At 51.2% G+C, this 56426-nt stretch carries 60 protein-coding genes and 1 other annotated feature (1 of these 61 running past the window's edge); of the genes, 40 read left to right on the top strand and 20 right to left on the bottom strand.

All coding sequences use genetic code 11. The features are described 5' to 3' along the window. The 7 genes from ACFMKP_RS12155 to ACFMKP_RS12125 all read left to right on the top strand — a co-directional run. On the top strand, nt 1-255 hold the 3' portion of the coding sequence (locus tag ACFMKP_RS12155) for a hypothetical protein (RefSeq protein ID WP_382292164.1). The gene continues 48 nt to the left of window position 1, outside the view; the window shows 255 of its 303 coding nt (coding positions 49-303); its start codon lies off the left edge, out of view; the stop codon is at nt 253-255. A gap of 419 nt (nt 256-674) precedes the next feature. Then, on the top strand, nt 675-1496 hold the full coding sequence (locus tag ACFMKP_RS12150) for a 6-carboxytetrahydropterin synthase (RefSeq protein WP_382292162.1): 822 nt from the start codon (nt 675-677) through the stop codon (nt 1494-1496). Between the two features lie 59 nt (nt 1497-1555). Further along, the gene (gene folE, locus ACFMKP_RS12145) at nt 1556-2176 is read left to right on the top strand and encodes a GTP cyclohydrolase I FolE (protein WP_382292160.1); all 621 of its coding nucleotides are present in this window, start codon (nt 1556-1558) and stop codon (nt 2174-2176) included. Further along, nucleotides 2169-2870: an SDR family oxidoreductase gene (locus tag ACFMKP_RS12140; RefSeq protein ID WP_382292159.1), complete on the top strand. Its 702-nt coding sequence runs from the start codon at nt 2169-2171 to the stop codon at nt 2868-2870. Before folE ends, ACFMKP_RS12140 begins: the two co-directional genes overlap by 8 nt. A 177-nt stretch (nt 2871-3047) precedes the next feature. Then, on the top strand, nt 3048-3179 hold the full coding sequence (locus ACFMKP_RS12135; RefSeq protein ID WP_382292157.1) for a hypothetical protein: 132 nt from the start codon (nt 3048-3050) through the stop codon (nt 3177-3179). A 749-nt stretch (nt 3180-3928) separates the two neighbouring features. After that, a complete protein-coding gene (locus tag ACFMKP_RS12130; protein ID WP_204753738.1) occupies nt 3929-5008 on the top strand; it encodes an isocitrate/isopropylmalate family dehydrogenase in 1080 nt (359 codons plus the stop codon). Between the two features lie 347 nt (nt 5009-5355). Then, on the top strand, nt 5356-7542 hold the full coding sequence (locus ACFMKP_RS12125) for a tetratricopeptide repeat protein (RefSeq protein ID WP_382292154.1): 2187 nt from the start codon (nt 5356-5358) through the stop codon (nt 7540-7542). 217 nt (nt 7543-7759) lie between these two features. Here ACFMKP_RS12125 and ACFMKP_RS12120 read toward each other — a convergent pair whose 3' ends face one another. Beyond that, the gene (locus ACFMKP_RS12120) at nt 7760-8437 is read right to left on the bottom strand and encodes a DUF4386 domain-containing protein (RefSeq protein ID WP_382292152.1); all 678 of its coding nucleotides are present in this window, start codon (nt 8435-8437) and stop codon (nt 7760-7762) included. Between the two features lie 481 nt (nt 8438-8918). Continuing rightward, nucleotides 8919-10277: an acetyl ornithine aminotransferase family protein gene (locus tag ACFMKP_RS12115; RefSeq protein ID WP_054536904.1), complete on the bottom strand. Its 1359-nt coding sequence runs from the start codon at nt 10275-10277 to the stop codon at nt 8919-8921. A gap of 370 nt (nt 10278-10647) precedes the next feature. Next, nucleotides 10648-10806, top strand: a sequence feature (ribosomal protein L10 leader region). A gap of 18 nt (nt 10807-10824) precedes the next feature. Here ACFMKP_RS12115 and rplJ point away from each other — a divergent pair. The 4 genes from rplJ to ACFMKP_RS12095 all read left to right on the top strand — a co-directional run bounded on the left by rplJ (nt 10825) and on the right by ACFMKP_RS12095 (nt 13246). Continuing rightward, entirely contained in the window at nt 10825-11349 is a 525-nt protein-coding gene (gene rplJ / locus ACFMKP_RS12110) for a 50S ribosomal protein L10 (protein ID WP_382292150.1), read from the top strand. An 85-nt stretch (nt 11350-11434) separates the two neighbouring features. Further along, the gene (gene rplL / locus ACFMKP_RS12105; protein WP_054536740.1) at nt 11435-11830 is read left to right on the top strand and encodes a 50S ribosomal protein L7/L12; all 396 of its coding nucleotides are present in this window, start codon (nt 11435-11437) and stop codon (nt 11828-11830) included. A gap of 142 nt (nt 11831-11972) precedes the next feature. Next, nucleotides 11973-12470: a hypothetical protein gene (locus tag ACFMKP_RS12100; protein ID WP_382292148.1), complete on the top strand. Its 498-nt coding sequence runs from the start codon at nt 11973-11975 to the stop codon at nt 12468-12470. Further along, complete coding sequence (locus ACFMKP_RS12095; protein WP_382292146.1) at nt 12467-13246, top strand: PfkB family carbohydrate kinase; 780 nt, start codon at nt 12467-12469, stop codon at nt 13244-13246. The genes ACFMKP_RS12100 and ACFMKP_RS12095 overlap by 4 nt, the downstream gene beginning before the upstream one ends. A 265-nt stretch (nt 13247-13511) precedes the next feature. Here the strand turns inward: ACFMKP_RS12095 and ACFMKP_RS12090 are convergent, their stop codons facing one another. The 6 genes from ACFMKP_RS12090 to ACFMKP_RS12065 form a co-directional block, all read right to left on the bottom strand. After that, complete coding sequence (locus tag ACFMKP_RS12090) at nt 13512-13892, bottom strand: RidA family protein (protein WP_054536743.1); 381 nt, start codon at nt 13890-13892, stop codon at nt 13512-13514. A gap of 21 nt (nt 13893-13913) precedes the next feature. Beyond that, nucleotides 13914-14288 (bottom strand): YraN family protein, encoded by a 375-nt coding sequence (locus ACFMKP_RS12085; RefSeq protein WP_382292143.1) that lies wholly within the window; start codon nt 14286-14288, stop codon nt 13914-13916. 64 nt (nt 14289-14352) lie between these two features. Then, nucleotides 14353-15639: a phosphopyruvate hydratase gene (gene eno, locus ACFMKP_RS12080; RefSeq protein WP_382292141.1), complete on the bottom strand. Its 1287-nt coding sequence runs from the start codon at nt 15637-15639 to the stop codon at nt 14353-14355. A gap of 572 nt (nt 15640-16211) precedes the next feature. Beyond that, nucleotides 16212-16898, bottom strand: a complete 687-nt coding sequence (locus ACFMKP_RS12075) for a hypothetical protein (protein ID WP_382292139.1) — start codon at nt 16896-16898, stop codon at nt 16212-16214. A 99-nt stretch (nt 16899-16997) separates the two neighbouring features. Next, a complete protein-coding gene (locus ACFMKP_RS12070; RefSeq protein WP_382292137.1) occupies nt 16998-17513 on the bottom strand; it encodes an NUDIX hydrolase in 516 nt (171 codons plus the stop codon). Between the two features lie 20 nt (nt 17514-17533). Then, complete coding sequence (locus ACFMKP_RS12065; RefSeq protein ID WP_382292135.1) at nt 17534-18208, bottom strand: HNH endonuclease; 675 nt, start codon at nt 18206-18208, stop codon at nt 17534-17536. A gap of 208 nt (nt 18209-18416) precedes the next feature. Between ACFMKP_RS12065 and lexA the strand changes: the two genes are divergently transcribed. Further along, nucleotides 18417-19061, top strand: coding sequence for a transcriptional repressor LexA (gene lexA, locus ACFMKP_RS12060; protein WP_054536749.1), 645 nt, complete (start codon nt 18417-18419; stop codon nt 19059-19061). 42 nt (nt 19062-19103) lie between these two features. Here the strand turns inward: lexA and ACFMKP_RS12055 are convergent, their stop codons facing one another. Beyond that, nucleotides 19104-19397, bottom strand: a complete 294-nt coding sequence (locus tag ACFMKP_RS12055; protein ID WP_054536750.1) for a hypothetical protein — start codon at nt 19395-19397, stop codon at nt 19104-19106. 115 nt (nt 19398-19512) lie between these two features. Further along, nucleotides 19513-20859: an Hsp70 family protein gene (locus tag ACFMKP_RS12050; protein WP_382292133.1), complete on the bottom strand. Its 1347-nt coding sequence runs from the start codon at nt 20857-20859 to the stop codon at nt 19513-19515. A 277-nt stretch (nt 20860-21136) separates the two neighbouring features. Between ACFMKP_RS12050 and ACFMKP_RS12045 the strand changes: the two genes are divergently transcribed. The 12 genes from ACFMKP_RS12045 (at nt 21137) to ACFMKP_RS11990 (ending at nt 34433) form a co-directional block, all read left to right on the top strand. Further along, the gene (locus tag ACFMKP_RS12045; protein ID WP_382292131.1) at nt 21137-22174 is read left to right on the top strand and encodes a histone deacetylase; all 1038 of its coding nucleotides are present in this window, start codon (nt 21137-21139) and stop codon (nt 22172-22174) included. A 373-nt stretch (nt 22175-22547) separates the two neighbouring features. Further along, nucleotides 22548-23177, top strand: a complete 630-nt coding sequence (hisH, locus tag ACFMKP_RS12040; RefSeq protein ID WP_382292129.1) for an imidazole glycerol phosphate synthase subunit HisH — start codon at nt 22548-22550, stop codon at nt 23175-23177. Between the two features lie 90 nt (nt 23178-23267). Next, a complete protein-coding gene (hisA, locus tag ACFMKP_RS12035; protein ID WP_204753751.1) occupies nt 23268-23990 on the top strand; it encodes a 1-(5-phosphoribosyl)-5-[(5-phosphoribosylamino)methylideneamino]imidazole-4-carboxamide isomerase in 723 nt (240 codons plus the stop codon). A gap of 2 nt (nt 23991-23992) precedes the next feature. Next, a complete protein-coding gene (locus ACFMKP_RS12030; RefSeq protein ID WP_382292127.1) occupies nt 23993-25090 on the top strand; it encodes a hypothetical protein in 1098 nt (365 codons plus the stop codon). A gap of 2 nt (nt 25091-25092) precedes the next feature. Continuing rightward, the gene (gene hisF / locus ACFMKP_RS12025) at nt 25093-25884 is read left to right on the top strand and encodes an imidazole glycerol phosphate synthase subunit HisF (protein ID WP_382292125.1); all 792 of its coding nucleotides are present in this window, start codon (nt 25093-25095) and stop codon (nt 25882-25884) included. Further along, nucleotides 25881-26120, top strand: coding sequence for a MoaD/ThiS family protein (locus ACFMKP_RS12020; RefSeq protein ID WP_382292123.1), 240 nt, complete (start codon nt 25881-25883; stop codon nt 26118-26120). Before hisF ends, ACFMKP_RS12020 begins: the two co-directional genes overlap by 4 nt. A 1-nt stretch (nt 26121) precedes the next feature. Then, the gene (locus tag ACFMKP_RS12015) at nt 26122-26538 is read left to right on the top strand and encodes a molybdenum cofactor biosynthesis protein MoaE (RefSeq protein WP_382292121.1); all 417 of its coding nucleotides are present in this window, start codon (nt 26122-26124) and stop codon (nt 26536-26538) included. Between the two features lie 16 nt (nt 26539-26554). Continuing rightward, nucleotides 26555-31336 carry an Ig-like domain-containing protein gene (locus ACFMKP_RS12010; protein ID WP_382292119.1) on the top strand — a complete coding sequence of 1594 codons (4782 nt, stop codon included), beginning with the start codon at nt 26555-26557 and terminating at the stop codon, nt 31334-31336. Nucleotides 31337-31380: 44 nt separating this feature from the next. Further along, nucleotides 31381-32190, top strand: a complete 810-nt coding sequence (locus tag ACFMKP_RS12005; protein WP_054536760.1) for a prenyltransferase/squalene oxidase repeat-containing protein — start codon at nt 31381-31383, stop codon at nt 32188-32190. Between the two features lie 311 nt (nt 32191-32501). Then, nucleotides 32502-33167: an RNA polymerase sigma factor gene (locus tag ACFMKP_RS12000; RefSeq protein ID WP_110520411.1), complete on the top strand. Its 666-nt coding sequence runs from the start codon at nt 32502-32504 to the stop codon at nt 33165-33167. 8 nt (nt 33168-33175) lie between these two features. After that, entirely contained in the window at nt 33176-33712 is a 537-nt protein-coding gene (locus ACFMKP_RS11995; protein WP_204753758.1) for a hypothetical protein, read from the top strand. Between the two features lie 49 nt (nt 33713-33761). Continuing rightward, on the top strand, nt 33762-34433 hold the full coding sequence (locus ACFMKP_RS11990; RefSeq protein WP_382292116.1) for a ComF family protein: 672 nt from the start codon (nt 33762-33764) through the stop codon (nt 34431-34433). Here ACFMKP_RS11990 and ACFMKP_RS11985 read toward each other — a convergent pair. Next, a complete protein-coding gene (locus ACFMKP_RS11985) occupies nt 34399-34836 on the bottom strand; it encodes a DUF5946 family protein (protein ID WP_382292114.1) in 438 nt (145 codons plus the stop codon). The two genes, ACFMKP_RS11990 and ACFMKP_RS11985, sit on opposite strands and share 35 nt — an antisense overlap. A 99-nt stretch (nt 34837-34935) precedes the next feature. Here ACFMKP_RS11985 and ACFMKP_RS11980 point away from each other — a divergent pair, with 99 nt between their 5' ends. The 6 genes from ACFMKP_RS11980 to ACFMKP_RS11955 all read left to right on the top strand — a co-directional run bounded on the left by ACFMKP_RS11980 (nt 34936) and on the right by ACFMKP_RS11955 (nt 38154). Then, entirely contained in the window at nt 34936-35490 is a 555-nt protein-coding gene (locus tag ACFMKP_RS11980; RefSeq protein ID WP_382292112.1) for a GNAT family N-acetyltransferase, read from the top strand. Nucleotides 35491-35509: 19 nt separating this feature from the next. Further along, nucleotides 35510-36232 carry a hypothetical protein gene (locus tag ACFMKP_RS11975; protein WP_382292110.1) on the top strand — a complete coding sequence of 241 codons (723 nt, stop codon included), beginning with the start codon at nt 35510-35512 and terminating at the stop codon, nt 36230-36232. Nucleotides 36233-36280: 48 nt separating this feature from the next. Continuing rightward, on the top strand, nt 36281-36679 hold the full coding sequence (locus tag ACFMKP_RS11970) for a DUF4406 domain-containing protein (protein WP_382292108.1): 399 nt from the start codon (nt 36281-36283) through the stop codon (nt 36677-36679). Nucleotides 36680-36689: 10 nt separating this feature from the next. Next, nucleotides 36690-37496 carry a class I SAM-dependent methyltransferase gene (locus ACFMKP_RS11965; protein WP_382292106.1) on the top strand — a complete coding sequence of 269 codons (807 nt, stop codon included), beginning with the start codon at nt 36690-36692 and terminating at the stop codon, nt 37494-37496. A gap of 83 nt (nt 37497-37579) precedes the next feature. Continuing rightward, nucleotides 37580-37912 carry a DUF433 domain-containing protein gene (locus tag ACFMKP_RS11960; RefSeq protein ID WP_382292104.1) on the top strand — a complete coding sequence of 111 codons (333 nt, stop codon included), beginning with the start codon at nt 37580-37582 and terminating at the stop codon, nt 37910-37912. After that, complete coding sequence (locus ACFMKP_RS11955) at nt 37909-38154, top strand: hypothetical protein (RefSeq protein ID WP_382292102.1); 246 nt, start codon at nt 37909-37911, stop codon at nt 38152-38154. Before ACFMKP_RS11960 ends, ACFMKP_RS11955 begins: the two co-directional genes overlap by 4 nt. Before the next feature lie 167 nt (nt 38155-38321). Here ACFMKP_RS11955 and ACFMKP_RS11950 read toward each other — a convergent pair whose 3' ends face one another. After that, the gene (locus ACFMKP_RS11950) at nt 38322-39023 is read right to left on the bottom strand and encodes an HAD-IA family hydrolase (RefSeq protein WP_382292100.1); all 702 of its coding nucleotides are present in this window, start codon (nt 39021-39023) and stop codon (nt 38322-38324) included. 75 nt (nt 39024-39098) lie between these two features. Next, nucleotides 39099-39332: a ferredoxin family protein gene (locus ACFMKP_RS11945; protein ID WP_204753765.1), complete on the bottom strand. Its 234-nt coding sequence runs from the start codon at nt 39330-39332 to the stop codon at nt 39099-39101. Between the two features lie 697 nt (nt 39333-40029). On the opposite strand from ACFMKP_RS11945, the gene ACFMKP_RS11940 reads away from it, so the two are divergent. Beyond that, on the top strand, nt 40030-41400 hold the full coding sequence (locus ACFMKP_RS11940; protein ID WP_382292098.1) for an alpha/beta fold hydrolase: 1371 nt from the start codon (nt 40030-40032) through the stop codon (nt 41398-41400). 93 nt (nt 41401-41493) lie between these two features. Beyond that, a complete protein-coding gene (locus tag ACFMKP_RS11935; protein WP_382292096.1) occupies nt 41494-43392 on the top strand; it encodes a hypothetical protein in 1899 nt (632 codons plus the stop codon). A 36-nt stretch (nt 43393-43428) separates the two neighbouring features. Here ACFMKP_RS11935 and ACFMKP_RS11930 read toward each other — a convergent pair whose 3' ends face one another. Both ACFMKP_RS11930 and uppS read right to left on the bottom strand, forming a co-directional pair. Further along, nucleotides 43429-43716 carry a hypothetical protein gene (locus ACFMKP_RS11930; protein WP_110520442.1) on the bottom strand — a complete coding sequence of 96 codons (288 nt, stop codon included), beginning with the start codon at nt 43714-43716 and terminating at the stop codon, nt 43429-43431. A gap of 292 nt (nt 43717-44008) precedes the next feature. Further along, a complete protein-coding gene (gene uppS, locus ACFMKP_RS11925) occupies nt 44009-44743 on the bottom strand; it encodes a polyprenyl diphosphate synthase (protein WP_382292093.1) in 735 nt (244 codons plus the stop codon). Between the two features lie 136 nt (nt 44744-44879). On the opposite strand from uppS, the gene ACFMKP_RS11920 reads away from it, so the two are divergent. Continuing rightward, nucleotides 44880-45479, top strand: a complete 600-nt coding sequence (locus tag ACFMKP_RS11920; protein ID WP_382292091.1) for a LysE family translocator — start codon at nt 44880-44882, stop codon at nt 45477-45479. Nucleotides 45480-45533: 54 nt separating this feature from the next. Here ACFMKP_RS11920 and ACFMKP_RS11915 read toward each other — a convergent pair whose 3' ends face one another. From ACFMKP_RS11915 to lipA, 5 genes are all read right to left on the bottom strand, one after another. Continuing rightward, nucleotides 45534-46196: a PspA/IM30 family protein gene (locus ACFMKP_RS11915; RefSeq protein ID WP_054536778.1), complete on the bottom strand. Its 663-nt coding sequence runs from the start codon at nt 46194-46196 to the stop codon at nt 45534-45536. Between the two features lie 97 nt (nt 46197-46293). Further along, on the bottom strand, nt 46294-47004 hold the full coding sequence (gene rsmG / locus ACFMKP_RS11910) for a 16S rRNA (guanine(527)-N(7))-methyltransferase RsmG (protein WP_382292089.1): 711 nt from the start codon (nt 47002-47004) through the stop codon (nt 46294-46296). Next, nucleotides 47001-47888 carry a hypothetical protein gene (locus ACFMKP_RS11905; protein ID WP_382292087.1) on the bottom strand — a complete coding sequence of 296 codons (888 nt, stop codon included), beginning with the start codon at nt 47886-47888 and terminating at the stop codon, nt 47001-47003. Before ACFMKP_RS11905 ends, rsmG begins: the two co-directional genes overlap by 4 nt. Before the next feature lie 101 nt (nt 47889-47989). After that, the gene (locus ACFMKP_RS11900; RefSeq protein ID WP_382292085.1) at nt 47990-48670 is read right to left on the bottom strand and encodes a tetratricopeptide repeat protein; all 681 of its coding nucleotides are present in this window, start codon (nt 48668-48670) and stop codon (nt 47990-47992) included. Between the two features lie 22 nt (nt 48671-48692). Next, on the bottom strand, nt 48693-49613 hold the full coding sequence (gene lipA, locus ACFMKP_RS11895; protein ID WP_382292083.1) for a lipoyl synthase: 921 nt from the start codon (nt 49611-49613) through the stop codon (nt 48693-48695). A 325-nt stretch (nt 49614-49938) separates the two neighbouring features. Here lipA and radA point away from each other — a divergent pair, with 325 nt between their 5' ends. The 7 genes from radA to ACFMKP_RS11860 form a co-directional block, all read left to right on the top strand. Next, nucleotides 49939-51366: a DNA repair protein RadA gene (gene radA / locus ACFMKP_RS11890; RefSeq protein WP_382292081.1), complete on the top strand. Its 1428-nt coding sequence runs from the start codon at nt 49939-49941 to the stop codon at nt 51364-51366. 33 nt (nt 51367-51399) lie between these two features. Then, nucleotides 51400-52551: a PIN/TRAM domain-containing protein gene (locus tag ACFMKP_RS11885; RefSeq protein ID WP_382292079.1), complete on the top strand. Its 1152-nt coding sequence runs from the start codon at nt 51400-51402 to the stop codon at nt 52549-52551. Further along, entirely contained in the window at nt 52523-52984 is a 462-nt protein-coding gene (gene dtd / locus ACFMKP_RS11880) for a D-aminoacyl-tRNA deacylase (RefSeq protein ID WP_382292077.1), read from the top strand. Before ACFMKP_RS11885 ends, dtd begins: the two co-directional genes overlap by 29 nt. Continuing rightward, complete coding sequence (locus tag ACFMKP_RS11875) at nt 52971-53228, top strand: hypothetical protein (protein WP_204753776.1); 258 nt, start codon at nt 52971-52973, stop codon at nt 53226-53228. The genes dtd and ACFMKP_RS11875 overlap by 14 nt, the downstream gene beginning before the upstream one ends. Before the next feature lie 86 nt (nt 53229-53314). Further along, nucleotides 53315-54109, top strand: coding sequence for a DUF6754 domain-containing protein (locus ACFMKP_RS11870; protein WP_330218473.1), 795 nt, complete (start codon nt 53315-53317; stop codon nt 54107-54109). Nucleotides 54110-54121: 12 nt separating this feature from the next. Further along, nucleotides 54122-54787 carry a hypothetical protein gene (locus ACFMKP_RS11865; protein WP_382292075.1) on the top strand — a complete coding sequence of 222 codons (666 nt, stop codon included), beginning with the start codon at nt 54122-54124 and terminating at the stop codon, nt 54785-54787. Nucleotides 54788-54799: 12 nt separating this feature from the next. Next, nucleotides 54800-56426 (top strand): zinc ribbon domain-containing protein (locus ACFMKP_RS11860; RefSeq protein WP_382292073.1); only part of this gene is annotated, 1627 nt, incomplete at its 3' end.

The raw sequence follows: 56426 nt of genomic DNA, 5'->3' as shown, positions 1-56426 counted from the left end.
AATGAAGAAAGCGATGTTTTGGGCGTGTTCAACGCCGATGAAGTTGAAAATCTGCAAGATTTTACGATTACTGATATTGAGCAGGGCGAAACTGAAGCCTACAGTGATTTGAACGAGCCGCTCGAATCATATGATGAATTGACTGGCGAGAACTTGCGCGAAGGCGAAACCGACGATCCCATGGAAGCAATCCAAGAAGGGCTAAGTTATGTGCCGCCAGTCGATGATCCCTTAGATTTCGACGACGCTGAATAAGAACAAGGCTATTGGCTATTTGCAATGGTTCATTGGATTGGCAACCGTGTGCCCTCACCCCCAGCCCCTCGCCCACTGAACGCGGGCGAGGGGAGCACTGATTCAGCGGTTCCCCCTCTCCCGCGGGCGGGAGAGGGGGCTAGGGGGTGAGGGGAACAAGCCATAGTTAACCCAATAAACCATTATAAGTAGCCTAGAGCAGCTGCGGCTTTGGATTAAAAACTCACTTCCTCATCCCCAATTCCCCATCCTTCAGCATTGATTATTCATCCTTCTGGTTTATTCGTGCGTAGTCTCAAGCGGCATAACTTGCTAAGATCATGCTTAAAAAGCATTGAGAGCCTAGAGTTTCAATGGCATAATAAAAAGACATGATCGATAGCTGGGGGATTGGTCGTTAACATAAGGATGAATTGCACATGGATGTTTTTGCAACTAGGCGCTTTAATTTTTCCGCTTCGCACCGCTATTGGCGCGAGGAATGGAGCCAAGAGCAAAATGAGGCGGTCTTTGGCAAATGCACCAATCGCTATGGTCATGGCCATAACTACGAGTTGTTTGTGACCGTCGCTGGTGCTGTTGATCCGATCACTGGTATGGTTATGAATATGGTTGAGTTGAAGCGCTTGGTCACAACGGTATTAGACCAATTTGATCATAAACATCTCAATGAAGATACCCCCTACTTTCGTGAGATAATCCCTACAACCGAAAATTTGGTGCAAGTCTTGTGGGGCCAGATCGAGCCGCAATTACCCAAAGGAGTCCGTTTAGCCAAATTACGTTTATACGAAAATAACGATTTGTATGCTGAATATTTTGGTCAGCAACAGCGCGCCACGTTTAATCGGCGCTATGAGTTTTCGGCGGCGCATCGCTTGCATGCGCAAAATTTATCCGATGAAGCCAACCGCGATTTATATGGTAAGTGCAATAATCCCAATGGCCATGGCCATAATTATCAACTGGAAGTGACCGTTGATGGCCTGATCGATGCCCAAACTGGCATGGTGATCGATTTGGTCGATATGGATCGACGCGTACAGAGTGTGCTTAACGACTGGGATCATCGCCATCTTGATTATCAGGTTGCTGAATTTGCCGAACAGCCTTCGACCGCCGAAAATATTGTGGTCGTGCGGTGGCAACGGCTCGAAGCCTTGTTTGGCTCGCAATTAAAACATTTGCGGCTGTGGGAAACTGCCAATAATGTGTTTGATTACCCGTTGAGCCACAACTAAGCCTAGGCCTGAATGATGGACGAGGTTCTGGAACTACTACTAATTAAAGGATTAATCAGATGACGCTTATTTACTCTGGCAATGGACTCAATAGCAACTCAGCCCCAGCTGTGCGCGAAGATATGGAAGCCGCAGTCAAAACAATTATCGAGGGTCTCGGCGAAGATGTTGAACGCGAGGGCTTGCAACGCACTCCGCATCGGGTTGCCAAGATGTTTACCGAGCTTACCGCTGGCTATCACACTGATCCTGTGGCCTTGATTAACGACGCAATCTTTACGGTTGATTATAACGAGATGGTTTTGGTGCGCGATATTGAGTTCTCGTCGCTTTGCGAGCATCATATGTTGCCATTTTGGGGCAAAGCTCACGTTGCCTACATTCCCAATGGCAAGGTAATTGGGCTTTCGAAAATTCCCCGCATTGTCGATATGTTTGCCAAACGCTTACAAGTGCAAGAGCGGCTTACTCGCGAGGTTGCCGATTTTGTGGCTGAAGCAATCGGTGCCAGCGGCGTAGCGGTTGTGGTACACGGCGCGCATATGTGTTCGATGATTCGTGGCGTTAAAAAAGCCAATGCCCGCATGGTCACTCAATCGTTGCAAGGCGTGTTTAAAACCGATCCCCAAATTCGCGCTGAATTCATGGGTCATATTACGGCGAATTATTCCGATGAGTAAAACAATTGTAATTACTGGCGCAGGGCGTGGCATTGGGCGGGCGATTGCCTTGGCGTGCGCTGCGCAGAATCAGCTAATTTTGCTGGCTCGCACTGAAACCGAGTTGCAAGCAGTTGCCGCCGAAATTGAGTGGGCTGGCGGGAAGGCGCAGGTTGTGGTTGGCAATGCCAGCGATCCGGCAATTGTGCAGCAAGCGATTGAGCTGGCTCGGCAAGCAGGCCAAGGCCAGATCGATGCCCTGATTTTGGCTGCTGGCGTGGCTCATGTGGCCGATGTTGGCGCGTTGAGTTTGCAGCAATGGCAGCAATCGTTGGATGTGAACTTGACTGCTAGCTTTTTGGCTTGCCAAACTGCCTTGCCCTATCTCAAGCCTGGCAGCCAGATCATTGCAATTTCGTCGATTGCTGGCAAGAGTGGCTTTCCTGGTTGGTCGGCCTATTCAGCCAGCAAATTTGGCTTGATGGGCTTTTTGCAGGCCTTGCGCGAGGAGCTGCGTCCGCAATCAGTGCGGGTTACGGCAGTCGTTTCGGCGGCAGTTGATACGGCGCTGTGGAACGATGTGGCTGGCAGCTGGAACCGCCAAAATATGCTGCAAGCCAGCGAAGTTGCCAACACCGTCGCGCATATTTTGAGCCAACCAAGCCATGTGTTGATCGATGAGATCAGCATTGGCCATGTGGTTGGCAAATTGTAGCCAACAAAAAACCGAGGCGGTAAATGCCGCCTCGGCTTACTCTGGAAGCCCCAGATTGAGAATGGTCGAGCATCAAACTGAAAGGCTGCGATGTGCGATGGTAGTGCGATGTCGAGTGCAATGAGCTAGAATGGTGCGACAACGTGCTAGAATGTCGTGCTGCAATGGAGTAGTGCGATGAGTGCTGCAACGAGTTTGGTTGGTGCGACGATGTGCAATGATGTGTACTACGACGATGTTAGATTGCTTGGCGACTACGATGTTCAGTTCGATTACTCTGGATGTATCATACCAAGCTTATTCCACTGATTCAATCAAGCGACAGTCCATAGCTTGATAGCACCTCGCTTCCCCCATATGTGTCATCAAAAATTTTTAAGAAATCACCCGTTTAAGCTGTAATTCAAACACTTCGATTAATATACTGCCTAATTTCGTCATTTTAGTGCCTCATAAAGCGTAATTTCGTCATTCGGCTTGCGATTGGGCCTCAACAAAGGGGTGATGATGCCAATAGCTACTAATATGCCTCGTAGAAATTGGCATTTATTCGTGATCCACGAAGCGCACAAAGCGCACGAAGGATCGAAACCGCGAAGCGCACGAAGAACACGAAGGATGGGCTATTGGCTAGGTGTACTGGTTGATTGGATTGGCAACCAGGTGCATGCCCTCACCCCCAGCCCCTCTCCCACTGAACGCGGGCGAGGGGAGCACGGGTTGCGTGGTTCCCCCTCGCCTCGCGGGCGGGCGAGGGGGAGCACCCATTTTGTACCCCACACATTGCGCAGAACCACAGGATTAAAGCCCCTCGCCCGCGCCACGGGAGAGGGGTTGGGGTGAGGGGACTATACCTAATGAACCAGTACACCTAGAGCCTAGAGCCATCTCTTCTTTGCGCTAAATCCTAACTTCCAACCCCTGATCCTCGACCTCTATGTTCTATGCTCTCTGTTCTATGCTCTGCTTAGCACTTTGACAGTAGTGGCACAGACTTGTATCCTTAGGTGAACTTTGTTTATTTTCAAAACGATCGATACGATAAGGAGTTAAGTTAAATGAGTAAGCCAACGATTGTTGTCCTTGAGGGCGATCAAACGGGGCAAGAACTGCTTGAAGAAGGTCTGCGCGTGCTTGACCCTGCGGTAACCGGGGTTGAAGTCGAATTGAAGCGCTACGATCTGAGCCTCGAATCGCGCCGAGCGACCAATAATCAAATTGTGTTGGAAGCAGCTCAAGCGATGAAAGAAGCTGGCTTTGGCTTGAAAGCCGCAACCATCACCCCAGAAAAAGCTGGCGATGTTGGTAGCCCGAATGCAATTCTGCGCGAACAAATCAATGGCACGGTGATTGTACGGACTGGCCGCCGGATTCCAGGAGTGCGCCCAGTTGGCGGTGCCTATGCGCCAATCTCGGTCATTCGCATGGCCGTTGACGATGCCTATGGTGCTAAGGAATGGCGCGAAGGCGAAGGCGATAACGAAATTGCCTATCGCACCGAAAAAATTACCCGTGGCACGTGCCGCGCTGTCTCAGAATATGCCTTTATGCATGCCAGCCGCATGAAAGCCAAAGTTTTTGGCGGCCCCAAATATACCGTTAGCCCAGTCTACGAAGGCATGCTCAAAGAAGAAATGGACGCAGCTGCCAAGCGCTATGCTGATGTGCGCTACGAGCCACAATTGATCGATGCAACCTATGCCTTGCTCTTGACCAACTCAGGTGATCCAATGGTTATCCCAGCGCTCAACCGCGACGGCGATTGCTTGAGCGACTTGGTTTTGCAAATGTTCGGCACGATTGCTGGCGCTGAATCGTTGTTGTTGGCCTTCGACAAAGACTTCAAGGTTAATGTTGTGATGGCCGAAGCGCCACACGGCACAGCTCCCAGCTTGGAAGGCAAAAATGTTGCCAATCCAATGGCTATGATTTTGGCCTCGGCTGCCTTGCTCGATTACATTGACACCCCACAAGCCAACATGGCTGCCCGCGCAATCAGCGAAGCCACCTTGGAAGCTGTGTACGATGGCGTGCGCACCGCCGATTTGGGTGGCCACACCACCACCACCGATTTCACCGACGAAGTGATTCGCCGGGTCAAAACCAAGCTTGAAGTTTGGCCTTCACTCGGTAACTAAGCTGCTGATTGCCAGTAATTGATCAATTCGAAAGCACACTGCAACGACGGAGTGTGCTTTTATGGTATTTGGGGGGTCGGTTTTGATCCACGAAGGGCACGAAGAGCACGAAGCACGGAACCGCGAAGGACGCGAAGATCGCGAAGGTTAAGTTTTTAGCCACGAATTCCACGAATTGCACGAACAATGTTCCGCTAGCCAAAAGCCCATAGCCATGCGTTCTCTGCGCATCTGCGTTAATCGTTGAGCCACGAATTAAACGAAACTGTGCTGCTAGCCAATAGATCTCATTTTGCTTTCTGACTTTTGACTTGTGATTTTTGATTTTTGACTTTCAGAGGATTGCCATGAGCAATAGCATTAGTGATTTTATGGGGTCAAACAATAGTTTTGGTGATGTAACTATTGATACAGTGATTGCAGGCAACAACAATCAAATTAACCAATATTTGCAATTACCAGCTCAAACCGATCCCCTGCCTGCTGCATTAGCCAAGTTGGCAACCCTGCCCCAAACCTCCTTACCCGAGCGTAGCCAATTACCAGCATATTCGGTTATGCCCCATCAGCCGCTGAGCGATTTTGTGGGTCGCGAACAGCAGCTTTATCAACTAGCACAAGCAATGTTACGCTCTGACCCAACCATGATTACGCCAACTGCTTTTGCCACTGGCATGGGTGGAATTGGCAAAAGTAGCCTAGCCTTAGAATTTGCCCATCGTTATGGCAGCTACTTTGCTGGTGGCGTATTTTGGGTGTACGCTGCAACTAATGAAACCTTGCAAGCTAGTTTTGAGCGCTGTTGGTCTAGCCTGAAACCAGACGAATGGCGTTATGAAGTCAAACCTGAAACACGACTACAAGTGGTACGCGAATTGTTTAATCAGCCTATGCCACGCTTGTTGATCTTCGATAATTGTGAAGATCCCACGTTATTCAATCGCTATCGACCAAATGCGGCGAGTGGCTGTCACGTACTGGTCACAAGTCGGCGGAGCCAATGGCCAGGCGCGATTCATCTAATCACCTTAGATAGCTTGACTCCAGCTGAAAGCCGCCAATTGCTGCAACAACTAGCTGCGCACCCAACCAACCAACAATATCTTAATGACACAGATGCTGACCAATTGGCTGATTTAGTTGGGCATGTACCGTTGGCATTGCATCTGATTGGTTCGGCTTTAAAGTTCTATTTTCGCAAGCCTGCCGCCGACTATATTGCGGCCCTGCAACAGCATCGGCTTGCCAGCTTGCAAACCATGGTCAAACCAATCGACAAACAAGCTCAAAACGTGGTTAACCATTTTTGGAGCGTACGCGATACGGTTGCGCTAAGTTATGGCTTGTTGCCTGCCGCACTATACCATCCATGTCGGCGGTTATTGCTGCTGATGGCCTATTGTGCGCCAAATATGGTTATTCCATGGGCGTTATTGCAAGCGGCCAGCGGGTATTCAGACGATCAGCTGACGGAATACTTGTGGGAGCTAGCCCAGGCTGGCTTTTGTAACGACCCAACCCAGCCGCGATTACATCCGTTGATTGCCGATGTGGCGCTCGATCTTGATGCGCGCAACTATCCTCAATATTACGTTGATGTTGAGCAAGCCCTAACCGAACTCAGCGATACATATGTGGAAGCATGGGCCATGAACGACATTGAGCAACTGTTACCACACCTTGAATATAGCCATCAACGTGCATGCCAGCGTACAGATTACGATGGGCGCTTGGTCTACCAACAAGGGTTGTGTTTCCAGAAGCAAAGAAACTATGTTCAGGCGCAGCGTGCCTATCAAGCAGCAATCAACATTTACGACCAAGCAAGTGAAAGAACGTCGCCTGAGGGATTGAGGGTCAAATATACGTTCAATTTGGCCAGCATTCTGGCGCATCAAGCCCACTATGGCGAGGCTGAAGCTCTCTATCGCGAAATATTGCTGCTCTCTGAACAAAAATATGGGAGCACGCATGCTGATGTTTTAGTGATCAAGCATAATTTGGCCGGAATTCTTGGTGAGCAAGGTGATTATACGCAAACTGAGCAGCTTACCCGCGAGATATTGGCGGTTCAGGAGCAAACGCTTGGGCCAAACGATCCTCAGACGTTAGCCACAAAACACTCATTAGCATGGGCAGTGGGCTATCAAGCGCGCTATGCAGAGGCCGAGCAACTTTATCGCGAAGTGTTACTGGCCCGTAATACGCTGCTTGGCGACGAGCATCAGGATACGCTCATTAGCAAATTTGGCTTAGCATGGGTTTTAGCAAGCCAAGTACGCCATAGCGAAGCTGAAAAGCTCTATCGCGAAGTGCTGATTGCACGTGAACAAAGCCTTGGCGTGTTGCATCCTGATACTATTACTACAAAATATCATTTAGCCGATACGCTGGTTGAACAAGCACGCTTGAGCGAAGCTGAGATGTTATTGCAACAGCTTTTGCTTGCATATACCCAAACCTTTGGCCTACAGCATCCCTCTAGTCAAGCAACCAAAGCATGGCTTGAGCAGGTGCGAAGTGCTTTGGAGTGAGGCTATAGGCTTTTGTAGCCACGAAACCGCGAAGAACGCGAAGACCACGAAGAACTATTTTTTTAGCCACGAATTGCACGAATTACCCGAACAATCTTCCGCTAGCCAAAAGCCCATAGCCATGTGTTCTCTGCGTCGCTGCGTTAGAAGCCCGATCCCTGATCCCCGCCCTCGCCACTAACCCCCATTTTGATTTTTGACCTTTGCCTTTTGACTTTCATCCTTCATCCTTTCCCTTTTCCCTATGTTCTATGTTCTTTGCTCGTATCAAAACAATTCCAACCCAGAAAAACCAGCCAATCATGCCTACACCGAAGATCGAGCCAGCCTCGTAGAATGCTGGAAAGACGGTTGCAATGCCCGCAACACCGACCAGCAAGCCAAGATAATTGAGCGCTTTGGGTAAGTGTTTGGTTTGTAGTCCTGCAAGGCTGATTAAGCTGACCCACACCCCACCAGGCAATTCGATTGCCCCACCCAACCCACTGGCAATTGCCGAGATTGCGACCCACACAGCGCCCGTCTGGGCAGGATCATTGTGCTGAAGATCGGCAATGATTTTGAGATTATTGATCAACAACATCCCGCTTGAAAGAATTGTGGTTGCCCAAATAATGGCCATGGCTGTGGCAACGCGCAGCAAGTTTGGCGCAGCTTGTTGCAGCCGCTGCTGCAAGCCAAGCGCTAGCGGAACCATCCAAACCCCTGCGACCAAGTAGATAATCAGATACCAGAGGGCCATCAAGGTTTGATGTGCGAGCAAAAAGCTGATTTTTTCGGCTTGGCTGGCCGCAAGGAAGGGCGCTAAAATGGTCACGACCATGCCAATCCCAATCAGATAGGCAACCCCATTGATCACGGCGGCAATGCCACCCCATGTTTGTAGCTTGTGCACGCTATCCTCCAAAAACTGTTTGCTTTCTGGGCATGAGCATACAAAAATGGTAGCTGTTGGCAGAGACACCAAAGTGTTGTTGATGGGTGTTTATCGTTAGTGAGGGTTCAGGCGGCAGGATTCAGGGGCCAGTTCCGGCAATTTCATGATCAAAAGAAACAAAGCACTACGAAGCTTGAAACCGCGAAGATCACGAAGAACGCGAAGCACTATTTTTAGCCACGAATTGCTCGAACAATCTTCCGATAGCCGATAGTCAAAAGCCTCATCCTCTCTGCGCCTATGCGCTAAATCGTGATCCACGAAGGATACGAAGAGCACGAAGCACTATTTTTTAGCCACGAATTGCTCGAACCGTATTCTGCTAGCCCAAAGCCATTAATCCTCTGCGCCGCTGCGTTAAAGCCTAGCCCCTTTAACCCATAAAAATCCCCTCGCCCGCAATTGGACGAGGGGGTAACGTGAGTGAAAATAGGTTTTTTTACTTTGCACCGAGGGCTTGCAGGGTATCGTTCAACAAATTGATGCCTTCATCAACTTGGTCTTTGGTGAGCACCAACGGCGGGCAGAAGCGGATGGTCGATTTACCACAGGTCAACAGCAACATGCCACGGCGGAACGATTCTTCCATCACAGCGTTGGAAAGCTCGCCATGGGGATCTTTGTTGACATTATCTTTGATGAATTCCATGCCAATCATCAAGCCACGGCCACGTACATCGCCGATGCACTCGTAGCGATCTTCGAGTTCGTGCAGGCGTTGCTTGAAGTAGCCACCAACCTCGTTGGCATTGGCCATCAATTCTTCTTCGGCAAGGCACAAGGTTTCGTAGACGGCGCGCATTGCCAAGGCGTTGCCACCATAGGTATTGCCGTGTGCGCCTGGTTTCCAAACGCTGCTAATTTCTTTGCGGGCGATCATCGCGCCGACTGGTACACCTGAGCCAATGCCTTTGGCGCTGGTGATGATGTCGGGCACAACGCCTTCGTATTCAACTGCCCACATTTTGCCCGTGCGGCCAACGCCACTTTGCACTTCATCGGCGATCAACAAAATGCCGTGGCGATCGCAGAGTTCGCGCAAGCCTTGCCAGAAGCCTGGGGCTGGCACGACGTAACCGCCTTCGCCTTGAATTGGCTCGACGATAATCGCTGCCACATCTTCTGCTGGTGTGGTGGTGGTAAACAAGGTTTTTTCGATAAAATCCAAACAGATTTCGGCGACCCGCTCTGGTTCAACGCCCCATGGCGTGCGATAGGGGTTGGGATAGAACGCGTGGAATACGCCAGGCATCAAGGGGAAGAAGCCTTTGCGTTGATACGGCTTCGAGGCGGTTACCGACAAGCTGCCATACGAGCGACCATGGAACGAGCTATAGAAGCCAATAATATTTTGGCGTTTGGTGTAATAACGCGCCAATTTGATTGCTGCTTCGACTGATTCGGTGCCGCTATTCGCAAAAAAGACTTGCCACTCGCCTGAGCCAGGCATCAATGAGGTTAATTTTTCGGCGGCCTTAACCATTGGCTCGTTATAAAAATCCGTCCCAGCCATATGGATAAATTTTGCCACCTGATCTTGCAGGGCGCTTACGAGGCGAGGGTGACTGTGGCCCGTTGAAACCACCGCAATCCCTGCGTTTAAATCGAGGTAGCGATTACCATCAACATCCCACACTTCAGAACCAAGGCCACGTTCCATCACAAAAGGATAGACACGCCCACTACATGGGGCCATTACCGCCGTATCGCGATCAACTAGGGCAGTTGCGCGGGGGCCAGGAATCGTCGTCAGCAGATCAGTCACGGGGAACTCCTTAAACAGGTTGATAGGCGACATTGCCAAAATACCCATCCTTGGCACAGTGATCGGTATTATGCTCATTCTATCCGAGCCATTCTAGCCCGTCAAAGGTGAAGCAAAAGTCAAAATGGAGAAAGAGCATAGAGCATAGAACAGAGAACAGAGGAGTTGGAGGTCGGGCATTGGGAGTGAGGATCACGAATTGAAACCGCGAAGAACGCTAAGCGCGCTAAGATTTAGATGAGAGTACCTTGCTTGGATTGCCACCGAATTTATAAAATGGCTGAATCTACACTTCGTGTTCTTCGCGATCTTCGCGGTTTCGTACCTTACTTATGTTCTATGCTCTCTGTTCTATGTTCTGGCTACTTTTGACGAAAATGACAAAGCCTGCTATAATCTCGCTTCGGTACAAGAAATACCACCGTAGACAGCAGGTGCGTTCGCGCTTAATGATGCCAAGCATCGCCCGCCGAGGTAGCTGATAGATTCTTTGCAATCTTCCACACATTTGTGTGCTCCTGCCTCTGCGTGTCTTGACACTCAGGGCTTTTTTATTTGCCTGTGAAAGGAGGTGAACGGAATGCCAACACAAGCTAAGGTTGCAACCGTTGCCGAATTAACCGAACGCCTGAACCGCGCTCAAATGCTTTTAGTTGCCAACTATCGCGGCTTGACAGTTGCCGAATTGAGCGAGCTTCGCAAGAAAGTTCGTGAAAAAGGCGGCGAGGTGATTATTGCTAAAAACACCTTGACCCGCTTGGCAGCACGCGAAGCAGGTAAAACTGACATTGAAGAATTTTTGGGTGGCCCAACCGCGCTGGCATTTTCATACGATGATATTCCAGGCGTTGCCAAGGCAATTGACGATTTCTTCAAAGCTTCGAAGAAAGACATCAAGATCAAAGGCGGGCTCGTCGGTACCTCAAAAATCACTGGCGCAGATGTCGAACGGGTGGCCAAAATGCCAACCCGCGACGATAGCTTGGCCAAGATCTTGGGCGGTATCAACGCTCCAGCAAGCCGCATTGTCGGTGGCTTGAAGGGTGTTATGCGCAATATTGCCTACATCCTCGGCGCACACGCACAAAAGGGTGCTGAAGGCTAAATCGCATTCGTTCGGCGAATCGCCTAGCCTTTTCGCCAATCAACCTTGAAATTCGTATTTTATTGCTTTGGAGGCAATTACACTCATGGCTTCAGAAAAAGTAACTGCATTGTTGGAAGAACTCAAAGGCTTGACCTTGGTCGAAGCTGCTGAATTGGCCAAAGAAATGGAAGAAGTATTCGGCGTTTCAGCTGCTGCTCCTGTGATGGTTGCTGGTGGCGCTGCTGCTGGTGGCGATGCTCCAGCCGCTGCTGCTGAAGAACAAACCGAATTCACCGTTATCTTGAAAGGCGCTCCAGCCGACAAGAAAATCGCGATCATCAAAGCCGTTCGCGAAGTTGTCGCTGGCTTGGGCTTGAAAGAAGCCAAAGATTTGGTCGAAGGCGCACCAAAACCAATCAAAGAAGGTGTCAGCAAAGAAGAAGCCGAAGCTGCCAAAGCTGCTTTGGCCGCTGCTGGCGCAGAAATCGAAATCAAGTAAGTTTTTTACTTGGCTTTCAGCCGACGTTTGGGGGTTTCTCCCCTCAAACGTCGGTTTTTTTGTTAATTGCCGCCAGTTCGCCTGCTATTCTGCCAAAATTGGATTAAACTGAGGAGAAGAGTTTTTTCAGCTGTGAGTTGACATGCTTGTTGTTGTCCAACTAATCAAAACGCGCTGGACTGTGCCCCACGGCCAACGTCCACCGCAGTTGTGTCAAGGTACACCTGAACGGTTAAGTGTGATGCCCCTGCCACCTCATGGTTTTGTGCAAGGCGCTGTGCTGCATCATACCGAGTTTGATGAGACCAATGCCTACACCCGCCCAACCAGGGCCAATCTGCGTACCTATAGCGATTTGCGCCACCTGTATCATAATGGCTTAGGTTTGCGCCTCAATCCGCTGCCGCAACTTGAGGTGCTGTTGCGCTTGCCCGAACAAACCACCTCAACCACGATTATGCAGTTGGCAATAGGGGAATGGGGCCAACTGAGCTATAAAACCCGCTTTGGCTTGGAACGCGAGGCGACTTACACCAAATATACCTTCAATATCACCTACCGCGCCTACCTCGACCCCTTTGTGTTTATGCGTGGCAATCCAACCTACACGATTCACATGCCTTTGGAGCATAGCCCATGAGCCTTGAGTATCTGTTAATTGGCGCATTAACCCGCGATCTGACCGCAACCGGCTGGCAACAAGGTGGCACTGGCACGTTTGCCGCGCGGGCATTAGCCTCGTGGGGCGTGGCAACTACAATCATCACGCCAGCTCAAACCAAGATTGTGTTTGATTTGCCAAGCAACTGCAGCTTGTTGCGTTTGCCAAGCAGCGCCACCGCGACCTTTGAAAATCGTTATCAGGGCGATGCCCGCACCCAATGGCTGCATGCAGCTCCAACCACTTTGGATTGGGCGAGTCTTGGGCCATATTGGCGCACAGCCCACTTGGTGCATCTTGCACCCTTAGCCCAAGAACTAACTGCGATTCCGCCACGCACGCTTTTTCCCCACGCCTTGATTGGCTTGACGGCTCAGGGTTGGCTGCGCACGTGGGATAGCACTGGTCGAATTCAACCGAAACGTTGGCAACCGACCCCAATCGAGCTAGCCCAAATCGATGCTTTGGTGGTCAGCGATGAAGATGTTGGTGGCAATTTTGAGCTGGTTGCCAGCTGGGCCAAGGCTTGTGGCTTGGTGGCGATGACCCAAGGCTCACGCGGTGCAACCATCTGGATCAATGCTGAGGCCCAGCATGTGGCGGCTTATCCAGTGCAGGTGAGTGACCCAACTGGGGCTGGTGATGTTTGGGCGGCGGCATGGTTTTGGCGGATGCAGCAAGGCGCTGCGCCATTGCAAGCAGCCGCTTGGGCCTGCCAACAAGCAGCCTTGCAGATCAGTGGCCAATTGGGCTGATGTAGCGTATTATCCCCTCACCCCCCAGCCCCCTCTCCCACTGAACGCGGGCGAGGGGGAGCCGATCATGTTTCCCAACGAATTGTCCAAGCACCACACCATGAAAAGCCCCTCGCCCATCGGATGGGAGAGGGGTTGGGGTGAGGGAATGGGCGCTTCAGCCAACAAAAGTCGCTGTTTCACCACAATTTACCATTGAACCACGCAATTAAAAAGCCCCTCGCCCATCCGATGGGAGAGGGGTTGGGGTGAGGGAAATCTATCCTTAGCGCAATACAATCACTTCGACTTCAACTTGCACATCGCGGGGCAAGCGTGCCACTTGCACGGTTGAGCGCGCTGGTGGATTTTCAGGGAAGTATTCGCCATAAATTGCATTGACGGTGGCAAAGTCGTTCATATCGGCCAAGAAAATCGTGGTTTTGACCACTTTTTCCAGGCTCGTGCCAGCTGCCGTGAGCAAGGCGCGAATATTTTCCATCACTTGGCGGGTTTGAGCGCTCACATCGCCTTCGATAACTTGACCAGTCGCGGGGTCAAGCGGAATTTGGCCTGAGCAGAACAATAATCCATCAATGGCAATTGCTTGTGAGTATGGGCCAATTGCGGCAGGTGCGTTGGGCGTGCTAATAACTTCACGGGTCATGCAAAACTCCTTGATCGCTACTTATTCAATCGAAATTGCCTGAAAATGTTCAAGTTGGGGCTGACCACGGGCGAGGGTGATGGCGATGGCATCGATGCGATACTCGCCAAGCCATGGGGTTTGGGCTTGCTCAAGCGCTTGCAGATAGGCCTGCATCAATTGGGCTAAACGCTGGCGTTTCTTGAGGGTCAATGATTCTGCTGCACTGCCATGCGCTGCGCCGCGGCGGGTGCGAACTTCAATAATCACCAAGGTTGCTTGATCGTAGGCGATCAAATCGATTTCGCCCCAACGACAGCGCCAACCGCTGGTAATTAATTGATAGCCTAATTGCTGAAGGTAGGCGGCAGCGTAGTGTTCGCCCCACTGCCCAAGTGCTTTACGATCATCGGCCATGCTTGCTCCCCCTAAAATAGCAAGCGGACACGCGCCGTTGCGTGTCCTGAATGGTCAGTGTCGATTAGTCGCGTTTGACGACGAAGGCATTCCAGCCAGCATATTTTGCTTGGCTATCGAGTTCTTCTTCGATGCGCAGCAATTGGTTGTATTTGGCAACCCGATCGGTACGGGCTGGCGCGCCAGTTTTGATTTGGCCAGCGTTAGTTGCAACGACCAAATCGGCGACGGTTACATCTTCGCTTTCGCCTGAGCGGTGGCTAACAATAGCTGTCCAGCCAGCGCGCTGCGCGGTTTGAATCGCGTCGAGCGTTTCGGTCAAAGTCCCAATTTGGTTGAGCTTGATCAAAATGCTGTTCGCTGAATTTTCTTTGATTGCGCGGTTGAGGCGTTCGACGTTGGTCACCAACAAATCGTCGCCGACCAACTGCACCCGATCGCCGATGCGTTGGCGCAACAACGACCATGCGCCCCAATCGTCTTCGTGCAAGCCATCTTCGATTGAAATGATGGGATATTTGTTGACCAAGGTTTCCCAGTAGCCAACCATTTCTTCTGAGCTAAGCTTGCGGCCTTCGCGGGCCAAGTTATAGATGCCGTTTTCGTAGATTTCGCTACATGCTGGGTCAAGCGCCAACATAACATCTTTGCCTGGGGTGTAGCCAGCTTTTTGAATCGCTTCGACGATCACTTCAAGCGCAGCTTCGTTTGATGGCAATGATGGGGCAAAACCGCCTTCATCGCCAGTGTTGGTGCCTAGTTTACGGTCATGCAGCACACCTTTGAGTGTGTGATAAATTTCTGCACCCCAGCGCAAGCCTTCGCGGAATGATGGTGCACCAACTGGCATCACCATAAATTCTTGGAAGTCGGTGCTGTCTTGGGCATGCTTGCCACCGTTCAAGATGTTCATCATTGGAACTGGCAAGGTATGGCCGAAAACGCCACCAAGGTAGCGATAGAGTGGCAAACCAATTGATAATGCGCCAGCTTTGGCGGTAGCCAATGAAACCCCTAAGATTGCATTAGCGCCAAGTTTGCCTTTATTGTTAGTGCCATCAAGCTCAATCAAGGTCTTGTCAAGGGTAATTTGATCAAGCGCCTCTAAGCCTTCGATGGCTTCAGCAATATCTTCATTGACATGCTTTACAGCTTTGAGCACGCCTTTACCGCCGTAGCGTTTTTTGTCGCCGTCGCGCAGTTCAACTGCTTCGTGTGCGCCAGTTGAAGCGCCCGAAGGAACAATTGCGCGGGCAAGCGTGCCATCTTCCAAACCGATTTCAACTTCAACGGTCGGGTTACCTCGGCTATCGAGAACTTCGCGACCGCGAACATGCGTAATGAGTGCCATATTGAGAAGCCTCCTCAAGGGACACGAATCTTTATGGCCCCATCATACCACGCTCTGTCCATTCGCTGGGTAGCGGTTTCGCGACCTATCGAGATAAATTCAAAAGGCAAAAGGCAGAAATCAAAATGGGGATCAGGGGCGCGGAGAAGAACAGAGAGCAAGGATGAAGGATGAGGGATGAAGGATGAAGACTTATAGACAAAAGGCAAAATGGGGAGAAGAGCATAGAGCAAAGAACAAAGATGTAATGGTTCATTGCGTTAACCACCGCATGATCCCCTCACCCCAACCCCTCTCCCATCCGATGGGCGAGGGGCTTTAACCGCATGGTTCTGCCGTAATGCGTCGATAAAAAAGGGTCTGCTCCCCTCGCCCGCGTTCAGTGGGAGAGGGGCTGGAGGTGAGGGCATGAACCATGGTTGCCAACCTAATGAACCATTACATATAGCCACCAGCCTATAGCCTTATCTTCGTGTCCTTCGTGCTCTTCGTGGATCAAAACTGACCCCTGAATCCTAACCCCTTGTCCCTTCGTGCTCTTCGCGTTCTTCGTGGTTTCAGTTGTGCTCTTCCTACGCCACAACCACCGTCTCGACTCCATCCAAGAAGCCATTTAGATCGGTGATGCGGACGCGCCCAACATGCGGTGCTGCCAGCGAGGCTGCTTTGACCACCGAGGTATAGCTTGGATCGAATGCCCCTTGTTTGATGTAGCGATCACATTGCCGCCCAGAAATGCCACTGATTCGTCGCCCCGCAGCATACACGCCCGGGGTTTGCACAATATAGGTTAATTGATCAGCGGCTAAGGCCGAGGCAATCATCTGGGCTGCGGTATCGGCGTTGAGCAATTTCACCGCGCCAGTTGCGCTTTCCATGGCGAGTGGAGCTAGCACTGGCAACCACGCCTGCTCCAATAAATAGTGCAACACCTCGAAGCGCACAATCGGCTCATCGCTTTTGGGCAGCAAATACATCAATTCCAAATCTGAGCCACATAAGCCAATTGCTTGTAAATGATGTTGGGTGAGCGCCGCAACCAAGCGTGGATTGATGCCGCCACGGAGTGCCATGGTAGCAATTTCAGCTGCCGCCGGATGATTCGTGCCGCCGATAGCGTTCAGGACGCGCGGCAAAATGCTGCCACCACCATGAATTAAAACCACTTGATCGTTGATGCTGCTTAAGGCGCTAATTAATGTTTGCAGTGAATCAGCATGATCCACTTCGTAGCCGCTAATTTTGATTACATGCGTCATTTCTGGTTGTCCCCATCTGTGTTGTGCTCAATTGTAACGAGGGGGACTAGCAAACAATAGGATTAAAGATGACGAAGTGCTGACAGTTTATCAAACTGCTTAGCGCGGATGGGCGATAATCCATGGTGCATCATACCAGCCAACTTCGTTTGTGGGCTGCTCGCGCCATTGTTGCAAAATATGCAGGTGGAATGGGGCTAAAGCTGGGTATTGATCGGGCGCAAACCAGCCCATTTGGTCAACTTCACGCGAAGCTTGAAATGTGCCACCGATCAGCGTGCCACAAACCACAAATTCAAATTTGGGGCGGTCGCGGGTTACGCCAATTAATGCTAGGCGGTCGGCCCGCACCTGCAAGCCCGATTCTTCGCGCACCTCGCGTTCGAGGGTTTCGAGCGGCGATTCTGCTTTGCTCATCCAACCGCCGGGCATGCCCCACGGATGCGAGCGGCGATAGGTATGATGAAACAACAACAAGCGCCCTTGCTCATCGGTAATAATCCCAGCCACGCCCAGCAAAAAATGCGGATTAATCGCATTTGCCGCCAGCCAATGTAAACGTGGTGGCAAGCGAAAGCGTTTTAATAAAGGAAAAATAAAGCTCGGTAATTCCATAATCGCCTTTTATCATCAATTTACAAAATTAGGATATTGAATAACTTATCGTTATGATAATCGATATTGTCAGGATCAATTTGATGACTTGGATGGGATCTTAATTCAGAAAAATTGATCCTAATTGCTCTATAGTCTAATAATGCATGATGATTAGGACAAACGCATAATACATTTTCTACAATATCTTCACCTTGATGAATCCCTCCCAATGGTCTAATATGGTGACCTTCAGCATAGAATTTATTCTGTCCAATCTGGAGTTTGATGCCGCAAATTTGGCAAGTATAGTCATAAAGATACTTTACCCATAAACTAACCTTTGTATCTCTCTGTATGCGATCAGTAATATTAATTGTTCGTCTGGTTAACCGATTTCCTACTGGTTTTTCCGTGACGAAGATAGTGCTTATTGTCTCAATTGGTAAATTTTTGCTTAATTTAATATATCCTTCTATTGATGAAATCCCTTGCGGTACTCTAACATCTTTACGAATACGAAGAGATGGGCAATTGAAATATTCATCAGCTGTTTTGAAGAGAATATATCCGTAGGTATCAAATAGAACTCCAGGGAATTTTTTCAGTTGATGATACCAATTTCCATCCTTATGATAGAGGGCATGTTCAGCACCAATACACCAAAAATCGTTGAGATAGCTGCCAGTAATCGCTTTCGGTATTTCTTTATCCATATAAATCTCCATCAGAATATTGATCTGCTAGAACTATGAATATACATTAAAGATAATGCCAGAATAGCTCGGATTTTAATCAAATTTGTAAAAAGTAGAACATCCTAGTTGACAGAACATATGTATTTTTCTATAATAAGAAGTAGAACGTCTATTCGTGTATGGCTGAATACCCACAGCTACGTCGGCCCAGAAAGGAAGCGCTTCAATGAGCGGATTATCGCAACGCCAACAACGGATCTATGATTACATCAAGCAATTTATTCGCACAAATGGCTATGCTCCGGCGATTCGCGATATTCAACGCGAGTTAAGTATTTCATCAACCTCAGTGGTTGCTTATAACTTACGCGCCCTCGAAAGCAAAGGCCAAATTCGCCGCGAAGGCAATATCTCGCGCGCAATCGAATTGATTAATGTTGAACAACCATTGCCCACCGTGCTTGGTGGCCAACGCGTGCCAGTGCTGGGCGTAATTGCCGCTGGTCAGCCAATTCCAGGCCCCAACGAATCAACCAACTCCGAAGATTCGGTCTTGGTGCCCGAAGAAATCGTTGGCAGCGATAAGCTGGGCGATGTCTATGCCTTGCGGGTCAAAGGCTACTCGATGGTCGATGCCTTGATTGCTGATGGCGATATTGTTTTGTTGCGCTATCAGGAAACCGCCGAAAATGGCGAGATGGTCGCAGCCCGCATTCGCGATGAAAATGAAGTTACTTTGAAGCGGATTTATTGGGAAGGCGACCGCGTGCGGTTACAGCCAGCCAACGTCACCATGGACGCGATGTACTATCCATCGACTAATGTCGAAGTGCAAGGCCGCGTGGTTGGAGTTATCCGCAACCTCGGCTAAAATCCCAATCGAAACATAAACAGCATAGCCAAAGGGACGGAATTAATTCCGTCCCTTTTTGGTTTTTTGGTTAATTTTGGCTTGGGTTTCGATCAGCTTGGTTTGTTGTTGCTCAAGTTTGTGCTGTTCTTGGGCTTTTTTCAAGGCAGCTTCGCCTAGTTTTACCCCAACCGCTTTGAGCTCGCGATCATAGGCTCGCTTGCCCCGCCACAACAAAAATGGAATCAAAACCGGCCACCATGGCTTGAGATCTTGAAATCGCTGACGATACCCATCAACTTGGGCGCGAACACTGGTGATGTTGCTGAGGGTAGCTAAGATTTTTTGCTTGACCATCGCGCATACTCCCTACTAAGGCTAGCTGCATTATAGCTGAGATTGCCAAGCTATGGCCGTGATGTTGAGCTAGGCCATAGCTTGGGCTTGCAGGTTCGATGCCAAGCCTTGGGATTTAGCTTGCTTCGCCGCGCCCTTCGTAGGCAGCAACGGCCAAACCTGCACCAACGCTGGTGAAGGGATCTTGCTCACGCAGCCGATCTTCGGTGAAGCGATCGGCTAATAATTTGATGAAGCGCGGAATCCGCGAGGAGCCGCCAGTACGCAACACCACATCAATTTGGTCGTGGCTGAGGCCAGCAGCCTTGATCGTGCGATCAACACAAGCGCCAATTGAGCGCGCTTCGGGGCCAATCAGGCGCTCAAATTCAAAGCGTGGCAACAAATGGTCAAAATCGATGCCATCGACATGCATGCTAATTTCAACTTGGCGCTCGCTGGAAAGCTGGCGTTTGGCTTCCTCGGCGTGTTCGTATAACACCAAACCGTAGTTCTCGCGCACGAGGGTGCGCAATGCCTTGAGTTCGGTTGGTTTATCGCTGGTGCGCACCGCTTCTTCAATAATCTCAAGCATTTTTGGTGTATGCATTTCGAGAATATTTTGCCAGTTGTCGAGGTGCTCCAAAAGGGTTGCGGGCAAGGGCAATTTGCGTGGGCCAAGCCGCGCGCCATCGCCAAAATATTGGCGTAACGCCCCAGTCACGATTTTGCTATCGAGTACATCACCGCCAATCGGCACGCCATCGGTGGCCAGTACGTGACGCTCATCGCCGTCAATCGCCATCACGGTTACGTCGAGCGTCCCGCCGCCAAAGTCGAACACCACAATATTGCGGCGTTCGTGTTGGCTGGCAGCAAAAGCGTGGGCGGCAGCAACTGGCTCAGGCATAAAACTTACATTCGGCAAATCGGCCAATTCGCAGGCTTCGCGCATGCGCCGAATTGCCAAGGCATCGCCTTCGGGTGTATCGGCGTAGTGCACAGGCCGCCCGACCGTAATGGCGCTAATTTTTTCGCCAGTAAAGCGCTCGATTTCGCGGCGAATGGCCCGCAGAATTTTGGCAATCAGTTCTTCGAGCGGGGTTTCTTGGCCAAACACGTTAGTTTTAATGTAGGATGGATCGCGAAGCATGGTTTTGATCGATTGAAACAAGCGGCCTGGTGGATTGCTATCGACCATGCCTTCAACCGATTGGACGATTGTGCCAACTCCAGAATAGGTGTTGGTGACCGTGCCAACATAGCGCCGTTCGTAGATAATTTCGCGGCCAACATTGCCCTCAGTAAAGGCATTGATTGCTGCGCGGCCAAACAGTTGCTGGCCTTCTGGCGTAATAAAGAGCGCAGTGCGTAACACATTGGGGTTCGCCGCTACGGAGTCTAGCGGAACCAAGGTTACCTTTGCACCATCGTAAATTGCTGCGGTCGTATTAGTTGTTCCGAAATCTAAGCCTACCCGCATCGCAAAGCCTCCTTAAAATGTATGGGTTGCACGGCGAAATGCCGCCCGAACCCAAAACTGGGGGGCGGCTTGTGCAGAACATGGATTGTAACAAAGCATTTTGCTTCCTATGATCAGTCTTAAGACGGATGTTTTATGCGCAATGCTGTATTTTAGCCAGCGTGGGCGAGGGACGGCAAAAAACGTCAAGCATGGAATGTCCATCGTTGGTTGGTTGCAGCCAAGCCAAGCCTCGATTAAGCTAGCGCTAGTATTGTTCGCTGAGGAGCTTTTGCGTATGAGCCTCGCCCTAATTTCACACGATCACTACCTTGACCACGACCAGCCTGAACACCCCGAAAATGCCAATCGTTTGCGGGCGATTCATGCGCTGCTCGCTGCTGATTACGATTTACAACAGCATTTGACGAAGCTTGAACCACGCCATGCCAGCGCCGCCGAGATTGAGGCTGTGCATGTGGCAAGCCATTTGCCAAGCCTACAACGAATGGGCCAATTTGGCGATTGGGCTGATCCTGAGACCTATATTTTGCCAGATTCGGTCGAGATTGCTCAACTTGCTGCTGGTGGTTCGATTGTAGCCACCGATGCGGTTTTGAGCGGTCGCCACCCCAATGCTTTTGCCTTGGTGCGCCCGCCGGGCCACCACGCCACTGCTGATAAGGCGATGGGCTTTTGTTTATTCAATAATGCTGCAATTGCCGCCGCCTTTGCTCAACGCGAATATGGCCTTAAACGGGTGGCAATTTTGGATTGGGATGTGCATCATGGCAATGGCACCCAAGATATTTTCTATACCAACCCCGATGTGCTGTATATTTCGACCCATGGCTGGCCGCTTTGGCCTGGCTCAGGCCATTGGAAGGAGATGGGCGAAAAAGCTGGCTTGGGCACGACGCTCAATCTACCCTTGCGCCCATTGACTGGCGATATGGGCTTTAATCTGATTTTTGAGCACACAATTGCCCCAGCAATTCGACGCTTTGAGCCAGAGTTATTGATCATCTCAGCAGGCTATGATGCCCATGTGTACGACCCGCTAGGTAACTTGGCGCTCTCGACTGGGGGTTATGCCCAGCTCGCTGCCATCGTGTATAATTTAGCCGCCGAGTGTTGCGACGGACGCTTGGTGGGCTTGCTTGAGGGTGGGTACAACCTCGAAGCCCTTGCTCAAAGCCTCAATGCAACGCTGCAAACCTGGGTTTCTGGTCGGCCTGCCCCTGCGTTTAATCAAGAAGTCAGTCATACCCCAGAACCAGATGTTATGTGGCTGATCGAGCATTTGCGCCGCGAACATCCGCTGTTAAAAGGATGAAGTATGAGGGATGAGCGATGAAGAGCATAGAACATAGATGTACTGGTTCATTGGATTAACAACATGTTTCATGCCCTCACCCCCAGCCCCTCTCCCACTGAACGCGGGCGAGGGGAGCACGTGTCTCGTGGTTCCTCCTCGCCTCGCGGGCGGGAGAGGGGGCTAGGGGGTGAGGGGGCAAACCGTCGTTAACGCAATGAATCAGTACACATAGAGCATAGAACATAGCTTCAGGGGGTCAGGTGTTAGTTGTCAGGGGTCAGTTTTAGTACAGCAAATTATTCATGCAATGCTCTAAAGGATTTATAGCTCAAGCGATTAAAACTGGCCCCTTGCCCCTGACCTCTGATCCCTAACCATACAAGGACAATCAATGATTGCAGTGATAAATTATGGAGCTGGCAATTTGCCAAACGCTGTGCGCGCCTTGGAATATGTGCAAGCTCCGATCGATGTTGTGACCGATCCTGCGGCGGTGTTGGCAGCTGATGCTGTTGTGTTGCCCGGGGTTGGCGCAACCGCCGATACTATGCGCTCGTTGCGCGAAATGGGCATGGATGCGGCGATTCGCGCGGTAATAGCTCGGGGCACGCCATTTTTGGGTATTTGTGTTGGCATGCAAGTGCTGGCTGAGCAAAGCGAAGAATTTGGTTTGCACGATTGTCTTGGCTTAGTGCCAGGCACGATTCGCCGTTTCGACCAAGGCTTGAAAGTGCCGCAAATTGGCTGGAATAGCGTCCAACACGATGGCAGCGCCTTGTGGGATGGCATTCCCAACGGTGCTGAATTCTATTTTGTGCATTCCTACTACTTGGCAACCAATGACCCTACTTTAGTTTCTGGTCGAACCGAGTATGGGCTGAATTTTCCAGCGGCGATTGCCCGCGATAATATTACTGCCGTGCAATTCCACCCCGAAAAAAGCGGCCAATGGGGTCTCAAATTATTGGGGAATTGGGTGCAGGGGGCAGTAGTCAGGGGTCAGGGATCAGCACAGTATTAAAGATACGTATGGTTAAGTCAGTGAAATAATACTATGGCAGGGGTTCCTGATCCCTTATCCCCAACCCCTGGCCCCTACTTTAGGAGCACTATGCAACTTATACCAGCAATCGATTTGCGCGATGGCCGCTGTGTGCGCCTCGTGCAAGGTGATTTTGAGCAAACAACAGTTTATGGCGACGATCCGGTGGCGGTCGCGCAACAATGGGAAGCAGCAGGCGCAAGCCGGATTCATATTGTCGATCTTGATGGAGCCAAGGCTGGCCGCCCAACCCAAACAAGCACGATTGCCGCAATTACCAAAGCGGTTGGTGTGCCAGTGCAGCTTGGCGGCGGCTTGCGCGATGCAGCCAGCGTTGCGGCGGCCTTTGAGCTTGGCATAAGCGATGTGATTTTGGGCACAGTCGCGGTGCGCAACCCAGAATTGGTCGCCGAATTGGTTGGCCAATATGGCAAGGCAATTACAATTGGCATCGATGCCCGCAATGGCGTGGTTGCGACCGAAGGTTGGCTGGCAAGCAGCCGCCAGCGCGCCACCGAGCTAGCCGAACAAATGGCCCAACTCGGAGTTGCGCGGATCATCTATACTGATATTAGCCGTGATGGCACCTTGAGCGAACCAAATTACGCGCAAACTGCCGCGTTGGTAACGCCCGCTGGCCCAGCAATTGTGGCTTCTGGCGGCATTGCTCGCGTTGAACATTTGGCGCGCTTGGCTGAGCTTGGCATTAGCGGGGCAATTATCGGCACGGCACTTTATACAGGCCATATCGATTTGGCCTCGGCAATTCAAACGATTGAACACGGAGGCTAAACGTGTCATCATCGAAACAAGATATTACCGCTCGCTATGAAGAGGAGCGTTTACGCGCCCAAGAGCAATCGCAATTGCTCTATTTACAGAATCAAATCGATGAATTGCGTCGTCAAATCAAAGACGTAAATGGCAAATACGCTTGGTCAACCGAGCAATCGCGCAAATCTGAAGCGGTGGTTGCCCAATTGCAAGGCATGATCGAGCGCCAAGCCCAAGAGCAAGCCCAAACCCTCGAAAGCTATCGGCGTGAATTAACCACCTTGCGCAAGGAAATTGCCAATAGTACCGTGCGTATGGACGATGGAGTTAAGCCAATTCGCGATATTCAGCTTTCGTTGGCCCAACAGCAAGAACATCGCAAACAAGATTTGCAAACATCACAAAGCTGGTTTGCGCGCATTGAATTGCTCGAACAACGCATGAGCGATTTTGAAGCCCGCATCCGCGAGCAAAACGATCAGTATCGCTCGCTCGGTGGCCAGCTTGAACAGTTGCGCGCTGTCGATGCCGAAACTGTGCAAGATATGCGCAAACTCAGCGAAGATGTGCAGATCGAAAAGCAACAAATGCGTCGCCAAGCAGTCGAAACCCAACAGATGGTGATCGACATTGGCGAAGGGATTCGCGAGTTGCGTTCGCGCTTCGAGCGGCTTGAGGATTTGCAAAAAGGTGTCGAAGCGCAAATTGAGCCGCTGCCTGAGCAAATTGAGGTTGTACGCGCCCAATTGCCCGATATGATTGCCGAAATTAAGCGCATCGAGCGCGTCAGCACCGAACGCTTCTTGATGAACCAAGAGCGCTTGGAAGAGTTGCGTGGTCAACATAACGAGCAGCTTGATGAATTGCGTTCGGTTGATGAAATTCATCTGCGCCAAATTATGGGTTCGTTGGAGCGGATTGATACTTGGTGTCATGAGTACGAATCGAAGCTCAGCCGCACCCAAAATCGGCTTGAAGATGTGCAAATTGCCAACTTGAGCCGCATGCAAGATTTGGAACGGCGCGAAGTGCAAGCGCTCAGCGATGTTGTTTCGGCGATTCAAGGCCGTTTGCAAATTGCCCAAAGCGAAATCTTGGAACGCGGAAGCGAGATTTAAGCATGTTGACCCGTCGAATTATTCCCTGTTTGGATGTGAAGGCTGGCCGCGTGGTCAAAGGCATTAGCTTTCTCAACCATCGCGATGCTGGCGACCCAGTGCAATTGGCGGCCTTCTACAACGAATCGGGTGCTGATGAATTGGTGTTTTACGATATTACCGCCTCGTCCGATGAGCGCAATATTATGGTCGAAGTCGTCGAGCAGGTTGCACGCCAAGTGTTTATTCCCTTGACCGTTGGTGGCGGCATTCGCACGGTCGATGATATGTATCGCATGCTGCGGGCTGGCGCTGATAAAGTTTCGATTAATACCGCTGCTGTGCTCAACCCGCAATTAATTGAAGATGGAGCCAAACGTTTTGGCTCGCAGTGCATTGTGCTTTCAATGGATGCTCGGCGGATCAACGAGCCAGGCCAGCCCAGCCAATGGAATGTGTTCACTCATACTGGCCGCGATCCACGGCCAACAGGCTTGGATGCAATTGAATGGGCCAAACGAGTGGTCGATTTGGGCGCAGGCGAGTTGGTGATCAACAGCATGGATGCTGATGGCACTGGCGCTGGCTACGATAACGAATTGCTAGCGGCGATTAGTGCTCAAGTTGGCGTGCCAGTAATTGCCTCTGGTGGCGCTGGCAAGCCCGAACATTTGCTGGCTGCGCTGCACGAAGGCCAAGCAGATGCAGTGCTGGCAGCCTCTATCTTTCACTTTGGCACCTATACTGTTGAGGCGGTCAAGGAATATCTGGCGGCCCAAGGAATTCCGATGCGCCGCACCCCGAGGCCAGTATGATGATCACGATTCGTTTTTTTGCTGGCTTGCGCGAAGCGCTCAACCAAAGCAGCTTAAGCTTGGATTTGGCTGAAAATGCCACGGTTGGCACGGTGCTGCAACAGTTGGCCGAGCTGCATCCCAACTTGCCCTTGACTGGCTTGGCCTATGCGATCAATCGCCAGTATGTAACACTTGAGGCAACCCTGAAGCCCAACGATGAATTGGCCTTGATTCCGCCAGTTAGTGGAGGCTAAGGTGCAAGCATTTTTGGTAACCGAAATCGTGTTGCAAGCCGAGCCGTTGCGGGCCTTGGTCGCCGATGCTGGGCATGGCGCGATTGTGCTGTTTGAAGGCGTGGCGCGCAACAATTTTGGCGGGCGTGCCACCGCCTTTTTGGAGTACGAAGCCTATCCCGAAATGGCCGAACAGCAATTAGCCTTGTTGGGCCAACAAGCCCAAGCCCAGTTTGGCATCGGCAAAGTGGCAATCCATCATCGGGTTGGCAAGTTGCAGATTGGCGAAACAGCGGTGCTGATTGCGATTGGCTCAGCTCATCGTGGCGCAGCATTTGCTGCGGTGGCTTGGCTGATGGATCAAATCAAATTGGTGGTGCCAATTTGGAAATGTGAACACTGGGCCGATGGTTCGCAAGAATGGGTGGGTCAGCGTTGAAGCACTAAGGTGAACTATGCGATTGCTCGAAAAACTCGCACGATGGTGGTGGCGTTGGTTGCTCACAATACTAACCTTGTTGGGCACGGCGCTGCTTGGCGTGATTGTGGCGAGTATCGCTGGTTGGGTGCCGCAACCAACTGTTCTGCGCTTAACGCCGTTGGCTGGTAGCCGTGAATTGCCGCCAGCCACGGCCTTGGAATTTAATTTCAACCTGCCGATGGATCGATCGAGCGTTGAATCCGCACTCGTAATTACGCCGCCAGTGCGGGGCCGTTGGCTGTGGGAAGGTCGCACCCGAGCACGCTGGCAGCCAGAATTTGGCTGGACTCCTGGCACAACCGTCACTGTTCAATTGCGGCCAAGCGCGCAATCGATGTTGCGCCAAAGTTTACCAACCACGGTTACAACCCAGTTTGCCGCTGCCCCAGCGCCATTGTTGGTCTTTCGCTCGCCCTTACCCAATGCCACAATCGCCCCAAATATGCCCATCTTGCTGCGTTTCAATCGAGCGATGATTGACTACTCCAGCCAAGCCCAGCGCGATTTAGCTGAATTAAACATCGAGCCAAACGTTGCGCGCCAAGTGCGCTGGCTTGATGATCGTAGCGTGTTGGTGCAGGCAGAATGGCAGCTTGGCCAGCGCTATCAACTAAGCTTGCACAATCTCAACGATTTGCTGGGAATTCCGGTGCAAACCAGCGAATGGCAACTCAACGTTAGCGAGCCAAGCCTGATCTCGCCACCAACGACGCAAAATATTGAAGCCAATCAAGCGTTGGAGTGGGCTTTTGAAGGCTTGCTTGATTCAGCCACAAGCCAGCAATTAATTGATCGGATTCAATTCACGCCAGCTCTGAGCACAACATGGCACGTGCAGTATCGAGCAGAGCCGTTGCCGCAAACTGTCTTGCTTTCTAGGCCAGCTGTGGCTTGGCCAGCAGGCCAAACCGTGACTACCAGCCTCCAACTGAGCCAGCCAATCAGCCAAGTGTGGCAGGTACAATCCAAGCTGCAACTGATTGGCTCGGTGCCTGGGCGCGGCGGTAGTTTGGCGCTTGCCGATTCGTTACGCCTCTTGTTTAACCAAACGCCTGAGCGCGAGCAGATTGCTGCTCAATTATTTATCGAGCCTGAAGTGGCCGATTTGGCGATTAGTATCGTCAATCAACAAGCCTTGATTAGCGCCGCTTGGCAACCAAGCACAAGTTATACGCTGACCTTGGCTGGCTCTGCGCCGCTGAATTTTCGCACCCAAACCCAAGCCCAGCCGTTGCAAATCGAAGGCGCTAGCTATTCGTTGTTGTTGCCCGCAACGCAGGCCGAATTGCGCTTGAATGGCCGCGAAACCAGTCGCCTCACCGCCACCTTGTATCCAATGGATCGGGCGGTATTGGCAGCAGCTTTGCAACAACCGCAAACGCCGCTCAATCCACAGCGCTATAATCTGCAACCGCAACAGCAATGGCAAATTGGCGCTGCGCCTGATCGAACATTAACCATCACGCCAACCCAAGGTGCGTTATTGTTGCAAATTCAAGCTCCCAATGCAGAGCTTGTGCAACACGTTTTAATTTGGACTCCCTACCGCGCGCAACTGTTGGCCAGCGCCGAGCAAGCCCAAGCCTGGGTTGTTGATTTGGCGAATCGCCAGCCAGCCGCCGTCGAAAATTTAAGCATTCTGGCTGGAGCGAGCCAACTAGCTACGGGGGCAAGCGATCAGCAAGGGCTTTGGCAAACACCAATTCGCGCCAGCAGTGGGCGCTTGGTCTTGCTAGGGGGCGCGCAACAAGCGCCGATTGTGGCCGAAACAATTATTCAGCCACAGCGCCAAGCGCCAAGTTTGAGCAGCCAACTGATGCTCGAACGCCATAATTATCAAGCCAACCAACAATTAACGATTATTGGTAGCAGCCAATTTGCTGCTGGATTGGCAACCACGCCAAGTTTGACCCTCGCAGTGCTCGATCTGAGTGGCCAAGCGATTGCGCCCGAGCAAACCTTTAACTTGACCCAAACCCTGTGGCTGCGCCAAGTGCAGCTTGCTGCCGAAGTCCCACCTGGCTTGTATCAGGTTCGGCTGCGCTACGCCAATCAGGTGTTGGCCAGCCAAACCTTTGTAGTCAACGATCCTGCGCCTAGCTATCAGGTTATTTTGCCCGAATTTCAGGCAACCAACGCGATTGTGCCTGCTGAAATTATCAGCGCGCTGCCGCATCAACAGGGTTCGTGGCGCTTGCTCGATCAAAATAATCGTCAAATTTCGGCGGGAGTTTGGCAAAGCAACGCCGCTGGGATTGCCCAATTCGATTATCAACGCAGCCAAGCCTTGCTTGGTGATTATGTGTTGGCAATTCAGCTTGGCGCGCAAACCAGCTATCACTATCTGCACATTCGTTATGCTGCCGATTTACAAGCCAGCACCAGCCAACAATTGCTCAACCAGAATCAAGCAGCCAGCATCAGCTTCCAATTGCGTGATCAACAAGGCATGGCGTTGGCCAATCGCAATCTCCAAATCGAAGTGACTGGTGCGACTTCGAGCACTCAAAGCTTGCGTACCAACGCTGCTGGCGAGGCGATTTGGCGCTCAACTGGTTTGCGGTCTGGCCAATGGCTGATTCGGGCAAGTAGCCCAGATGCTGCAAGCGTGGAAGTGCCATTATGGGTGCTTGGCGCAGCCAGCGAACAGCCGATTGGCCGCAGCCAAAGCAGCTTAGTTGCCGCGACCGATTTAGATCTCGCGCCGCTGACCAATCAAACTGCAACCAGCGTGCTTGTGAGTTGGTTTGAAGGCAGCACCATTCGCCAGCAGCTTCAGCCGTGGGTCGCAGGCCAGCGCATCGCAATTTCACCCAGTTTGAGCAATACCCAGCAATTAGATGTTGCCTTGGCTTGGCTTGATGGCCAACAACTACGCAGCAGCAGCAGCCAAATTCCCTTCCAAAGCGTTGCCCCGCTTGAGTTGACAATGGTTGTCAGTGGCTCGCAATTGGTGCTAGCTACGCAACGCGCTGGTCAGCCAGTCGCCAGTATGGTTGGCTTGAGTTTTCAATCAAGCTTCACCACCAGCCTAACCAGCCAGCATCGCCTGCTTCGCACTGCGAGCAATGGTCAAGCTTTGCTCGATTTGACGGGTTTTGATGCATGCCAGATTGAGGCCTTAGCCAGTGATGGCCTGAGCAGCGCCGCAGCCACAACTGTTTTTGGCACAAGCCCGCCGATTGCTGCCCAATTGCTGCTGCCTGAGCGGTTGCTGCTAGGCGATCAATTAAGTGTCACTGCCCGCTTGAATTTGCTGGCAACGCGCGGCGGAATTCCAAGCATCGCGCTTAATTATGATCAAGCCCAATTTACGGCGCTGGCTGAGCCAACAACTGGTAATAGCAGCCGCATTTATACCACGACCCAAGGACTCATTGCCAGCAAATTGGGCACAACCACCCTGACCGCGACCTTTGAAGTCAATCAACAAACTCAAATCATCACCAAAAGTTTGGTAATTGAGCCGCCAAGCCAAGTGTTGTTGCAGCAAAGTCGCTTGATCACTGAGCCAACCGATATTACGTGGCAAGTGCCAACCACCAACCAAACTGCCTCAATCGAGCTGGCGATTGCTAGTTTGGCCCAAGCAACCCAAGCCTTGCCCAGCCAGTTCAATGGCTCTGATCCACTGAGTTTGGCCGGACAAATTGCCATGGCGCGCTATGCTACGCAGCCCGCCAACGCAGCGATTGCGCAATTGGCCCAGCAGCAACTAGCCAATGGCAGTTGGAGTTGGGATGGCCAAAGTGGCGATGTTCAATTAACCGCCTTGATTGTGCAGCTAATCGCCAGCGAACAACGCTCGCCCAAGCTTAGCCAACTGATCGATCAGGCAACTCGTTGGCTGGCCTTAGCGAGCCCGCTTGATCCCGATTTGCGTAGCGAAATGTTGCTGGCCTTGGCCCAAAGCAACAAAACGGTCGAAGCCCAAATAACCACTTTGCTCAAAAATAACCAACTGACTGCGCCCCAACGCTTGCGCCTGATCTATGCCTTAGTTTTGCTCGATTCACCCCAAGCTGATCAATATTTGGCTGAAGTGCGCCAAATGCTGAATCAACCATTGGAGCCAAGTCCTTGGATGAGCCGCACCCGTCAAGCAGCCATGATTGGCATGATTTTTGAGCGTAGCCAGCCAAGCTCGGCGTTGCGAGCGCAGGTGCTGAGCCTGCTTGCTGAGGGCTGGAATGGCACAACCTGGGAAGATTTGCCGAGTAGCATTGCGGTTTTTCAGCTTAGCCAACAGGATTTTCCGACCCGCGCTAGCTATGCGTTTGGCTTGAATCAAGCAGGCTTGGATGGTTATGCTCAGGCTACGCGCCTGAGCTTGCCAATTACCAACCAATTAAACCTCCAGATCGAGCCAAATGGGCCGATTTTGTTGGCCAGCCAAGCCAGTTGGCAAACTCCTGCACCCCAAGCCCAATTGCTGCACGCCACGCCAATTGAGCAGTTGGTGTATGGCCAGCAATGGCTTTGGCAAGGCTATTTGGTGCTTGAACGCGATGTCGAGTTGTTGCAACTGCGCTTAGCTGCACCCAACGGGGTGACGTGGCAATTGGGCGCAGCGCCAGGCTTAATCTGGCATGATGGGCAATTCAGTGCGCCACAGTTACGGGCTGGCATTTATCCTATTCAGCTGTTGGGGGTTGCGCGCCAAACTGGCCAATTTACTTGGCCTGCCGCCCAATTGACGAGCGCTGGCCAAACGCTAGAGCTTGCGCAAACTGCGCCGCCAGTGCGTATTCGCTGATGGTACAATAGCGCTATCTTTATTTTCAGAATTAAGGCACAGCAATGCGTATTCCAGAAGCAATTCAATGGATTGAACAATCGGGTAATGTTTTAGCCCAAGCCAAAATAACCCACATGCTTGAGGCCACGCCCGCCGATGAAGAATTACTTGATCAATTAGCGGCCTTGCAAAACGACGATGGCGGTTTTCCGCTGAATGGCGTTGCAGGGCGACCGAGCACGCTCAACGATAGCTGCAACATTATTCGCCATTTTGTTGAACTTGAGGCTAGCGACCATCCAGCGGTTGTTGCTGCCAGTCGCTTTATCCTCGATGCCCAATCGCCGCGCGGTTGGTGGCGCGAAAGCAGCAATTTGGCCATGTATAGCCCACCCTTGTGGATGGATAGCGAGTCGGATGCAGCGTTGATCTTTACCACCGCTGTTTGTTCTGCCAGCCTCGCCTTGTTGGATAACCCAGAGGTGAATGTGGCTGCCGATAAAGCCAATACGTGGTTGCTTGGCCAAATTGCCAATAATGGCTTATTGCCGGGCTTTCGGGTTGAAGCAACTGGTTGGGCGATGTTGGCCGCAGTCTTGTTGGGCCATCGCGAAAGTCGGCCAGTTAAGCGCATGTTGGGCGGCTTAGGCGATCTTATTTCCAACGATTGGGATGCACCAAGCCTTGCCGTGATGTTGAATGCCGCTGGAATTGCCCGCATTCCCCGTATGACGCGCGCAGTTACGCAGGCAATCAACGTTTTGCGCAACCTGCAACAACCAAATGGCGCATGGCTCAACGAAGATGGCCTGCCCGACCCATTACTGACCGCATGGATTGTGCGGATCGTGCGGCGCTTCGGCTTACGTTAAAACTCGCCAAGTTCCCTCACCCCAACCCCTCTCCCACGCTGCGGGCGAGGGGCTTTAACATGGTTGTTCTGGCGCAATTTGTCGGTACAAACGGCTGCTCCCCCTCGCCCGCGTTCAGTGGGAGAGGGGTCTGGGGGGCGAGGGAATACTGTGATCGGCCAAAAGGACTAGCGCTGACAGATCGAAAGATCATTTTGCAATTTTTGCAATTTTGGCAGAATAGTGATCAATCGCTGCAATTGCTGCAACTATTTTTTGCGGGTCAGCGTCTGAAGCAATAGAAGCCACGCTGATGGCAAGGAGTTGTAACTGTGGCCGAACCAACTGCTGAAATTCTCAATCGCGCTCAACGCAATGATCCCGAAGCAATGGGAGCATTGATTGTTAGCCAACAACATTATATTTACAACATCGCCATGAGCGTGATGCGCCAGCCCGAAGATGCCGCTGACCTAACCCAAGATGCTTGTATCAAGCTGTTGCGGGTAATCGGCCAGTATAATGGCGAAAGTCGGTTTACAACATGGCTCTATCGTTTGGTTATCAACCTCGGGCGTGACGAGTTGCGCAAGCGCGGTCGGCGTGCCCCAGAGATGCCAGCCATGACCGATGACGATGGCGAAACCGTCGATCCATTATCGAGCATTGCCGATGATAATCGTTGGGCCGACCCCCAAGAAGTGGCCTCAAACCACGAATTGCGGGCCGAAGTTTCCCAAGCTTTAGATAAGCTTGAAGATCATTATCGCTTGGCATTAACCCTCTACTATTTTGACGATTTGCGGTACAATGATATTGCAGAAATTTTAGAAGTACCACTGAATACAGTCAAAAGCTATATTCGTCGTGGTAAAGAGCGCCTCGCTTTGCTCTTAGCCGCCAATCAATCGGAAGCACTCTTGCCCGCAAAGCGCGAGCCTGTTGCCGATGAACGGCCAAACCGTGGTCGCTTTGCATTTGCCCTAGGATGGCGCTGAGGTGTGTCATGAAGCGTTGTGAACATCGAACCAATTATGATCTGCGCGAAGAAGCGCTAGATCCACAACTAACAGACCATCTTGATACATGTGAAAGCTGTGCTACCCGCGCACGGCGTGCTGAAGCCTTCGATACGGTTGTGCGCTCAGCGATGATCACATCGGTTCCTGATGATCTGACGGCCAAGCTTCTGGCCTTGGTCCCTGGCTTGATGCCACCATTGATGGTGCGCAGCAAACATTGGAAGTTGCAACGCCGCGCCTTTGTTGGCTTAAGTGGGGTTGCAAGCATTTTGGCAATCGGTTTGCTGGTCTATGGCTTGTTTCTCTTGGCTGGGGCCGTTGGCCTAGAACAATGGCTGGCGAGCGCAAGCACATGGCCCGGGGTCGCAATCGATTGGCTCTATCGCCACATTCCATCATCACGCTCGGTTGTGGCAGCACTGATCACGGTGCACCAACCGCTGCAATGGATTATTCTTTTGATCTTGATTTGGCAAGTTTGGGAACGCATGCCGCTCCCGAATAAGCAACAAACCGCCTAAAAAAGCAACCCGCAAGTCGTCTGGCTTGCGGGTTTGGTTTGGGGGTACGATGATCAACCGTTTGTGGAATAGCTTGCTTGATCTCGTTTACCCGCCGCGCTGTTATAGCTGTGGCAAGGCTGGAACCCAATTTTGCCCAAGCTGCCTCGCCGAATGTATCCCTCTCGCTCCCAATCAACGCCCACAGCCTTTAGCCGCCGATTCGCCGCTTGAACGCGCGTTGGGCATTTATCCATTTCAGGGCAGTTTGCGGGCTGCAATCCACGCATTTAAATATCAAAATGCCTACCCCTTAGCCCAGATTTTGGCTCCGTTGCTGTTTGAATTTTGTGCTTGGCAAGACGTTGTGCTGATGCCCGTGCCGCTCCATGGCGTGCGCAAACGTGAGCGGGGCTATAATCAAGCTGAATTATTGGCCCGCAATTTGGCAAAAGCTTGGCAAATGCCGCTCAGCATCGAGCTTAAACGGGTGCGCGCCACCGAGCATCAAGTAGGCCAGCAAGCCCAAGCCCGCGCAACCAATGTCGCTGGCGCGTTTGCATGGCATGGCCAACAGCCTGCGCCAGCCCATATTCTCTTAATTGACGATGTGCTGACAACTGGCTCGACCTTTGAAGCCTGTGCCAGTGCTTTGCTTGCCGCTGGGAGCAAGGTCGTTGAAGGCTTGGCCTTGGCCAAAGCGATTGTTAAGCCTGCGCCCCCACTTGAGAGGCCTGAATAATTCTGGCCCAACGAAAAAGTCGCTCGACCGCACCCTCAGGTTTATCAGGCAGATAGACATCGGCAATTGTCATTGACCAACGCTGCAATTGCGGTTGGCGTTCAGCCTCGGGCCGCAAAACCCGCGTCGCTCCTGCATAGCGTTTGGCTGCTTGTTGGCGTAATGTTGCGGTACTTACCCCATGATAAAGATAATCGTTGAAGCCAACCCACAATTCTGCCAGCGCTGCCTTGGTAAATTGGGCTGGGTGTTGCAAATTGTAGCAGGCCACCACCAAAAAATGCTGGGCATGCAAGGCTGGGTCGTTATATTCCCACGCAATCAACCCGCCTAGTTGCTCCCAACAGCTTAAACCTTCGACCTGCGGCGCGCCACATTCGGCGCACATATCACTAGTTGGCATGGCTCACCTCGTTCGGTATAATCAAGCGATAGCATAATCGACAGCACATTCAGCACCATCTGCCAAATGATTGATTAGCAATAGAGGAAATGGTTGCCTATGCAGCGCGACGTTACTACCACCTATCTGCAAATGCTGGCCGCGAGCGAGCTTAAACCAAGCTTGCGCCAAGATCCAGCCTTTTGTTTTGCGCAAGTTCAGCGCATCAGCCCTGAGCTTAATCGATTTTTCTATACTGCTGTTGGTGGCGAGTGGTTTTGGCTCGATCGGCTTAGCTGGTCGTATCAGCAATGGCTTGATTATCTCAGCCAGCCGACGGTTCAAACCTGGCTTGGCACGTATCACGGGATTCCGATTGGCTATTGTGAATTGGTGCAAGAGCCTGATGGCTCGGCCCAAATTGGCTATTTTGGCTTATTGGCGCAATGGTATGGCCAAGGCTTCGGTGGCATGTTGCTCACAGCCGTTATTCAACAGGCCTGGCAATTAACCACCTCGCGGGTTTGGGTGCATACCTGCACGCTCGATGGCCCAACCGCTTTGGCCAATTATCAAGCGCGTGGCTTTACGATCTATGCTCAAAAAACTGAGCTAGTGGAGTTGCCAAACCAAGCGCCAGGCCCATGGCTTGGTGCGTTTCCACAGTCGGTTTAACCATTGAGAGGAGAGTTTTATGAGATTATTGCATTGGCTGAGCATCGGTGGGCTATGTGTTAGCTTGTTGGGTTGTGTCGCAACCGTGCAACCAAGTGCTACTCCAACCGCAATTAATAGTTCGCAAGAAGCATGGCAGCAATGGCCGGTGGTCTTGACCGATTCGTTTCGCGATAATCGGAATAAATGGATGGTTGGGCCTTTTCAATATGATAATGCTACTGGGAGGATGGATGTTGGCCCAGAATTATATCGAATGGAGATGAAAGGAGGTGATTCGTTAATTTATTCATCAGTGGCCGCAGAATATCTTGTTGACAGAGAAAAAGGTTTTTACGCAAGTATTGATGCAAAATCTTTTGAGAAAGTACGTGATACTTATGGGCTATTATTTTTATCTCAAGCTATAGATAATAGTGTCACGATAAATAAAGCTACAAATTTTTATTATTTTGAAATTACTGAAGATCATTATCGCTTGCTCTATACTAATGAGACCGAATGGAAAGAAATTATCACCCTAACAATTTTACCCAAAAATTCGCAAAAAGAGTTTAATCGTTTAGCTGTTGTTGTCAAAGACAAAACGATTACGTTGCTTTTTAATGGTATCTATCTTACCGATATTGAGGTTGACGATTCGCTTAAATTGGGAACTATCGGCGTAATTTGCGGCGCTTATGGTGCTAATGTAACTCAAGTTTGCGAGTTTGATAACCTTGAAGTGCGCAAGCCTGAATAGTTGACAGCTGTGCTAGAGTAACGGGGATTTTGTTTGGAGGATGCGGTTATGGCTGATCAAGCTGGGTTGATGATTCTGATTGCGGGTCCCTATCGTTCGGGCACTGGCGATGATCCGGCTAAAATTGCAGCCAATGTGCATCTGATGGAATCGTATGTGTTGCCGTTGTTCAATGCTGGCCATTTGCCAGTGCTTGGCGAGTGGCTGGCCTTGCCAATGGTCGATTTGGCTGGCTCCAAGCGGATTGGCGATGCAGCGTTCAACGCCATCTTTCACCCCATTGCTGAGCGCTTGGTAATTCGTTGCGATGCAGTGTTGCGGGTTGGTGGCCCCTCACAGGGCGCAGATCAAATGGTTGAGTTGGCAAAAAGCCATGGTCGCCAAACCTTCGCACGCTTGCAGGATATTCCAAACTGTGGCGAATTGATTGATCCGCAAGAATATTAGGAATCTAGCAATGAGCGCAAACACCGAATGGCCTGAATTGAACGCCCAATCGAATGCTGCTTGGGAAACCAACGCCGAATATTGGGATAGCTCGATGGGCCAAGCTGGCAATCGCTTTCATTTGCAATTGGTGCGGCCTGCGATGCTGCAATTGTTGGAGCTACAAGCAGGCCAGCACATGCTTGATGTTGGTTGTGGGAACGGTCTATTTGCGCGCCATTTGACCGAATTGGGAGCAACGGTGCTAGCAGTCGATGCCAGCGCCAGCCTAATCGAACGTGCCAAGCAGTATCCCGTCGCTAGTTCGCTTGAATATCAAGTTGTCGATGCGACCAGTTCTGAGCAATTGCTCAGCTTGGGTGTTGCCAGCTTCGATGCACTGGTTTCGACGATGGTGCTGATGGATTTGCCAACGCTTGAACCACTATTTCAAGCAGCAGCCAAATTGCTCAAGCCGCAAGGCCGTTTTGTGCTGGCAAGCGTCCATCCATGTTTTCAAGCGCCGCAGAGTCGCAAAATTGTCGAGCAATTTGAAAATGAACAGGGCGAGGTTGAAACTCGTGCCCACATTCAAATTGGCAGCTATCTCACGCCTGCCACTCATCAAGGCGTTGGGGTCGTTGGCCAACCAATGGCTCAATGGTTTTTTCATCGCTCGCTGGCCAGCTTGCTAGGGGTGGCGTTTGCCGCAGGCTTTGTGCTTGATGGCTTGTTAGAGCCAAGCTTTCCGCCAGATACGCCCAGCACGCATCCATTTTCGTGGGCCAATTTTAGCGAAATTCCCCCAGTTTTGGTGCTGCGTTTACGCCGAAGTTAACTGACTACCAAATTCTAATGAGGGTCGAATATCCAAAATCGCATTACAATAATGCTAGTCTATTGGGTAAAAGGAGCCAAATAATGATGAATATTGAAGATTTTTTTGAATTTCGTGAGGATGGTGCAATTCGGATTCGTGGTCATCGGATTGATCTTGCCCATATTTTGCCCTATTACCATGATGGATACAGCCCTGAAATGATTGGACTGGAGTTTCCATCATTACCTTTAACAACAATTTATGCTGCAATTTTGTATTATCTTAGTAACCAAGCGCAGATGGAAATCTATCTGGAACGATATTTAAGCGCTGCTCAAGCGGCGATAGCTGCCCATGAAGCACAGCCTCGTTCGCCATTTATTCAACAATTAAAGGCCTTAGGTGTGGCAACGCGCCATGATCAGCGACTATGAGCATTCGTTATCTGGTTGATGAACATATTTCAGCTCGCTTTACCCCAGCCTTGTTTCTCATGAACCCGGCGATTGAAATCGTGCCCATTGCTGAGCATCCTCAGTTTGTGGCTGGACTTAGCGATCAGCAGATTCTACACTTGAGCCAACAAGCACAAGCACTGTTTGTAACCCAAGCTGCGAGTATCTTTCTCCATACAGTAGCGCTTTGTGCTCAAGGCCAGCAGCATTGCGGGGTTTAAGTTGTGCGCCCATTAACTCCAATTCGGATTATTGCGAGCGCGCTGTATGAAATTTGGTATTGTACAGATTTGGAAGATTGGAATAGTGTTATCGAGTGGATTCCACTTTAAAGAGTACTGAAAGATGGTATCTCGCCCAAAGCATTATGAGCGAGATTTTCCCAACATTAAACCAACGCCAATAAATCGCGCAAATCGTGCAGAATTGGGCAATCGGCTTTGGCAACCCGTTTATGACGATCGATCAAGGCTGCCTGCATGCCAACCGCACGCGCTCCCAAGACATCTGCATAATAACTATCGCCAATATGAATAATCTGCTCGGCTGCAACTCCGGCGCGTTTTATCGCTAGCTGATAGAGGTCGGTCATGGGTTTGGCATAGCCTGCATCTGCTGAAATCACCGCAAAATCAAAATAGGGCAAGAGTTTATTGTAGGTCAAAATTGGGCGCAAACTACTGGCCCAATCCGAGACGATGCCAATCCGAATGCCTTGCGCGTGCAAGCTATCGAGGGTTTCGCGCACATCGGCAAAGAGAACCCAATTTTCTGGCTGCTCGTAGTGTGCGATCAAACGATCGCCAAGCGCAGCATGATCAAGGCTAGGATCGATTTGATCGAACAAGTGTTGATAAAATTCGAGCCAGAGCGTGCGAATCGTGGCATCGGAACTCCAATCGTTATTATCGAGCGAGTGATAGCGCTGATGATACCAACGATTGGTGGCGCGACGGGCATCGCGAATTAAACTTGGCTCTGCTTGCAAGCCAAATTCCTGCAAAACCTCGCCAATTAAATCGTGAGCATCAACCCGTTCGTCAAGCAAGGTAAAGCCAACATCAAAACAAACTACTGGAAAACGCAACATTACACCCTCGGCTAAATAAAGAAGAGGGACACGGAAATTTCCGTGTCCCTGTGCTTCGATTGGCTACGTTTGGAACTAACCGAAGAAATCGACGTTCTTTTGAGTGAATGAAGCCCATTGTTCTGGCACGCTGTCGCCTGAGAAGATTGCGCTAACTGGGCATTCTGGTTCGCAAGCGCCACAATCAATACATTCGTCTGGGTTGATGTAGTATTGGTCTTCACCTTCGTAGATACAGTCAACTGGACAAACTTTGACACAGGCTGAATCTTTGGTGCCGATACATGGTTCTGCAATTACGTATGCCATTGTTGATTCTCCTTCGCGCTGCGGCGATAACTTCATACTTGTTTTCTGAATGTAGTGTAGCAAGCTCCTAGCCATGCTTCTGTAACTTTAGTCACATAATGAGAATGATTCTAATAAAGACGGTAAAATCAGGGTTTTTAGTCTAAATTAGGTGCTAATGATCGCATTTTTGTTCGCCACCTTCCGTCCCGCCGCCTGCGGGAGACGCAGGGGTTTTTCAGCCCCCTGCACCCCCAAATAGCTATTTTGTGGATTGTTTCTGCTTTGTCTATTCCCACATAGTTTTCTTCGTGCACTTTGTAGTTAGGGGTTGGAAATTGGGATTCGGTGCCATGCCAAATTTCTGTTTTAAACCCTAATGCTTCCGCTAGCCAATAGCTGTAATGGTTCATTGTGTTAACGGCGACTCCCCCTCACCCCAACCCCTCTCCCACGTGGCGGGCGAGGGGCTTTAACGCCGTGGTTCTTGCGCAATACGTCGGTAAAACCAGTGCTCCCCCTCGCCCGCGTTCAGTGGGAGAGGGGGTTGGGGGGTGAGGGAACATGGTTGCCAATGCAATGAACTAATACAGCTATGCTCTATACTCTATGTTCTATGCTCTTCATCCCTACTAACTAGCCTCGTATCTATAGAAGTTGCTTGCCTCACTATGCTACAATAACGCTATGGAAATTAGTCCTGCAATGAGGGTAGTCCATGTCAACCTATGTGATCGACGGTCAGGAACTGCATATCCGCGATAACCGTCGCAATGCCCCTGTTGCCTTGTTAATTCATGGCTGGTCAAGCTCGTGGTTTACTTGGACTCCGCTGCTGCAAGCCTTAGGCACGCGCTATTCGTATATGGCGGTCGATTTGCCTGGCTATGGACGTTCGCCTGCACCAAAGCACCCAATTACGATTGAATGGTATGCAGATTTGATGGCCAAACTGATCGAAGAGGCAAGTGATCGGCCTGTGGTGGTGCTTGGCCACTCGATGGGCGGCCAAATTGCCATGACCTTGGCGCTACGCCACCCGATGTTGGTCGAACGCTTGATTTTGCTCAATCCTGTGGTCAGTGGCCGCTTATCGACCTTTATTAATTTATTTGTGGCTCCGCATATTTTGCTTGAACGCACCCGCTTGGGCGGCAAAATATTAAGCTACCTCGAAAATACCCCCTTGAGCTATATTAATCAGTTGATGAAGCCAATTTTATTTGCCGAACGCGCCGCAATTTCGCAACAAGATTACGATCGGATTCGGGCTGATGCTCGTCGGCCTGGCCAAGGTGCTGTGCGCGCTGCCTGTTACGAAGCTATGAAAATGGGCGATTTGCGCGGTAAACTGAAGCAAATTCAGCCGCCAGCTCAAGTTATTTGGGGCGCTGAAGATAACACTGTGCCCTTGCGCGATGCTGGTGCAGTTGCCGACGAATGGACGGAAGCCGATTTGCGCTTGATTCCGAATGCTGGCCATTGGCCGCATTTTGAGCAATATGAAACGACCATGCGCTATATCGCTTCGTTTTTGGGCTTGCCAATTTTGCCCAGCCTGCCCAATGCCCAAGTACAGCAACAACGCGACCTTGATGTGGGCGAAATTGCGCAGTTTCTCTCCAATACCGAGTTGGGCCAAGATCTCAGCGAAGCGCAACGCATGCGGGTGGCTGGCTTGTGTCATCAACATCATTTTGCGCCCCAAGATGTGCTGGCGCTCGAAGATTCGAGCGGCGACGAGCTGTTTATCGTGCAAGATGGCCAAGTCGATGTCCTAGTTCGCATCAGCAACGAACTGGGTATTGAGGAATCGCGACGGGTTAATGTGTTGATGGCGGGCCAAATTGCTGGCGAAATGGCCTTAATTCAAGGCAAAGGTGGTCGCCGCACCGCCGATTTACGCGCTGGCAAATCGGGAGCAACCGTGCTTTCGATCGATAGCCGCTATCTGTTTGCCTTGTTTGAAGATGATGCCTCGCTTGGCTTGAAGTTGATGCAGAATTTGGCTCGTTCGTTGGTGCAGCGGCTGCGAGTGCAAAATTGGCAATTACAGCTGGCTGAACAACGCGCCGAAGTTCATCGCTAACCAACAAGCTGCTTTGGGTTTGCAACGTCACTGTTTTACCAGTGGCGTTTTTCGTGTACCATTTGGCATGAACCTCAGATTGCATGGTGCTGTATGAATCGTCAACGAATAATTGGGCTTGCTGGATTGCTTGGGCTAGCGGTGTTGATCTTAATCTTGCCGCACAGCCGTTTTTGGTTTGCGGCGCTGGTTTGTACGCTGGCCCCAGGCTACCTGCTCGAACGCTGGTTGGATTTGGAGCTAGCGCCATTGGTGCGCCCAAGCCTCTGGATCGGCCTAAGTTTGGCGGTTTGGCCACTGGGCTATGTCTGGTTAACCACGTTTGGCCTAGCGCTCAGCGTTGGCATGATTACCTTTATCGCCTTTGGCTTAGTTGGTGGAGTCGTTTGGCGCATCTGGCGCGAGGGCGAACAGCCTTGGGCCTTGCCAGCGCCGGTGCCAATTCTTGGCTTGGCGTTGTTGATTGTAAGCTTTGCGATTAGCACCAGAATTAGCCATATTCGCAACGTCGCGTTTCCGCCGTGGGTTGATTCAATTCACCATGCCACGATTATGCGGGTGATTGCTGAGATTGGCCAAGTGCCCTATTCGTTGCGGCCTTATCTGCCAGTTGATAATTTTGGTTATCACTGGGGTTTTCATTCGACTGCTGCCACAATCTATAACCTCAGCGGCATGAGCATTCCGCAATTTATGCTGTGGTATGGCCAATTTTTAGGTGTGTTGATTGTAATTTCGGTTGGCAGCGCGACGATTGGCCTCACCAAAAGCCCAATTGCTGGTTTAGCTGCTGCGACGATGACGGGCTTTATCTCGATTATGCCCGCCTATTATCTGAGTTGGGGTCGTTATACCTTGCTTGCTGGCTTGGCGATAGTTCCAGTTGTCTTGCTGTTGGCGTGGGTTGCGATGGATCGCAGCGATCGTAAAGGCCTGATTTTATTAACGATTAGCGTTGGTGGGCTGTTGCCAACCCACTTTGTGGCTGCTGGCTTTGCTTTGTTATGGTGTGTTGCGGTCTGGTTGGGTCGCGATGTTTGGTACGAGCAACGCTGGCGGGTGCTGGGCAATCAAGCGGCAGCAGTTGGCATGGCAATTTTGTTGATGTCGCCATGGCTGGCCTTATTGATTAGCGAAATTCAACCTGTTGGCAGTGGCACGCCCAAACAACTGGTTGGCGGCGGCTACAACACCTACGAAGCCGCTAAAGGCTTATATTGGACATGGAATAACCTTCAGATCTTCTTGGTAAGTTTGTTGGCGGCTTGGGTTGGCTTGTTGAAACAATGGCGTTTGGTATTGATTAACAGCCTTTGGGCGCTGTTGGTGATGTTATTTGCCAATCCAGTTGTGCTTGGTTTGCCGTATCTCTCGTTTTTCAACAACAACATTGTGGCCTTGGCAATTTTTCTGCCGATTAGTTTGTGGTTTGGCTTTGGGGTTGCTTCATTGGACCAAGGCTTGAGCCAACATCTCAAAGTGGGCGTGGCCCGAGGTTGGCGCGCGATTCGCACTGCAATCTTGGCAATAACTGTGCTGATTTCGGCTAGCAAAATGCATAACGTGATCAACGATGGCACAATTATCGCCAAAGCCGATGATTTAACCGCCCTGAATTGGATTGTGCAGCGCATTCCCAAAAATGCTCGTTTTGCGATTAACACTGAGGGCTGGCTCTACAACGTAGCTCGCGGGAGCGATGGCGGCTGGTGGATTTTGCCCTATGCTGGCTTGCAGCTGAGCACGCCGCCGGTGGTTTATAACCAAGGAACCTTTGAGTATATCGATGCAGTTGAGGCAGAGACAGGCTGGTTGCGCAGTGCCAGCGATAAAACTGCGAGTGAGCTAGCCCAGTGGATGCGTGAACATAAGTACGATTACGCCTATGCGACGATTGATGGCAAAATCTTTAATCAAGCCAAATTAGCCAATACGCCGGAATTTGAGTTGGTCTATGAAAATGCGAGTGTGGCAATTTATCTGCGGAAATAAGCGAGGCTAAGTGTTGCCTAGCCTCGCTGAGGAAGCTTAGGCAGCAGTCGTTGCTGCGTAGGGCAATAAATCGTAGCGCTCTTGTAAGCGATCGATATACATCATTTGATAGAGCACCGCATCTTCGACATGATCATGGCGTTGGCGCAGATGCTCCAATTCTTGATGTTTGTTTGTATCGTGAGTAGCGTCTAATTGTTGTTCCAAATCGACGACAGCATGTTCAAGATCATCGAGTTCCCATACGAGATCTTGCAGTTTGCTGCGCTCATCTTTGAGTTGACGCAAAAGCTGAGTATGGGCAGCAGGCAATCGCATATGCATTGGGAAAACCCTCTTGGTAAGTAGAGAAAGTGCCACTAGCTAAAGCTTAGAAAGTGCAATAGGTTACTTAACAACCTTGCTGCTTCTATCATATCATGTTCCAACAAGAGACTTTGGTATGATTCGGTTAACTCCAAATGGGTAAGCAAGCGCTTATCCAACGGGTGATAGCGGCATGAAGCGCGTTAAACCAAACCCAAGCCGCTTGAGTATTGGCCTGGGTTGTTGATAGATGTTCATTTTTTAGCGCTCTATACTTAATAATTAAAGCCCAAAGCGTGCATGGCGCTGCTTATTTGGCCATTTCGCCTTCGCCAATGCGGCCACCATAACGGCGTTCGCGATTGCCAAAATTGCTCACGGCCTCGCGAAATTGGTCGGGGCCAAAATCGGGCCACAGCAACGGAGTCATGTAATATTCGCTATAGGCTGCCTGCCAAATCAAAAAGTTGCTTAGGCGTTGCTCGCCGCTGGTGCGCACAATTAAATCGGGGTCGGGAATGCCCGAGGTATACAAGTGGCCGGCAATCATCTCGTCGCTAATTTCGTCGGGATTGATGCCTTTGGCGACAATTTCGCGCACTGCATTGACAATATCGGCCCGTCCGCCATAGTTGAAGGCGACCGAAAGGGTCAAGGCTGTATTTTTTGCAGTCATGGTAATGGCATTTTGAATTTTTTTGGCTAGCGCTGAATCAACGCCATCGAGCGTGCCAAGTAAGTGCAAGCGCACCCCTTCGGCGTGCAACTCGCGCAACTCGCGGTCGAGATATTCGGCCATAATCCGCATCAATCCGCGCACTTCCCACGATGGGCGCTTCCAATTTTCGGTTGAAAAAGCATAAATCGTGAGGTAAGGAATGCCCAAGGCAATCGCCTCGCGCACAATCCGTTTGATATTGCCTGTGCCAGCATGATGCCCTGCCAGACGGGGGAGGCCACGGCCTTGTGCCCAACGGCCATTGCCATCCATAATTATTGCCACATGGCGGGGAGCGATAGCAGTTTCAAGTTGTTGTACGGTCATAGATCTAAAGACCTCATCAATTTAAGCGTTTGTCTAGCATTCGTTGTAGGGTAACGAATATACTACCATTGTTGCAAGCACTCGCGTGCAATCCATGCGAAACTAGGCTGATCGACTCTTTTTCGCAAGTGAGGGCATGGCGATGTTACTCAAAGGGCTTATTTTAGGCTTTTCGATTGCCGCACCAGTTGGGCCAATTGGGGTCTTGTGCATTCGACGCAGCTTGGTTCATGGTCGCTTGGCTGGCTTTTTATCGGGCTTGGGTGCGGCGACTGCCGATGGATTGTATGGTTTGCTGGCGGCGTTTGGCTTGGCGGCAGCGCTTAATAACGTCAATCAAGATTCAGGTTGGTTGGTTGGGCTGCGAATTGTGGGCGGGCTATTTCTGGGCTATCTGGCGATTAAAACTATGCTCAGTCGGCCTGCAAGCGCTGCGGCAACTGCCCAAGCAGATAATTTGTGGGCGATGTATGCCTCGACGCTCTTTTTGACCCTGACCAATCCCATGACAATTTTATCGTTTGCGACGGTGTTTGCAGGCTTGGGGGTTACGGCCTACGGCTGGGAGAGTGTTTGGTTGGTGGTTGGGGTAACGCTTGGCTCGGCCTTGTGGTGGCTGCTGTTGAGTGGCGGCGTGAGCCTCTTGCGTGAGCGAGTGCAAGGCTACACGATCTGGATTAATCGGATTTCAGGTGTGATTATTTTGGGCTTTGCGCTGGTGGTGTTGCTTGGCTGATGCTTAAATACAAAGCGGGTGTTGGTTCAAAACCAACACCCGCAATTTCAAAAACTATTGTTTGCCCATTTTTGCTTTGAGGGCAGCCAATTCATCTTCGACAGCGGTATCGCGTTCGAGGTCGGCAAAGCGAGCTTCGAGCGAGCCACCTTCGAGTTTTGACATCGCATCGGCTTGAGCCAAGCGATCATCGACCCGTTCTTCCATTTGGGACAATTTATCCATCGCATTGAGGTTGCCCAAACCTTGAACGGTGCGTTGAATCGCTTCTTGAGTTTCGGCGCGATTCTTCTTGGCGATAATCAATTCTTTCTTGGCTTTGGCTTCTGACAAGCGTGATTCAAGACTGACCAAGGCTTTTTGGAGTTGTTCCACTTGCTCGTCTTGTTGTTCGTATTGTTGGCGATAGGTATCGGCCATTTTTTGAGCATTGGTTTTGCGGCCTAAGGCAGCTTTTGCCAATTCATCGTCGCTTGCACGAACCGCAGCTTCAGCCTTGGATTGCCATTGATCAGCTTCGGTTTGGAATGTCACCATCTTGTTGTGCAATTTGGTTTCATCGGCCATGGCGGATGCAACAGCGGTTTTGGCTTCGTACAGTTGTTCTTGCAATTGCCGCATGTACTCGTTGACCATTTTTTCAGGGTCTTCGGCCTTATCCAACATCGTATTGAGATTAGCGCTAACCAGATCGCGAACTCGACTCAACAACGACATAGGAATTCCTCCTTAGCTAAACACAAAGACTGTGTGAATTTCATTCTAGCACACCGCGCTGGCGGTTCTCAAGTAGTACGCGCCTTTTTCCAAAAAGTTACAAGGGTTTTTTGGATGGTGTGCCAACCGTGCGTGGATAGGTCAATGGGGTTGTAGCTATTTTGTCGACGACGACAAGTGAACGGACAGGCTCGGCTGGAATGTTGACATTATAGACCGCCCGTAATTGACCTCCAAGAATGGTTATGGCCTGTTCTGCATCTTGCACTTCAGGCTCAATTTCAAAGCCTTTTGGTGCAAGCCACATGCCACCGATTTTGCACAAGGGCAAACAGTATTCGGCGAGCGTTGCCAAATTGGCCACCGCGCGGGCGGTAACAACCTCAAAATGCTCGCGCCAACGCCGTTCGCGGCCAACAACTTCAGCGCGTTCGACCTCAACCAGGACATGGGCAAGCTGCAATTCTTGGGCCACATGGCGCAAAAATTCGGCCTTCTTGCCAATTGATTCAATTAATAAGACTTCGGTTTCGGGCCACAAGATTGCCAAGGGAATACCCGGTAAGCCTGCGCCAGAGCCAATATCGGCCAAGCTTGCTGGCGCTTGTTGGCAGGTTGTCGCCAGCGAAAATGAATCCAACAGGTGACGCTTCGTTACTTCGGGTAAGGTCGAGGGCGCAACCAAATTCATGCGCTCGCTCCATTGGGTCAGTAACGTCACATACTGTTCAAGGCGGTCGATTTGGCTGGCGGAAAGGGTTAGTTCCCACTCAGCCAAGGTGGTTTGCAGTAGCTCACGATCAATCATTTTTGTTTTGATAACCTATAGTGCATTTCGGCTTGCTCGAATAAGCCTAGATTATCATAAACCCGACCGATTGCTGCATGGAGCAGTTGCGGGCGACGGCTGGTTGGCAGTGCTGCCTTCCATTGCTTCACCGCAGCGGCGGGAAAATCGCGGTCGCTATACATTTGGGCCAGTCGTTCGCGATCAAGCTTGCGTTCAGGCGTAAGAAAATTCTCGAAGGAATGGCCGCACTCGCAAATCCAATTTTCGCGCACATCGAGCACATGGCCACAATTGGGGCAATCGAAGGTTTGTTCGGTGCCACAATTGCTACATTCGCCAGTGCTTTGGGTTGGCGTGCCACAAAATGCACAGGGCGCTTCGAGATTTTGCGGCGGCTTAGGCACATTGCTGGTTGGGCTGCTCGCGACCGCGCTTGGCTCGGGGCTAACATCAGCGACCATTGGCGCAAACCCAAAGCCTGGTAGCGGCTGATCAAGCTCGATTGGCAGGGGTTGAAACATTTCCGCAGGTGGCTCATCGAAACTTACTGGATTGTTGATCACCGGAGCTGGCGCTGAAGCAATTGGTGCTGGTGCTAGTGGCGGATTTGGCTCGGCTGGTGGCCGGTGTGGCTCGAAGGTCGAAAGAAAATCGGCTGCTTCGCTTTGGGCTAGCTCTTCAAGGCCACGCCGAGCAGCAATATTATCGGGATTGATTGAAAGCACAATTTGCAGACAGTCGCGTTTTTGGGTGCGCGTTTCGACAACACCGCTGAGCCACAGCCAAGCGGACTCGTTTTTGGAATCTGTCAGGAGGACTTTTTGCAGATGCTGGCGAGCAAGCTCACGTTGGCCTGCGCGCACAGCAGCGATGCCTTTGGCAAGTTCATCATCGATTGTCATAACGGTAATCCATCGCTAAAAAGACATTCATTGGCTATTTTTAAGGATACACCGATTTTGACATAGATTTGGCTTGATGCAAGTAAAGATTGGCTAAGGAATTAGGATTGGGCCACTTGGCGATGAAATTCGGCCTCTTGGTTGCGGCCAATCTTGTCGTAGGCTTGGGCCAACTTTCGGTGCAACATCACCACATGCGAGCCATCTTTGAGCGCGCGATCCCATTGGCGGGCGGCTGGTTCCCAGCGCTCCATCAAGGCATAGCGTTGGCCTAAGCCTTCGTGATCGATGCCATCGGGAAAGAAAATGTAGTGGCGTAAACCCTCGCCGCATGGGCAGCGGGTGGTTTCCCATAAGTTAATTGTACTATCACATGAGGGGCAGGTGAGAATCGTATTTTCGCCACAGACTTGGCAATCGAGCTTGCTACTATCGGTATCCGAATGACAAAATGGGCATTGAATCAATGTGCCATTACTGCTAGCAGCCATTGAGATGGGAGGAGTTGGCTCTGGCATGGGCGCAGGTTTATTTTGCACTTCGAGCGCTGCGATGCCGCGTTGGGCTGCTTCGTTGCTGGGATTGATCAACAAAACCCGCACGAGGCAATCGCGGCGTTGCTCAGGCGTATCAACAATTGCGCTCATCCAGAGCCACGCTAGTTCGTTTCGTGCATTGAGTGCTATCACTTGGGTCAGAAAATCACGGGCTGTTGCGCGTTGGCCTGCTTTGGCGGCAGTAATCCCTTCAGCCAATAAATGCGTTTCATGCACGGACGACATAGGAACTCCTTCTATCGATAATCTAGCGTGGTTCGAGTGCGATCCATTCTTGCACTGGACTAGCCACGTCATTGCTTAATTGCTGGTGGTGTAACTCCCCTGCGTGAAATGACGAGCGGATGAACGGCCCGGCAAAGGTGGCACGAAAGCCCAATTGCTGGCCATAGCTGCGATACAAATCATAACGCTCAGGGGGAATATATTCGCTGACCGCGACATGGGTCAACGATGGTTGTAAATATTGGCCAATCGTGACCAGCTCTACCCCAACCTGTTTGAGATCGTCCATGGTTTGGTAGATTTCGCTGGTTGTTTCGCCCAAACCCACCATAAACCCCGATTTGGTGCTGATTTGGGGGGCGAATTCACGACTGCGAGCCAATAAGGCTAATGATCGATCGTAATCGCCTTGCGCGCGGACACTTTTAAAGACGCTGCGCACGGTTTCGATATTATGATTGAGCACGTGTGGTTCAGCATCCAAAACTGTTTTGAGGGCATCGGCATCGCCCTTGAAATCGGGAATCAAGACCTCGATTTCGGCCTCAGGCAAGCGTTGGCGAATGGCACTGATCGTGCGGGCGAAGTGGCGTGCGCCACCATCCTTCACATCATCGCGCGCGACGGCGGTTACCACCACATATTTTAAGCCCAAGCGTGCCGCAGCTTCAGCCACGTTATTTGGCTCACGTGGGTCAAGCGGAAAGGGCTTGGCGGTGGTTACGTCACAATAATGACAACGCCGCGTACAGCGATCGCCGCCGATCATAAATGTGGCAGTGCCTTGGCCAAAACATTCGGCGATATTAGGACACGAAGCTTCTTCACACACAGTATTGAGATTGAGATCACGCAGCAGTTGGCGGACATTGCGCAACTCTGGTGAAAGCACGGGTTTGCGTAACCACTCTGGTTTACGCTGACGATGCGGTGTTGATGGCATACCAACCTCACGTTAAGCAGCACATGCAGCAGTGCAAGTGACGGCAGACGAATGTGGTTCCAGCTTGCCTAAGCCAGCGATAACCCTCACTCGCTATTGTAAAAAATTATTTAAGCGATTGCGATAACCCAAAAGCACCACTTTGGCCTAACGGCAATCCTGCCCATATGGGGGACATCGGAGCGATTTTTAGCGCAGGCGAAAGCCAAAAAGCTCAAGGATCGGCTTGGTAATCTGCGCCAAGTATAGCACGAACTTAGTTCATTGAACCAAGCGGCTGTGCTATAATTTAACGAGATGTGGCAAGCAAGGAACTGGTGTTTTTATGGCCAAACAACGTACAATTTTCGTGTGTCAACAATGTGATGCACAGTTTCCCCGTTGGATGGGCCGCTGTACCGAATGTGGCGCTTGGGATAGTTTGGTTGAACAAATTGTCACGAAGTCAGCAGGTACGACAGGCGGTAGTACCCGTTCACCTATAGGAGTGAGCGAGCCATTACGCTTGCCGGATATTCAACTTGGTGATGTGCAACGCTTGCCAGTTCGTGGCAGTGAATTTGCGCGTGTGCTTGGCGGCGGGATTGTGCCCGGCTCGTTGGTGCTGATTGGCGGCGACCCTGGCATTGGTAAATCGACTTTGCTGCTCGAACAAAGTGCTGCTTTGGCCGAAATGGCGGGCGATGTGCTGTATATTTCTGCTGAAGAATCGCAGCAACAAATTAAGTTGCGGGCTACGCGGCTTGGTTTAGCTGCTGAGCGTTTATATATTTTGGCTGAAACCAGCCTTGATACGGCGATTGCCACCATCGAACGCATGAAACCAGTCTTGGTGATTGTCGACTCGATTCAAACCGTGTATAGCGAAGATGTGACTTCGGCGGCGGGCAGCGTTTCGCAAGTGCGCGAAGGCGCGTTGCGGCTCCAGCGGGTGGCCAAGCAACACAATATTTCCATTATGCTGGTTGGCCACGTCACCAAAGAAGGCGCAATTGCTGGGCCACGGGTGCTTGAGCACATTGTTGATGTCGTGTTGTATCTTGAAGGTGAGCGCTTTCATCAATATCGTTTGTTGCGCAGCGTCAAAAATCGCTTTGGCTCCACCAATGAAGTTGGGGTTTTCGAGATGAATCAAGGTGGGATGGTCGAAGTTACCAATCCATCGCAGATTTTCTTGGCTGAGCGCAGCACCAACTCGCCTGGTTCGGCGGTGGCAGTGATGTTGGAGGGCACACGTCCATTGTTATTAGAAGTGCAAGCCCTGACAAGTCACACCGCCAATGCGCAACCGCGGCGTACCGCAAATGGCTTTGATCAAAACCGATTGGCGATGATTATTGCCGTGCTCTCAAAGCGGGTTGGTGTGCCATTGTTCAATCAGGATATTTATGTTAATGTGGTAGGCGGTTTGAAAGTGACCGAGCCAGCGATCGATTTAGCGGTAGCTACGGCGATTACTTCATCATTTCGTAACCAGCGCGTTGAACCAAATACCGTCTTAATTGGTGAAATTGGGCTTTCGGGCGAATTGCGTTCGGTAAGCCAGCTTGATCGGCGCTTGAACGAAGCTGCCAAGCTTGGATTTCATAATGCAATTGTGCCGCAGATCGATGCCTTACCGCAGATCGACGCGTTTCAGGTTACTGGCATTCGTTCATTAGTTGAAGCAGTTCGCGCTGCTTTAATTGGTGCGCCGCGACCATCACCTGGTGAGCCGCCAACCGCGAAGGCAGCAACTGACCATGATGATTAAGCGTGAATTGTGGATGTGCTCACGAGGAGATTTATGACGATTTCGGAAAAAAAGCCTGTCAACAGAAATCGCTTACTTAGCATTGATTTTTGGGTTCGAATTTTAGGCATGATCTTGCTGGGCTATGTTGGTTGGTATTTTAGCTCACGTTCAGCGAGCAATCCTCCTACTGAAGATGAAATTTTAGCAATGCAATTGCTCACCCTTTCTGGTGCGGGCTTGGGCTTGTTAATTACCCATCGCATGATCTTATACCCAATTCGCAATGTAAATCAACGTTTGCGTAAGAGCAGCGCTCAAGAATTGATCGCTTTGGGCTTGGGCACGCTCTTGGGCGTAGTAATTGGCGCACTGTTAGCGGTTCCACTGAGCAATTTGCCTGGGTTACTCGGCAATTATTTGCCAGCAATTGCTAGTTTTTTGGCAATCTACTTTTGTGTGCTGGGTTTTGAATATCAAAAGAAAAACTTGGCTAACTTTAGCGTTTCGTTGCAAACTGCCAAAGCGCGTCCAGTTAAAGAAGCTGTGCCAATGCGCCGAACCTGTTTGGTTGATACAAGCGCGATTATCGATGGACGGGTCTTGGCAGTTGTGCGCAGTGGCTTTCTTGATGGCGTGTTAGTGGTGCCGCGCTTTGTCTTGAACGAATTGCAGCTGTTGGCTGATTCGAGCGATGATATGAAGCGCATGCGTGGCCGGCGTGGCCTCGATATGCTCGAAGAAATTCGCAAAGACGACCAACTGCGACTTGAAATGCCCAACGAAGATATTGCCAATGCACGTGGAGTTGACCAAAAATTGGTCACCTTGGCCTTACAAGATGGCCATGCCTTGATTACCAACGATAAGAACTTGAGCCAAGTGGCTGAATTGCAAGGCGTGCAAGTGCTCAATTTAAATGTGCTTTCCGATGCTGTGCGACCACCAGTGGGCGCTGGCGAAATGTTGGTGGTGAAAGTGCGTGAAGAGGGCCGCGAGCGCGAACAAGGCATTGGCTATCTCGAAGATGGCACGATGGTTGTGGTCGAAGATGCCCGCGAACGAATTGGCGACGAAGTTCGGGTGATCGTCAGTCGGGTTTGGACCAACGATCGGGGCCGTATGGTCTTTGGCCGAATTATGGGTAGTGCTGGGGCATTTTACGGGGGCAAAAACGATGCGGGCAATTATCCAGCGCGTAGCTAGTGCCAGCGTCACCGTTGCTGAGCAGATCGTTGGCCAGATTAACGCTGGACTCTTAGTGCTGCTGGCAGTTAGCCCCAGCGATAGCACTGACGATTTGCGCAAACTTGCCGATAAAATCCTCAATTTGCGCATCTTCCCCGATGACCAAGATCGCTTTGATCGTTCGTTAATCGATTGTCACGGCGAATTATTGGTGGTTTCGCAATTTACGCTCTATGCCGATACCCGCAAAGGCCGTCGGCCATCGTTTGTTGGTGCGGCAGCGCCAGCCTTGGCCGAGCCAATGGTCGAGCAGTTTATTGCCTATTGTCGTGAGCAAGGCGTTACGACTGCTAGCGGTCAATTTGGCGCAGCAATGCAGGTGCAACTGATCAACGACGGGCCTGTGACGATTATTTTGGATACAGCGGAGTGGCAACATGGCCGAGGCTGATGAGGCAGAGCAGGTTTTAGTTCAATTGGCGCAAAGCCTGCATCGCCATCGGCTGAACGGCGTAGCCCAATTGTTTCTGCGATCGGGCCATGTTGCCAGCATTGTTTTGAGCCAGCTGTGTTTATTTGGCCAAGCGTTTGTGCCAAGCCCGCTACGACAGCGGCTCGCAAGCTATGCCAATGCCTTAGAAACCGAGGCTAGTTGGCAGCGCTTAATTGAGCATCTGAATGCCCTAGAAAGTTGACAAAGCATTAACGATGGGCTACACTCAGCGCAATTACGCCTAGTAGCCTACTTGCTGCAATCTGTGTCTGTTGTGAGGGCCAACCCGTGTCTCCTTTTGAGATTCTTGTCGTGTCACTCATCTTAACCCTAGCAATTGCCTTGCCCTTTGTGTATGCACGGCTAGTTACTGGTGGACGTAAGATCAACCGCCGCCCTCTTCCCCCAATTGACCTGATCAATAGCGCTTTGGCGCGGGCTGCTGAAACCGGCCAGCCAATTCACGTTTCGCCTGGCAGTGGCTCGCTTGATGGCTCAACAATCAATCCAGAAACTTTAGCTGGTTTGGTTTTGGCCCAGCGCATCACCGACATTGCGGCACGACGTGGGGCAGGAATTTCGGCCTCAAGTGGCGATCCAATTGCCCATTTGGCGTTACGCGGCACGGTTCGGCGTGCCTATCGCGATGCTGGCTACAGCGAAGATTATCGGCCCGAACTGATTCAAATGCTCGCCGCAAATGATCCAATTGCCTTTTCAGTTGGCTTAAGTAATCGCGTTACCAGCGAACCAATGGAGGCCAGCATTACAGTTGGCTCATTTGAACAAGGCTACTTGTTGTTTGCCGAGCCAGGCCGCGCCAATAATATTTTGCAAATTGCTGGCACGACTGATCAGCAAGCCCTAACCGCAGCCTTGCTGACTGCCAATGGCACGTTGTTAGGCGAAGAAATCTATGCCGCCGAGGCCTATATTGCCCCAACACCGTTGGGCTTTGCTCGCATCTTAACCCATGATGTCCTGCGTTCGGTCATTATTGGGATCATTATTTTTGGAATCATTTTGGTTTCTTTAGGCCAATTAGCAATCTTGCCACAAGATTTTCCATTGCTGCCTAGATAAAGGATGGGTGGGATGCGTCGAATTGACCTGCTCCGCAATCCAAAGCGCTTAATTCCTATTTTGATCGGCAGCGTTGCCGGTATTTTCGTTTTAATTGATCGGCTTTTTCCTGGGATTGGCAGCATTGCCAATGGCAGTCAAATTTTGCTCAATTGGGCAACCGTGATTGCTGCCTTTGCATTAATTGCTGGTTCTGCCAATGTTATTATTCATCATATTAAACGTTTAGCCTCAACCGATCCCAAACGCTGGTATAGCATTGCCTTGCTGTTGGGCGTGATTATTCCGCCTGCCTTAGCCGTGTATGGCTATAGCACCCAAGGCCGTGCCAATGTCTTGGAACTTGGTTTGTTTCAAGATGTGATTCGCTGGGTCTATGCTCCAATCAGCATTAGCCTCTTGGCGTTGCTCACATTTTTTGGTTTAACTGCGGCGATTCATGCCTTTGGGGCTGGTCAACGCGAAGCCATTATTGTGGTCAGCGTTGCCTTGCTCTTTCTGGTGTTGCAATTGCCAGTGCTTGCTGGGCTGCCCTATTTGGGCGAAAGCTTGGCCTGGATTCAACGCTACATTGTGATGGCTGGCCTGCGCGGCCTCATCTTTGGGTCGGCAATTGGCGCTATCGTTGCCAGTATTCGCATCTTACTTGGGATTGACCTCCCATATTTGGATCGCTAGGAGGCGGCCTCAATGAATTGTCCTCGCTGTGGCACGCCCAATACTCCTGATCGCCAATTTTGTAGCCAATGTCAAGCACCTTTGGCCGTAGCGCCAACTGCTAGCAACGATTTACCGCCTTGGCTTCAGGATCTTGATCAACAACAAACCGTTGTGCCAGCCAAACGTGGCACGTCGAGCCTCCCACCGTGGTTGCAAGCAGATAGCCCTGCGCCACCAGCCGCTCCAAGTGCCGAAGCAATTCCTGCTTGGTTGCAAGAGTCGGCTGCGCCACCACCAGCCCAAAACGCTGCCGTTGCTCCTGCTAATAGCGAGGAGCTTCCGCCATGGCTGCGCGATTTGCAGGCAACTACACCCGCAATTCCAGCTGATGAGCCATTGCCAGCAACGCCAAGTCCTGAGCAACCATTGCCAAATTGGCTCTCAGATCTCCAAGCGCCTTCGAATGCTCCCGCGGCTCCAGCGCCAGCACCAAGTAATGATATTCCATCGTGGTTGCAAGGCACAGTTGAATCGGCTCCGGCAGCAGCGCCAACGCCAGCGGCGAGCAATGATATTCCATCGTGGTTGCAAGGCACGGCTGAATCGGCTCCGCCAGCAGCGCCAACGCCAGCAGCAAGCAATGATATTCCATCGTGGTTGCAAGGTACAGTTGAATCGACTCCGCCAGCAGCGCCAACGCCAGCGGCGAGCAATGATATTCCATCGTGGTTGCAAGGCACGGTAGAATCGGCTCCGCCCACAGCGCCAACGCCAGCGGTGAGCAATGATATTCCATCGTGGTTGCAAGGCACAGTAGAATCGGCTCCACCAGCGGCTTCAACGCCAGCGGAGAGCAATGACGTACCGTCGTGGTTGCAAGGCACGGTTGAATCGGCTCCGCCAGCGGCTCCAACACCAGCGGCGAGCAATGATGTACCGTCGTGGTTGCAAGGCACAGTAGAATCGGCTCCGCCAGCGGCTCCAACACCAGCGGCGAGCAATGATGTACCGTCGTGGTTGCAAGGCACGGTTGAATCGGCTCCGCCAGCGGCTCCAACACCAGCGGCGAGCAATGATGAAGAACCAATGCCCGCGTGGTTACAGCAATTACGCCCTAGCGAGCCTGCACCGCCGCCAAGTATTGCATCATTTGCTGAAGATAACGATGAACCGGTTATTGCGCGCCGCGCCGGAACTGGTAATTTGCCCGATTGGCTCAAAGATTTTGATACCGAGCCACCAGTTGTCCAACTATCTGATGTCGATTTAAATGCTGCTGGCCCAAGCGATGATGTTCCACCTTGGCTAAAACCAGCAACCGCACCATTAAACACACCTTCACCAGCAGCACCACCAGCCGCCAGTGCGGGCGATGATGTGCCCGCGTGGTTGCGCGGCGACTTGGCTGATGCAGCGCCACCAGCAGCACCAGCAGCGAGCGGCGATGTGCCGTCGTGGTTACAAGCTGACGCTCCGGCTGCACCACCAGCCGCCAGTGCGGGCGATGATGTTCCGGCGTGGTTGCGCGGCGACTTGGCTGATGCAGCGCCAACGGCCCCAGCAGCGAGCGGCGATGTGCCGTCGTGGTTACAAACCGATGCTCCGGCAGCACCAGCAGCCAGTGCGGGCGATGATGTGCCCGCGTGGTTGCGCGGCG

The sequence above is a fragment of the Herpetosiphon sp. NSE202 genome, assembly GCF_042688385.1.
Taxonomy (GTDB): domain Bacteria; phylum Chloroflexota; class Chloroflexia; order Chloroflexales; family Herpetosiphonaceae; genus Herpetosiphon.
Note: the sequence above shows the minus strand (reverse complement) of the source record. Positions and strands in the feature narration are given on the sequence as shown.

Bases quoted from the DNA above. Each gene is read 5' to 3' on its own strand.
- ACFMKP_RS11920 (WP_382292091.1), top strand. From the start codon at position 44,880: ATGGCGATGTTACTCAAAGGGCTTATTTTAGGCTTTTCGATTGCCGCA.
- lipA (WP_382292083.1), bottom strand. From the start codon at position 49,613: ATGCCATCAACACCGCATCGTCAGCGTAAACCAGAGTGGTTACGCAAA.
- ACFMKP_RS12090 (WP_054536743.1), bottom strand. From the start codon at position 13,892: ATGACCCGTGAAGTTATTAGCACGCCCAACGCACCTGCCGCAATTGGC.
- ACFMKP_RS11995 (WP_204753758.1), top strand. From the start codon at position 33,176: ATGAAGCGTTGTGAACATCGAACCAATTATGATCTGCGCGAAGAAGCG.
- ACFMKP_RS12130 (WP_204753738.1), top strand. From the start codon at position 3,929: ATGAGTAAGCCAACGATTGTTGTCCTTGAGGGCGATCAAACGGGGCAA.
- folE (WP_382292160.1), top strand. From the start codon at position 1,556: ATGACGCTTATTTACTCTGGCAATGGACTCAATAGCAACTCAGCCCCA.
- hisF (WP_382292125.1), top strand. From the start codon at position 25,093: ATGTTGACCCGTCGAATTATTCCCTGTTTGGATGTGAAGGCTGGCCGC.
- ACFMKP_RS12125 (WP_382292154.1), top strand. From the start codon at position 5,356: ATGAGCAATAGCATTAGTGATTTTATGGGGTCAAACAATAGTTTTGGT.
- ACFMKP_RS12135 (WP_382292157.1), top strand. From the start codon at position 3,048: ATGAGTGCTGCAACGAGTTTGGTTGGTGCGACGATGTGCAATGATGTG.
- ACFMKP_RS12140 (WP_382292159.1), top strand. From the start codon at position 2,169: ATGAGTAAAACAATTGTAATTACTGGCGCAGGGCGTGGCATTGGGCGG.
- ACFMKP_RS11950 (WP_382292100.1), bottom strand. From the start codon at position 39,023: ATGTTGCGTTTTCCAGTAGTTTGTTTTGATGTTGGCTTTACCTTGCTT.
- ACFMKP_RS11970 (WP_382292108.1), top strand. From the start codon at position 36,281: ATGGCTGATCAAGCTGGGTTGATGATTCTGATTGCGGGTCCCTATCGT.
- dtd (WP_382292077.1), top strand. From the start codon at position 52,523: ATGCGGGCAATTATCCAGCGCGTAGCTAGTGCCAGCGTCACCGTTGCT.
- ACFMKP_RS12020 (WP_382292123.1), top strand. From the start codon at position 25,881: ATGATGATCACGATTCGTTTTTTTGCTGGCTTGCGCGAAGCGCTCAAC.
- ACFMKP_RS11965 (WP_382292106.1), top strand. From the start codon at position 36,690: ATGAGCGCAAACACCGAATGGCCTGAATTGAACGCCCAATCGAATGCT.
- radA (WP_382292081.1), top strand. From the start codon at position 49,939: ATGGCCAAACAACGTACAATTTTCGTGTGTCAACAATGTGATGCACAG.
- ACFMKP_RS12095 (WP_382292146.1), top strand. From the start codon at position 12,467: ATGAGCCTTGAGTATCTGTTAATTGGCGCATTAACCCGCGATCTGACC.
- ACFMKP_RS11900 (WP_382292085.1), bottom strand. From the start codon at position 48,670: ATGTCGTCCGTGCATGAAACGCATTTATTGGCTGAAGGGATTACTGCC.
- ACFMKP_RS11875 (WP_204753776.1), top strand. From the start codon at position 52,971: ATGGCCGAGGCTGATGAGGCAGAGCAGGTTTTAGTTCAATTGGCGCAA.
- rplJ (WP_382292150.1), top strand. From the start codon at position 10,825: ATGCCAACACAAGCTAAGGTTGCAACCGTTGCCGAATTAACCGAACGC.
- ACFMKP_RS11865 (WP_382292075.1), top strand. From the start codon at position 54,122: ATGCGTCGAATTGACCTGCTCCGCAATCCAAAGCGCTTAATTCCTATT.
- ACFMKP_RS11905 (WP_382292087.1), bottom strand. From the start codon at position 47,888: ATGACAATCGATGATGAACTTGCCAAAGGCATCGCTGCTGTGCGCGCA.
- ACFMKP_RS12050 (WP_382292133.1), bottom strand. From the start codon at position 20,859: ATGCGGGTAGGCTTAGATTTCGGAACAACTAATACGACCGCAGCAATT.
- ACFMKP_RS12055 (WP_054536750.1), bottom strand. From the start codon at position 19,397: ATGGTCAAGCAAAAAATCTTAGCTACCCTCAGCAACATCACCAGTGTT.
- rsmG (WP_382292089.1), bottom strand. From the start codon at position 47,004: ATGATTGATCGTGAGCTACTGCAAACCACCTTGGCTGAGTGGGAACTA.
- ACFMKP_RS11985 (WP_382292114.1), bottom strand. From the start codon at position 34,836: ATGCCAACTAGTGATATGTGCGCCGAATGTGGCGCGCCGCAGGTCGAA.
- uppS (WP_382292093.1), bottom strand. From the start codon at position 44,743: ATGACCGTACAACAACTTGAAACTGCTATCGCTCCCCGCCATGTGGCA.
- ACFMKP_RS12085 (WP_382292143.1), bottom strand. From the start codon at position 14,288: ATGGCCGATGATCGTAAAGCACTTGGGCAGTGGGGCGAACACTACGCT.
- eno (WP_382292141.1), bottom strand. From the start codon at position 15,639: ATGGCACTCATTACGCATGTTCGCGGTCGCGAAGTTCTCGATAGCCGA.
- ACFMKP_RS12005 (WP_054536760.1), top strand. From the start codon at position 31,381: ATGCGTATTCCAGAAGCAATTCAATGGATTGAACAATCGGGTAATGTT.
- ACFMKP_RS12010 (WP_382292119.1), top strand. From the start codon at position 26,555: ATGCGATTGCTCGAAAAACTCGCACGATGGTGGTGGCGTTGGTTGCTC.
- ACFMKP_RS11885 (WP_382292079.1), top strand. From the start codon at position 51,400: ATGACGATTTCGGAAAAAAAGCCTGTCAACAGAAATCGCTTACTTAGC.
- ACFMKP_RS11980 (WP_382292112.1), top strand. From the start codon at position 34,936: ATGCAGCGCGACGTTACTACCACCTATCTGCAAATGCTGGCCGCGAGC.
- ACFMKP_RS12070 (WP_382292137.1), bottom strand. From the start codon at position 17,513: ATGGAATTACCGAGCTTTATTTTTCCTTTATTAAAACGCTTTCGCTTG.
- ACFMKP_RS12115 (WP_054536904.1), bottom strand. From the start codon at position 10,277: ATGTCGCCTATCAACCTGTTTAAGGAGTTCCCCGTGACTGATCTGCTG.
- hisH (WP_382292129.1), top strand. From the start codon at position 22,548: ATGATTGCAGTGATAAATTATGGAGCTGGCAATTTGCCAAACGCTGTG.
- ACFMKP_RS11975 (WP_382292110.1), top strand. From the start codon at position 35,510: ATGAGATTATTGCATTGGCTGAGCATCGGTGGGCTATGTGTTAGCTTG.
- ACFMKP_RS12100 (WP_382292148.1), top strand. From the start codon at position 11,973: ATGCTTGTTGTTGTCCAACTAATCAAAACGCGCTGGACTGTGCCCCAC.
- ACFMKP_RS11990 (WP_382292116.1), top strand. From the start codon at position 33,762: ATGATCAACCGTTTGTGGAATAGCTTGCTTGATCTCGTTTACCCGCCG.
- ACFMKP_RS12075 (WP_382292139.1), bottom strand. From the start codon at position 16,898: ATGACGCATGTAATCAAAATTAGCGGCTACGAAGTGGATCATGCTGAT.
- ACFMKP_RS12065 (WP_382292135.1), bottom strand. From the start codon at position 18,208: ATGGATAAAGAAATACCGAAAGCGATTACTGGCAGCTATCTCAACGAT.
- ACFMKP_RS11935 (WP_382292096.1), top strand. From the start codon at position 41,494: ATGAATCGTCAACGAATAATTGGGCTTGCTGGATTGCTTGGGCTAGCG.
- lexA (WP_054536749.1), top strand. From the start codon at position 18,417: ATGAGCGGATTATCGCAACGCCAACAACGGATCTATGATTACATCAAG.
- ACFMKP_RS11945 (WP_204753765.1), bottom strand. From the start codon at position 39,332: ATGGCATACGTAATTGCAGAACCATGTATCGGCACCAAAGATTCAGCC.
- ACFMKP_RS11930 (WP_110520442.1), bottom strand. From the start codon at position 43,716: ATGCATATGCGATTGCCTGCTGCCCATACTCAGCTTTTGCGTCAACTC.
- hisA (WP_204753751.1), top strand. From the start codon at position 23,268: ATGCAACTTATACCAGCAATCGATTTGCGCGATGGCCGCTGTGTGCGC.
- ACFMKP_RS11955 (WP_382292102.1), top strand. From the start codon at position 37,909: ATGAGCATTCGTTATCTGGTTGATGAACATATTTCAGCTCGCTTTACC.
- ACFMKP_RS11915 (WP_054536778.1), bottom strand. From the start codon at position 46,196: ATGTCGTTGTTGAGTCGAGTTCGCGATCTGGTTAGCGCTAATCTCAAT.
- ACFMKP_RS11960 (WP_382292104.1), top strand. From the start codon at position 37,580: ATGATGAATATTGAAGATTTTTTTGAATTTCGTGAGGATGGTGCAATT.
- ACFMKP_RS12045 (WP_382292131.1), top strand. From the start codon at position 21,137: ATGAGCCTCGCCCTAATTTCACACGATCACTACCTTGACCACGACCAG.
- rplL (WP_054536740.1), top strand. From the start codon at position 11,435: ATGGCTTCAGAAAAAGTAACTGCATTGTTGGAAGAACTCAAAGGCTTG.
- ACFMKP_RS11940 (WP_382292098.1), top strand. From the start codon at position 40,030: ATGTCAACCTATGTGATCGACGGTCAGGAACTGCATATCCGCGATAAC.
- ACFMKP_RS12150 (WP_382292162.1), top strand. From the start codon at position 675: ATGGATGTTTTTGCAACTAGGCGCTTTAATTTTTCCGCTTCGCACCGC.